This is a genomic window from Dactylosporangium sp. NPDC000555 (genome assembly GCF_040300025.1).
Lineage (GTDB): Bacteria > Actinomycetota > Actinomycetes > Mycobacteriales > Micromonosporaceae > Dactylosporangium.
The window spans coordinates 1-57,671 of record NZ_JBEPDB010000017.1 but is presented as its reverse complement, the minus strand read 5'-3'; the positions used below and the strand labels follow the sequence as shown (position 1 = coordinate 57,671).

Below are 57,671 nucleotides of genomic sequence, written 5' to 3'. Positions count from 1 at the left end.
CCGGCCGCGCCGACCGGAACCTCGGCAACCGAAAGAGCTCCGGCATCCGTCTGTTCTGTAGCATCGTCGAGCCCTGACTGGGCCGGACCGAGTTGGAGTACCTCCGTGCCGTTGCGCCGCATCGCCGTACTCGGGTTGACCATCCTGATACTGACCCTGACGCTCGGCGGCAGCCGCGGCAACAGCGGCCCGCCCGCGCCTCGTGTGGCCGCGCCGGTCGCGGCGGTACCGGTGGTCGCCGAGCATCAGGAGCCGACGGTCCAACCGGGCGTGCCGAGCCCCATGGCCTCGCCGTCCGCGTCGTCGCCGGTCATCGCGCCCGGCGACGGCCCGGCCGGAACGGTGCGCAAGACCGGGTCGGACGCGGTAGCGCTGACCTTCGACGACGGCCCGTGGGACGACACCCCCGCCGTGCTGGACCTGCTGGCCCAGCACCACGTCAAGGCTACCTTCTGCATGGTCGGCCGGCAGGTCGCTGCGCGCGCCGAGATGGTCCGGCGGATGGTCGCCGAGGGGCACACCCTGTGCAACCACTCGTGGAGCCACGACGAGATGTTGCGCACCCGTACGCCCGATCAGATCAGATCCGACATGCAACGCACCATCGACGCGATCCGGGCGGTCGCACCCGGCGCGGTGATCGGCTACTTCCGCGCCCCCGGCGGCAACTGGTCGCCCGACATCGTGAGCATCGCGGCCGGCCTGGGCATGACGTCGATCTCGTGGACCGTCGACCCGCGGGACTGGAGCGGCCCGGGGGTCCAGTCGATCGTCAACACCGTGCTGACGAAAACTCGTCCCGGCGGGATCGTGCTCCTGCACGACGGCGCGGGGCCGCAGACGGTCGCCGCGCTGCGAACGATCCTGCCCGACCTGGCGGGCCGGTTCACCCTGATCGCCCTCCCGGCGCTGACCAGCGTGGCCCAAACCTTGCGATAGGAGACCGCCGGGCCTCAGCAGGTCCTGACGGCGGCCGGGCTGCACCCCGCCCGTCAGCGGTGCGACGGGCGGTCAAAGGGTGTCGCCCTGGGGTGCGACGTTGACCAGGCTCGCCGGGGTCAGGAACACGAGCCGGTCCGTCGTCGGCCGCAGCACCGCCCGGGCGCCGGCGACGTGCCAGTTCGGGTGTTCGGACGGGCCGGGCACGCACAGGGAGAGCCCGTCGCCGTCGGCGACCACGAAGGCCGAGCCGCCAGCCGGGACGCCGAAGGGACGGCGCGGTGCGAGGCCGCGGGCGAGGGGTCCGTTGCGTTCAGCGTTGCCATGGTCGGGCAGGCTTGGACGGTGAAGCTCTCGAACCGTCGGCGTCCGGTCCTGCCACCGCGGTCGGCGTTCGCAGGGTTCCGGTGCGCACCCGATGTCATCATGGTCGCCGTCCGGCTCTACCTGCGGTACAACCTCTCCTACCGCGACGTCGAGGAACTCCTGCTCGATCGGGGTGTCGAGGTCGACCACGTCACCGTCTTCCGCTGGGTGCAGCGCTTCACGCCGCTGCTGGCCGACGCGGCCAGGTTCTGCCGGCATGCACCCGGTGACAGGTGATACGTCGACGAGACCTATGTGAAGGTCAACGGTGTCTGGCGGTATGTGTACCGCGCGGTCGACGAGGACGGCCAGGTCATCGACGTGCTCGTATCCGCCCGCCGCGACGTCGCTGCGGCGCGCCGGTTCCTCCGCCGGGCGATGGCCATCCTGAAGGTGCGGCCCACCGAAGTCGTCACCGACGCGGCGCCGACGTACCCGACCGTTCTCGACGAGCTGGTCCCCTCGGCATGGCACCACGTCGAACGGCACGCCAACAACCGGGTAGAAGCAGATCATAGTCAGCTCAAGCACCGGCTCAGACCGATGCGCGGCCTACTGACCGACCGCGCCCCGCAGGCGGCGACGGCGGCCAGGTTCCGGAAGGCGGCCCGGGCCTGCTCCTCGAACGGGCCGGTCACCCGCGTCCCGTCCGGCAGTGCCGGGATGGCCCCGGCGAGGTAGACGGTGTCACCGGCGACGACGGCGTGCGAATACGGCCCGCCGGGTGGTGCGGCCTGGTCGGTCATGACGGTCCGCTTGGACCTTTCAGTGGTGGCGTGGGAACTGTTCGGCGAGGTCGTCAGGGCCGACGAGTGGGGTGTTCAGCAGCGCGCGCAGCCCGTCGGCGCGCGCCGACAGCGCCGAGCGCTGGGCGGCTGTCAGCGGCACCCAGGGCGGCGGGTCGGCGGGCAGCCGGGCGGGCAGCAGCCGGCCCGCGACGTAGGTGGCCTCGTTGACGAGCCGGACGGGGGACGTGCGCCGCTGCTGGTGGGCGTCGACGACGGTGAACGGCTCGTCGCGGACGTCCCATATGGCGAGGTCTGCGGGCGCGCCGACGGTGAGGGTCCCGCCGGGCAGGCCGAGGGCGGCGGCGGGCCGGCTCGTCGCCGCGGCCACCACCTCGGCGAGGGGAAGGCCGGCGGCGAGGAGTTTCGCCATCGTCGTCGGCAGGTCGAACACCGGGCCGTACAGCGACCGCGCGTGCAGGTCGGTGGAGACGCTGAACGGTACGAGCCCCGCGGCGAGCTGCGCCTCGAGGACGTCGAACGCGAACCCGCCCGAGCCGTGCCCGACGTCGAGCCGCACACCACGTCGATAGGCGTCCACAAGGGACGGACGTACCACAGCATCCCCTGCGGCGATGGCACTGGCGCAGTGGGTGACGAGGTCGCCGGGGCGCAGCAGGTCGAGGACCTCGTCGACGGAGGGCGGGCCGGCGCCGATGTGCGCCATCAGCGGCACCCCGCACGCGTCGGCGACCCGCAGGCCCCGGCGGAGCGGCTCGATGCCGTTGCGGCCGACGGTCTCCCGGTCGATGCGCACCTTGATGCCGGCGACGAGGTCGCGGTTGGCGGTGACGGTCTCGACGGCAAGATCGACGTCGCATGAGTTGATGTCCTTGCTCTCGCCGGTGCGGCCGGTGAGGCCGACGGCGGCGATGTTGAGCAGCACGGGCACCCGCACGGTCATCCCGCGCACCGCCTGTCGCAGCCCGTCCAAGGTGTACGCGCCGGCCGAGCCTGCGTCGACCCATGTGGTCACCCCGGAGTACCAGGCGACGGGGTCGGGGTCGATGCCCCAGTAGGTGGCGCCGGGGTGGACGTGGGTGTGCAGGTCGATCAGGCCGGGGGTGACGAGCTGGCCGCGGACGTCGACGACCGTGCGGGCGCCGTCGCGCGGCAGGTCCGGCCCGATCGCGGCGATCCGTCCATCGTGGACGGCGACGTCGAAGGTGCCGGAGGGTTCGAGCAGAGTGCCGCCGGTCAGCAGGAGGTCACTCGCCATCGGTGGCCATCGCCTCGTTGATCGTCAGCCGGTAGAGCGTGGTGGGGCGGCCTTTCGGGGTGGCCTGGGCGCTGCCTTCGGCGGTGACGAGGTTGTGCTCGCCGAGCTTGCGGATGAGCCGCCGGCCGCTGGGGTCGGTGATGCCCAGCGAGCTGGCCAGGTCGCTGGGGGAGATCGGTCGGCCGTTGAGGGTGCGGTCGAGCGCGGCGAGCCGCGACAGTGTCGCCGGGCTCAGGCCGATGCCGCGGGCGAGGCTCTCGAGGCCGTCGCTGTGGCCGCGGTACGCGAACGTGAGCGGCGTCCCGGCGCTGCCCATCGGCCCGATGACGACGCCGCTGTCCTCGACGAGGTACGCGACCGGCGAACCGTCCTGCTCGGAGCGGGCGGCGGCCCGTTCGGCGAGGGCGACGCACGTGCGGGCGCTGGCGCCGACCCCGAACCCGGCGACGACCCGCACGCCGAGGGTCTCCTGGGCGCGGGCGAGGACCGGCAGGCTCACCCAGTTGCCGGTGAGGGTCTCGAACAGTGCCCGGTGCGCGAAGACGACGACGCCGCGCCGGTCGCGGTTCTCGATCCAGCCGTCGGCGAGCTCGGGGGTGTTGAGCAGCAGGTTCATCAGGCCGATGCGGGCCCGGTCGAGGTTGGGGGAGTGGTTGGCGATGAGGAACACTCCGGCGGCGAACCGCAGCTCGCTGGCCCGTTTCGACTGGATGCGCAGCGCCAGCTCGTGCAGCTCTGCGCGGAGTGTGGCGAGGCCGATGATGCCGCTGAGGACGGGCAGCTCGCCGTCGAGGGCGGCCATCACGCCGGTGCGGACGCTGATCGTGTACGCGCTGCCGGACCTGGCCCGGAACGTGCGGTGGAACTCGACGATCTCCTCGACGGACTGTTCGGGTTCGAACGGCAGGCACGCGATGTCGGCGCGGTTGAGGCCGAGGGCGTAGGCGACATCGTCGACGGTCTCCTGGGTGAACGTGTCGATGCTGACCGGGGTCGCCGGCAGTCCGCGGATGAGCGCCCGGCACCAGGCGAGCGCCAGATCGAGCCCGGCGGAGCGGGTGATGGCGACGGTCAGCCCGTCGGGGAGCACGTCGCGGCATCTGGCATAGGGCACCGGGCCGAGGAGCAGGCCGTCGACGGTGCGGCGCTCCAGCAGCGCGCGGACGCCGGCCCGGATCTGGCCCTCGTGCTCGTAGACCACCCATTCGAGGGCGACGCCCGTGAGCGTGCGGGCCGCGTCCTCGAACAGGCCGCGGTGGCTCGCGTGCACGACGAGCCCGATCACCATCGGCACCGGCACTGGCGGGTCCTTCCGTTATGCTCCGGCGCTATACGAGCCGGTTCGTAAGTAGCTCGTTGAAGCTTGCGGGTTCCGGGCCGAAGAATCAAGCGGGAGATCTCATGAGCGGCGAACTGCTGGACTGGCGCACCAAGGGATTCTGGCAGCCGGACCCGGTGCCGACCGGCGACTTCCTGGCGGCCCGGCCGGGGTTGTTCGACGGCGCGTTCACCTGGCCGCTGCTGGTGGCCCGGAAGTCGGCGCTGGAGCACAACGTGCGCACCATGGCCGACTTCTGCGCCGCGCACGGCCTCGCCTTCGCCCCGCACGCCAAGACCCACATGGCCCCGTCGCTGCTGCGGGCGCAGCTCGCCGCCGGGGCGTGGGCACTGACGGCGGCCACCGCCAGTCAGGTCCTCGCGCTGCGCAACCTCGGCGCGACCCGGGTCGTCGTGGCCGGTCAGCTGCTCGACCGCCGCGTTCTGGAGTGGCTGGCGCGGGAGCGCGAGGCCGGCTTCGAGGTGATCTTCCAGGTCGACTCCGCGGTTGGTGTACGAGTCGCCGCCGGACTGCCGCTGCCGGTCCTCGTGGAGCTCGGGCACCCCGGCGGCCGTACCGGCTGCCGCAGCCAGGACGAGCTCCTGGCGGTCGCGGCCGCCGTCGCGGCCGCCCCGGCGCTGCGCCTCGCCGGGGTGGCCGGCTACGAGGGCACCCAGCCTGGCGCCGAGGGTGTGTCCGGCTTCCTCGACGACCTGCGGGCGGCCGTCCACGCGCTGTCCAGGGTCGGACTACTCGGCCCGGAGGTGCTGGTCGCGACCGGTGGCAGCGCCTGGTTCGACCTGGTCGCGGCCCGCCTCGGCGCCGACGCGCGGTGGCCCGCGGGCCACCGGGTCACCACAGTGCTGCGCAGCGGCGCGTACCTGTCCCACGACGAGGGCTTCTACCGCGAACGGACCCCGTTCAACCGGGTTGCCGGCGAGCTGCGCCCGGCGCTGACGCTGTGGGCGCAGGTCCTTTCCGCACCCGAGCCGGGGCTGGCGATCCTGGGCGCCGGCAAGCGTGACGTCTCCTTCGACGAGGGGCAGCCGATCCCGCGCGACGGCCGGCTGACGGTCACGAAGGTCAACGACCACCATCTGTTCCTCGCGGACCCGGACGGTCTGCTGCGCCCCGGTGACCTGGTGGAGCTGGGCATCTCGCACCCGTGCACCGCCTTCGACAAGTGGCGGGCGATTCCTGTCGTCGACGATGACGGCACGGTAACGGATGTCCTGCGGACGCATTTCTGAGCGCCGACCTATTGACGCGGAGGTGACCGGCGTCTCAGGCTAGGGACCTGTTCAACGAACTATATACGAACCAGGTCCGTAAGCGCCACCCCTCAAGGGAGCCCACATGAGATATCGCGCAACGGCGCTCGCCGGTCTCCTCGCGGCCGGTCTGGTCGCCGGGCTGACCGGTTGCGCGCCGTCGACCACCCCCGCGCAGAACGACGGCGCCGACAAGCAGACCGGCGCCCTGCGGGTGTGGCTGTTCGACGAGCCCAACCGCGCGCCCAAGGATAAGGTCGTCAACGACGCCGTCGCCGAGTTCAAGGCCGCGCACAAGGACGTGACGGTCGAGGTCACCTACATCGCGGTCAACACCCGCAGCGAACGGTTCAAGGGCGCCTTCAACGACCCGGCCAGCGCGCCCGACGTGGTGGAGTTCGGCAACACCGACCTGCCCGAATACGTCGCCGCCGGCGGCCTCGCCGAGGTCGGCAAGGACGCCGAAGGGCTGGACCTCGGCGCCGACCTGAAGAACAGCGCCACCATCGACGGCAAGCTCTACGGCGTGCCGTGGTACGTCGGGGTGCGCGCCCTCTACTACCGCACCGACGTGTTCACCGAGCTCAGCCTCACCCCGCCGACCTCGCAGGCGGAGCTCGTCGCCGCCGCCAAGCAGATCCGGGCCAAGAAGCCGGAGCTGTTCGGCCTCGCAATCGGCGGCAAGTACACCTTCGGCGCGCTGCCGTTCGTGTGGGACGCGGGCGGCGACCTCGCCACGAAGTCCGGCACCGGCTACACCGCCGCCATCAACTCGCCCCAGTCGCGGGCCGGGGTGAAGGCCTACACCGATCTCATCAAGGCCGACAACTGCCCGCCGCAGCAGTGCGCCGACCTCACCGGCGGCAAGACGGTGGAGCTGTTCGCCAGTGGCAAGGCCGGCATGGCGATCCTCGGTAACTTCAACCGGGCCGCCGTGGAGGCCGGTGCGGCGAAGGGCAAGTACGCGGTCGTGCCGCTGCCCGGCACCAAGCCCGGGTCGGTCGCGCCCGCGTTCGCCGGCGGCAACAATCTCGGCGTCATGAAGAGCACCCAGCGGCGCACCCTCGCGGCCGAGTTCATGAAGCTGCTCGCGAGCAAGAAGTACCAGGAGCAGATGTACACCGCGATGGGCAACCTGCCGACGTTCACCTCGGCCCGCACCGAGCTGGCCGGCAAGGAACCGTTCCTCAAGCCGTTCATGGACACCATCGCGGCCGGCACGAAGTTCGTCCCGCTGCACCCAGGCTGGGGCAAGATCGACGCGCAGGCGGTCGTACCGACGATGCTGGAGAAGATCGTGACCGGCAAGGCGACGGTCGAGCAGGCGACCGACGAGGCGGCGACCGCGATGAACGCGGCCTTCAAGTGACAGTGATCCCGCTGGACGAGGCGGGCCGGTCCCAGCCGGCCCGCCGCTCGTCCGCACCCGGCGGGCCGGTGGACGGTCGTGGCGGGCGCCCGGCCACCGGCCCGTCCGGCCGCGCACGGCGCACCCCGTGGTGGATGCTGGTCCCGGCCGCCGCGGTGCTGATCCCGTTGTTCGCCTACCCGATCTACCAGCTCGGCCTGCTGTCGGTGCTGGACTTCCGGCAGGCGCAGGTGAGCGGCGGGCAGCCGACCCGCTTCGTCGGCGCCGGCAACTACGCGGAACTGTTCGGCGCCGAACGGTTCTGGTCGGTGCTGCTCGCCACCATCGGCTTCGCGGCCGCCTGCGTCGTGGCGACCCTCGCCGTCGGCGCCGCGCTCGCGGTGCTGCTGACCCGGGTCGGGCGGTGGCCGCGGACGCTGCTGTCGGTCGCGGCGCTGTCGGCGTGGGCCGCGCCCGCGGTCACCGGGTCCACCGTGTGGATGTTCCTCTTCGACGCCAACCTCGGCCTCGTCAACCAGGTCCTCGGCCTCGACGGTCACAACTGGATGTACGACCGCTACAGCGCCTTCGGCCTCATCGGCGCCGTCGTCGTGTGGCACTCGTTCCCGTTCGTCATGGTCACCCTGTACGCCGGGATCAAGGCCATCCCCGACGCCACCCTCGAGGCGGCCCAGCTCGACGGCGCCGGCGCCTGGCAGCAGTTCTGGCGGATCATCGTGCCGATCCTGCGGCCGCTGCTCACCATCGTCGTCATCCAGTCGATCATCTGGGACTTCAAGGTGTTCACCCAGATCTACGTGATGACCGGCGGTGGCGGGATCGCCGGGCAGAACCTCACCCTCAACGTCTACGCCTACCAGCAGGCGTTCGCCGCGTCCGAATACGGCCTCGGCTCGGCCATCGGCGTGGTCATGATGGTCATCCTGCTCGCGGTGACGCTCGCCTACCTGCGGGCGCTGCGCAGGAGCGGAGAACCGCTGTGAGAAAGCACCTCCTCAACGGGATCGCGGTCCTCGTCGCCCTCGTCACGATCTTCCCGATCTACTGGATGCTGCTGTCGGCGGTCAAACCGCCCGGCGAGATCCAGTCGCTGCACCAGCGGCCGTGGACGCTCGCGCCGTCGCTGGACAGCTTCCGCCGCGTCCTTGGCGTCGAGAGCTTCGGCCGGTACTTCCTCAACAGCCTCGTCGTTGCCCTCGTCGTGGTCGCCCTGTCGGCGCTCGTCGCGTTCCTCGCCGCAGTGGTGCTCACCAAGTACCACTTCAAGTTCCGCACGACGATCCTGGTCATGTTCCTCATCGCACAGATGGTGCCGATCGAGGCGCTGACCATCCCGCTGTTCTTCCTCGTCCGCGACGTCGGCACCGTCGTGCCGGGGGTCGGGCTCAACACGCTCGGCTCGCTGGTGCTGGTGCACACCGCGTTCACGCTGCCGTTCGCGATCTGGATGCTGCGCGGGTTCGTCGCCGCCGTCCCCGACGAGCTCGAGGAGGCCGCCGTCATCGACGGCGCTAGCCGCTTCACCGTCCTGTGGCGGATCCTGTTCCCGCTGGTCGCGCCGGGTCTCGCGGCGACGAGCGTGTTCTCGTTCATCACCGCGTGGAACGACTTCTTGTTCGCCCGGACCTTCATCATCAGCGCCAGCGAGAACCAGACGCTGCCGATGGCGCTGCTGGTGTTCTTCAAACCCGACGAGAACGACTGGGGCGGCATCATGGCCGCGTCCGTGCTGATGACCGTGCCGGTGCTGCTGTTCTTCCTGCTGGTCCGGCGCCGTCTCGTGGCCGGTCTCGGCGGGGCGGTGAAAGGATGATCCCTCGTCCGTCCACAGTGGAACCCGACCGCGGCGAGTTTCGCCTCACCCCCGCGACGACCCTTTCCGCCGCCCCCGGGCTCGAGCGGGCCGCGGCCTGGCTGCGCGCCACGCTCGGCCCGGCCACCGGCTGTTTCCTGCCGCCCGGCGACGACATCCGGTTGTCCGTCGACCGTTCGCTGCCCGACGAGGGCTATCGCCTGCGCATCACCGCGGACGGCGTCAACCTCACCGGCGGCACGCCTGCGGGGGTCTTCCATGGTCTGCAGAGCCTTCTGCAGGTCTTGCCGCCCGAGGTGTACCGCCGGGCGCCGGTCACCGGGGTCGACTGGCTGCTGCCCGCCGTGACCGTCGACGATGCGCCGCGGTGGCCGTGGCGCGGGTGCATGCTCGACGTCGCCCGGCACTTCATGCCGAAAGCCGACGTGCTGCGGTTCGTCGACCTGCTGTCGGTACACAAGCTGAACGTGCTGCATCTGCACCTCACCGACGACCAGGGGTGGCGCCTGCCAATTCCCGGTTACCCGCGCCTCGTCGAGATCGCGACGTGGCGGCACGGCACGATGCGCGGGTCGCGGCAGCACGGCGTCGTCGACGACCGCCCGCACGGCGGCTACTACACCGCCGACGACCTGCGCGAGATCGTCGCCTACGCCGCCGACCGGCACATCACGGTCGTGCCGGAGGTCGACCTGCCGGGCCACATGCAGGCGGCCGTGGCCGCATACCCGCAGCTCGGCAACGGCCTCGCCGACGTGGACGTGCGGACCGGCTGGGGCATCTCACGGCACGTGCTCAACGTGTCCGACGCCGCCCTCGACTTCTGCCGCGCCGTGATCGACGAGCTGTGCGCGATCTTCCCCGGGCGGTACATCGGCATCGGCGGCGACGAGTGCCCCAAGGGCGAGTGGAAGGCGAGCCCCGCAGCCCAGGACCGGATGCGGGAGCTCGGTCTGCCCGACGAAACGGCACTGCAGGCGTGGTTCGTCGGCCAAGTCGCTGGCCACATCGCCGGCCACGGCCGGACGGTGCACGGGTGGGACGAGATCCTCGAAGGTGGCGCCCCCAGCGGTGCACTGATCGCTGCGTGGCGCGGCCCGGAAGCGGCCGTCCGCGCGGTCCGCGCCGGCCACCACGTCGTCTCCTGCCCAGACATGTGGACCTACCTCGACTACCGCCAGTCCGACGCGCCCGACGAACCGATCCCCGTCGGCACGCGGCTGTCCGTCGCCGACGTATACACCTTCGACCCGGTCCCGCCGGGCCTCACCCTGGCCGAGGCGGGGCTGGTGCTCGGCGCGCAGTGCAACGTGTGGACCGAGCACCTCCCGTCCGCCCGCGCGGTTGACTACGCGACGTTCCCGCGGCTGGCCTCCTTCGCCGAGGTGATGTGGTCCGGCCCGGCCGAGGGCTTCACCTTCAGGCTGGCGTCGCACCTCGACCGGCTCGACGCGCTCGGCGTCGAGTACCGCCCGCCGGGCGGCCCGCACCCGTGGCAGCGCCGCCCCGACGCGCAGGGCTTCCCGAAGACCCGCGCCCAGCGGGAGGAGGAGATCCGCGCGATGCTGGGCGCTCCGTTCATGCAGTGATCAGGTCGGCCATGCAGAGGGCGTGCTTGTGACGGATGACCTTGGCGGCGGCGCGGACGGCGGGAAGCCGCAGCGCGGGCCGCTCGCCGAACGCGGTCCCCAGCACCCGGAGCGCGGCGGCCCGCACCTCCGGCACCCAGTCGACGGCCAGCTGCACAAGGAACCGCAGGTGCGCGGGCCGTAGCTGGTCACCCATGGCGACGACGGCCGCCTCGCGGACGTGCCCGTCCGCGTGGAGGCTCGCCAATGCTGAGGTGAGCGTCGTGTGCGATCTGTCCAACCGCCTCGCGCTGCACTTCTGCGTTGCAGATCTCCGCGACGACCGCACCGCGTCGGGAGTGCCGATGACCATCGACGCGTCGGCGCTGCGGTTCGCCGACGGTGCCACCGCCAATCTGATGCTGCAGTCCGCGCGTACCGTGCCGGGCGGGCTGATCGTGCAGTGCTCGCCGCAACTGCGGTTCATGCTCGACCTTCTTGGCGGCGCCGCAGAGCCGTCGCTCCTCATCAGCCTCGCTGAACGACAGTGACTGGGAGCCGCGAGGTACGCTCGCGTCAATCGTTTGCCGTCGACGGTGGGGTTATGGCGCAGACTTTGATCGTGTCCCGGGAACGGGTCGGGGCATATCCGACGATTCAGGACGCACTGGAGATCGCGACCGACGGCGCGGTGATCTCGGTCGAGGCGGGCACCTATGCCGAGGTGGTCCGGCTGCAGCGGCGCAAGGTGAGCATCGTCGCGGCGGGGAAGGCCGGCTCGGTCACGCTCGACGCGACAGGGCTCGGCAGCTCAGCCGTGGCGTGCGAGTCGGCCGAGGTCACGCTGCGCGGCCTGGTCCTCACCGCCGACGACTATCCGGCGGTCAGCGTCACCGGTGGCCGGCTCGCGATCGAGGCGTGCGAGGTCGGTGCCGTGTTCGCGGCAGGGCTCAGCATCACCGACGGCGCGCACGTCGAGGCGACCGATGTGAAGGTGACGCAGGGGCAGTACGGGATGGTCATCGAAGACTCCGACGGCGTCGTCGACAAGTGCGAGGTGCGCAACATCGCCGACGACGGGGTGATCGTGCGCCTCGGGGCAAGCCCCGTCATCCGCAACAGCACGATCGAGGGCTGTGGATTCCGCGGCATCTACGTGTACCACGCCGCAAAGCCGACGATCGAGCGCTGCGACATCTCGGCCACCGGCGACGCCGGCGTCTCCGTCGCGCACCAGAGCGCACCGACGATCACGGAGACGTGGATCCACGACACGCACGGTGTCGGCATCATGTTCGGCCGTGGCTGCGGCGGGCTCGTGGACAGCTGCCGCGTCGAGTCGACGGCCACGCCGGGCATCCACGTCGACGAGGGCGCCAGCCCGACGATCCGCGAGGCCGACGAACGGCACCGGCCGCGGGTCGGCGTGCAGGCGATCGAGGGCGCGACGAAGCAGGACACGGACAAGGTCGACAAGCTCCTCGCCGAACTCGACTCGATGATCGGCCTGGCCGGGGTCAAGGGCGAGGTCCGCTCGCTGATCGACGAGATTCAGGTCAACGAGTGGCGCCGCAGTGCCGGCCTCGCCGTCGGCGCGGTCAGCCACCACCTCATCTTCACCGGGGCGCCCGGCACCGGCAAGACGACCGTCGCCCGGCTCTACGGGCAGCTGCTGAAGGCCCTCGGGGTCCTGCCCATCGGCAAGTTCAAGGAAGTTTCACGTCGTGACCTCGTCGGGCAGTACATCGGCCACACCGCGGAAAAGGCCACGACCGTCTTCGAGGAGGCGCTCGGCGGGGTCCTGTTCATCGACGAGGCCTACACACTGGCCCGCTCCGGTGGCGCCAGCGCCGACTTCGGGCAGGAGGCGATCGACACGCTGGTGAAGCTGATGGAGGACCAGCGCGACCAGGTCGCCGTCATCGTCGCTGGCTACACCGCCGAGATGGCCGACTTCCTGGACGCCAACTCGGGTCTGGCGTCGCGGTTCGCCAAGACGCTCGAGTTCGAGAACTACTCGCCGCAGGAGCTCGTGCTGATCGCGGGGCGGATCGCCCGCAACGACGACTACGTCTTCGCCCCCGGGCTCGAGGACGCGTTGTACGAGTGGTTCGACCAGATGGACCGCGGGCAGAACTTCGGCAACGCGCGTGAGGCCCGCAAGCTGCTCGAAGGGATGCGCAAGGCGCAGTCCGGGCGGCTGCGCAGCCTCGGCCGGGTCCCGAGTCGCGAGGACCTCCGGATGCTCGTCCTGGAGGACCTGCTGGCCGCCGCGCGATGAGGCGACCAGCAGACGAAACCCTCCACGCAGAGCAGGCAACGGATCAGGCGCCGCCACCCAGGACGGTCGGCGCCTCCGGGCGGTAGGCCCTCGTGTCCTGCTGTTTCGCGACCACGCCTCCACCGGGCGTCTCGACGCTGAACGCGACGTCGTCGGTCACGATCCGGTCGCCGGACTCGTCGGCCTCGGACCCCGTGCCGGACCCGTCGCGGCGGGCCTTGCGCGCCGTCAGCTCCGGCGACACCGTCTGGCCGGCCTTGATCCGCGGCTGCCCGCCCGAGCGACCACTGGTCGCGGCGGCCCGCCCGCGGAGCTTGACCTCCTCGAGCTTCGACACCGCGGCACCCGTCGGCGGCAGCTCCGGAGCGTCGAGAATCGGCGCGGCCACGTCGGAGCGGGCGGCCTCCACCCCGACCCAGTCGGAGTTCGGGACCGGCTGACCGGGTTGGCCGTTGCCTGTCGTGGTTTTGCGTGTGGTGCGCGATCCGGGCTGCCCCGGCGGCAACATCGGGCTCTGCGACGGGGCTTTGAGCACCGGCGGAGCGGCCCCAGCAGGGCGCAGCGGCGACGTGGCGCCTGCCGCCTGCCGGGACTGCGGGTGCAGCTCCGACTGGCTGCCGGGCTTGTCGCTCGCACCGCGCTGCTTGTTCTTGAGGACCGGCGGGACGGTGCCGGACTGCTGCCGCGCGAACGGTTCCTCGACCCCGCCCTGCCGCGGGATGCCGTTGAGCTTCTCCTGCTGCCTGCCCGTGCCGGCCGGGTTGGCGCGCGGATTCTGCCGTTGGGCGCGGTTGGACATCGGCGGTGCCGGCGGGGTCGAACCTGGGGAGCGCAGCGCGCCGGGCGTCATGTCGCCGGTCGGGGCGGCCATGCCCTTCGCCTGGATGAGGCCCGGGTTGAGGCCCTTCGGGGCGAGCTTGGCAAACGGCGACGTGACGTTGGGGTTGAGGGTCGTCGGCTTCGCCAGGGGCTGCCCGGGCGGGCGGACACCGGGCGGCAGCACCGGCGGCACGATCGTCGGGTTGGGCAGCCCGCCCGGCGGCAGCACATTCGGCGGGTTGGTGACGTTGAGCACCGGCTGCAGCGGGTTGGTCGAGACCGGATTCGGGATGACCGGCGGGTTCTGCTGCAGGTTGAGCAGGCTCTGGTTGAGCCCCTGCGGCGGACCGCCGGGCATGCCGCCGGGCATGCCGCCGGGCGGCCCTCCGGGGCTGATCGGGTTGGGCTGTCCGATCGGCGTCATCAGTGCGTTCATCGGGTAGAACGGCGCGCCGTGGCCGTTGCCGATCGTCGAGTAGGTCTGGAAGATCTGCTGCGCGGTGCGGTGCGCGAGCCCCTGCGCCTCGCGGGCGAACTCCTTCTTCTTCTCGTTGACCTGCTCGATCGCGTCACGCTTGTTGGCGTTGTCGTAGTCGGTCTGGTCGCCGCCGGGGATCAGGTTGTAGTGCCAGAACCAGTTGCCGAACGTGCCGTCGGTCTCCGACGCCTTGTCGATGGCCGTCTTGTACCGGCTCCACATCCCCTCCATCTCCGTGCGCGCGGCACGGACGATGGTGACCTGTGCGCGCAGCGCGGCGACGTTGTCGAGCACAGAGTCCATCCATGACTGCAGATAGGCCAGCATCTTGCCCGGCCCCTCGGTCATGAACTTGTCGCGGGCGTCGCCGTCCTTCCAGTCCTTCTCGTACAGGTCGTTGCTGGTCTGCAGGACCTGCTGCTGGACGCCGAAGAGCAGCTGCCACGTCCGGTACCACTGGTCGGCCAGCGCGGAGATGTCCTCCGGGTGGTGGTTCATGATCTGCCGGCGGATGTCCTCGATCCACGGGCCGTTCTCGCCGTCGTTGGGCGGGTTGGTGAACTCGACGTCGAATCGATCGGGCACCTTATACCACATGCCGGATCCGGAGGGGCCGGGGTGCGGCATCTCCGCGCGCATATACCGCCAGTCTTCAGCCACGGGACATCACTGCGGCCTGAGCTGGTTGATCTTGTCCTGGGCGGGCTGCTCGCCGGCGCCGACCACGCCCTCGGTCTGCTCGCCGATCTCCAGGACCTTGGGGTCTCTGCCGGCCTGCGTCGTGGTGATGGTCTGGCTCTCGTCGGCGTTGGTGACCACGCTGTTGCCGGTCGTGTCGTTGCCGTCCTTGTCCTTGTTCTGCGTGTGCATGCTCGAGACCTCACCGTCGGTGTAGGTCGTCGTCTGCGTCTGCGAACCGGTCACCTGGCCGTCGTCGCCGTAATAGGTGGTCTGCTGCTGCACCGTGTTGCCCGACGTGGCGTAGGTCGTGGTAACCGCCCGGCTCGTGCGCGTGTAGCCCGCGCGCTCCTCGGCCGTCTTCCCGTTCGGGTTCGGCGGATAGGTAAACACCATCGTGGTCACCGTGTTGCCGGTGTACGGGTCGACCCTGGTGATCATCTCGCGGCGCACGCCGTCGGTGCTGACGGCGACCTTGTGCTGACCCTGCGCGTCGGTGAAGGTGTCCTGGTCAGTCCAGCGGACCACCACGCCCGACGCGGCACCGTTGCCGGAGCTCATGTTCTTGCTGTAGGCGTCCTGCCAGGTCTTGACCTGCTTGAGCCATTCCTCCGGATAGCCGGCCGGCCGCTCGGCCTTGCTGTCGCCATAGGCGAACTTGACCGCGTTCATGTCGGCGGCGGACCAGCCGTCGGTGCCGGCATAGGCGTTGGCGATGGTCTGCGCGGCTGAGCCGGTGTTCATCAGCCCCTGCGCCAGGAACGACAGATACTGCTGCAACTCGTTGTAGTTGGCCAGCATTAGATGCGCGGTGTAGGCACCCTCGGGCAGCACGCCGGCCGCCCACGCGTTGAGCGGCATGGTGCCGAGCAGGTTGAGCTCCGGGATCTTGCCGCGGAGGTTCTCCATGATGATCTTCATGTTGTTGGCGAAGTCCGCCATGCCGTCGATGTCGGCGTCGATGTTCTTGTGGCCGGCATCGAGCCACGCCGGATTCGTGTTGGCGGTGGTCTGAGACCGGTACGGGTTGTAGGGCACGTCGTCGTGCGGCTCAGCCAAGATCTCTCCCCCGTCGATCCGTGCCCCTGGTCCATCGCCCGAGGCGCTCCGGCATCCTCGTCCAGATCGAGCGTAACCGGACAGCGCCACAGTGGATAACCCTGTCCGACTGGACCGACCTTGAACTGGGGCGCTACCGTCTGGTACGCCGCATTATGGTGGGTTGTATCGATCCATCGCTCAGCGAGCTTCCCGCCGGGGGAGCCACAGCAGAAAACGGGGTGAGACGAACTTGACGGACACACCAGGTGTGGGCACGGTCCACGCGACCCAGGACCAGCTCAACACGATGGCCAACAAGTGCATGGAGACCCGCGAGAGCATCGCGACCGGCATGGCGCAGCTGCTGGACCGGATCAACGGCCTCAGCGGGGCAGGCATGTCCGGTGCCGCGAACAACGCGCTGCAGGGCTCCTCGGCCCAGCTCAACCAGGGCCTGACGAAGATGCTGAACGCTCTCGACGACCTCGCCGGGAAGATCAGCAACGCCTCCTCGACGTTCGGTGTCAACGACGATGACGCGGCGAACGACATCCGGGCCGCGGCTGCCGCCACCGGCGACTCCACGGTCATCGCCGCTCTGCGTGGCTGACCCCTTCCGCGACGAGACCTTCGAGAGGCAGGAACATCCATGGGAGCGGGATACGGCGCTGACGGCGCCATTACCTACAACTTCGGCCAGATCGCAGACGTGGCGTCCGCCATCGGCACCTACACGGGTGCGGTCGAGGGGTCCCTCGAGGACCTCTACACGCAGTTCACCCAGCTCTTCGCCGCCGACTGGCACGGCGCCGCCGGCCAGGCGGTCGACTCCGCCCGCACCGAGTGGAACTCGGGCATCAGCGACATCAAGGCCGCCCTGTCGCAGGTCGGTGTGAAGCTGGGCGCGTCGGCCGAGCGGATGCAGGCGGTCGACAAGCAGATCGCCGCGGGCATCTGACCGATCCGTTGGACCGGTCATGGAGGATGTGACGAAGACCGCCGGGGTTCCGGGGCGGGGCTGCGCCGGAGCCTCGGCGAGTGCACACTTGGACACCCGAGGCACAGTGATCGCGGCTTGACGGGGAGGTGCCGTGGATCGTCCCAACTGGGGCGCGATCGAAGGGATGCTCGCCGATCTCAAGCGGGTCACCAAGGAGCTGCCCGAGATCCAGCGCAAGGCCCTCGAGGTCACGGGCACCGCGTGGTCGGACGACCGCACGGTCAAGGCCGTGGTCGGCCCGCGCGGGCACCTCATCGAGCTCGAGATCGACCCTCGGGTCTACCGCAAGCCGAACTCCAAGGAGCTGGCCGCGACGATCGTGGCCACCGTCCGCAAGGCCATCGAGGAGTCGGAGCGGCAGGCACAGGAGATCTACGACGAGGCACTGCCGTCGGACATGCGCGCGGCCCGGGCCGGCGGCATGGACATCAACAAGCTGATCCAGAGCCACGATGCCGACATCCGGCGACAGGGGGACGACGATGGGTGACTACGTCATTCTCGGCAGCACCGCCGCCGACCTGCTCAACTCGGCACAGAAGATCAAGGACCTGGGCGGCCGGCTCACCAGCACCATGTCGAATGCGATCGCCCGGATCGACCCGCTGGACCAGACGGCGACCTTCGGCGGCGACGACTTCGCCGACAGCTTCCTGCACGGCGAGGGCGGCGAAGGCGGTTACCACCAGATGGTCCCGTCCGGCGTCGGTGACGAGAAGACGACGGCCAACCAGGCCGTGAAGACCAACGCCCGCAAGCTCGGCGAGGGCATGACCAACCTCGGCCAGCACGCGCTGGACGCCATGTGGGCCTACACGGCGACCGACGACGACAGCGCCACCGACATCGACAACGCCGCCCGCACCTGAGTGACCTGGGCACCGGCTTGACGACACACGTGCGCCCGGCGCGCCTGCCGGCGACCCGGCGGGGGTGACGGTGGACAACGTCATCGACACCATCATCGGATGGTTCGTCGAGCTCGAGGAGCACATCCCGGGTTCCGGCAACATGGCCCGGGACCTCATCATCGGCAGGGTCCCCGAAGCCGACAAGGAGAGCATCTACACGCTGGCGAGGCATTACGCCGACGCCGCCAACGAGCTCGCCGACCTCTACGAAGAGGTCTCCCACGTCGCCGACGCGCTGATGCAGAACTGGGCCAGCCAGGGCGCGGTCGAGTGGACCGAACAGTGGCTGAACTACCTGCGGGCGGTCGGCGCCACCCTGGAGGGGCTCAGCTCCCTGTCGCAGAGTCTGGACGGCTTCGGCTTCCAGATCGAGCTGCAGGAGTTCATGGTCGCACTGAACCTCATCATGCTCGGCGCCCTGCTCCTGCAGCTCATCATCGCCGCGTTCTTCTCCGGCGGTGCCTCGCTCAGCGGTGTGGTCCCGGCGTTCCTCACCACCGGCAGGCTCATCGGCATCGCCACCACGAAGACCATCACGGCGATCGGCCAGATGACGCTCCGGGTGGCGCTGAGGAGCCTGACCCCGTTCCTGGCGCGTGTCGCGCCGACGCTGGTGCGCACGACCACCCCCGCGCTGACCCGCGCCGCCCTGCCGGCGCTGGGCCGCGGCGCCCTGCCGGTCCTCGCCCGCTCGACGCTGCCGGCGCTGCGCACCGCGGGGACGACGTTCGCGCGCACCACACTGCCCAACTTCGCCCGCAACCTCGGCGCCGGCATCGTGCGGGGGCTGCTGCCCAAGAACGTCATCGCCCGGCACGTCGCGGACCGCATGGCCAACCAGTGGCTGCGCTCGACGCTCACCAACGGGCTCATCCGCAACACCATCGGCCGCAGCGTCGCCGCCGGGGTCGGCCGGTCGGTCGGCTCCCGCGCCGCGACGATGGCCGCCGGCCGGGCCACCCGCGCCGCCTACGCCAGGGCCCTGGAGCAGCAGCTGGCCCGGCAGTTCGGCGCGCGGGTCGGCGGCCGCGCCATGGAAGGGGCACTCGGCCGCCTCGGCGTCGACGCGGCAGGTCAGCAGGCAGCCCGCAGCGTCCTCATGCAGCAGGCGGCGGCGCAGACGGCCAAGGTGTCGTTCCGTATGGAGATGGCGAAGTATCTCGGCACCCGCATCGCCATGGGCGGGCTGTTCATGGGCGGCGGCAACCTCATCGGTCAGTTGCACATCATCGACAAGCGCAACCTCGACCCGGGTCTGCTCGACCTGGATCAGGTCAAGGTGTACGCGGCGCAGGGTGCCCTGTTCGGCGCGGGCATGTGGGGCAGCCCGCTCGGCCACGCCATCGGCGGTGGTGTGGCAGGCGGCCTCTTCAACGCCGCGACCGGTGAGAGCATCAAGGATGGCGTCCTGCACGGCGCGTTCGTCGGTGGTGTCTTCGGCGCCGCCAGCCACTTCACCGCGAATCCGGCCCACATGCCGATCAAGATCGGCCAGTCGGTGCACATCGTGCCGGCGGAGCGCGGGCCCGGCTTCATCACCAGGTTCGACACCCCGCAGGGCGGCAACGTCCCCGCGAGGGTCGCCAACCTCAACGGCGTCGAGCAGTGGCACGCGCCGGGCCGCGGTGCCGCGTTCTTCCGCACCGAGGGCGGCACCATCCCCGAGGGTGGGCAGCTGCGCGAGTACGGCGTGATCGACCCCAACGGCAAGGTCCAGGTCCACCGGTACTTCCTCGACCCGATCGTCGTGCGGGACCAGCCGCAGATCGCGCCCGGCTCGTCGGTCGGTGCCGGGTCACCGCCACCCCCGGGCGGCCCGGGCGGTGGTGGCCCACCCGGCGGCCCGCGCCAGCCCGCCGGGCCAGCCATCCGCGGGCCGCAGGTCGACGGCGGCCCGGTGGTGCGCGGCCCGCAGACCGTGGTCGACGGCGGCGGGGTCGTCCGCGGCCCGGACGCCCTTGTCGACGGCGGCCCGCCGCGCGGCCCCGAGGTCCCGGCCGACCGCGGCGGGGTGGTGCGCGGCCCGGCGGCGTCGCGGACCGCCGACGGCGGCACACTCGTCCGCGGCCCGGAAACCCCGGTGGACGGCGGCACGGCCCGCCCCGGCGAGACCCTGCGCCCCGGCGAGACCATCAGACCAGGCGAGTCCATCAGACCCGGCGAAGGCGTCAGGCCCGGCGAAACGATCCACCCCGGCGAGAGCATCAGACCGGGTGAATCCATCAGGCCGGGCGAAAACGGCATTCCCGCCGAGACGATCAAACCCGGTGAGTCCGCACGGCCAAGCGAAACCACAAAGCCCGGCGAGACCACCAGACCCGGCGAGACAACAAGGCCGGGGGAGAACGGAAGGCCCGGGGAGAACGGAAGGGCCGGGGAGAACGGAAGGGCCGGGGAGAACGGAAGGGCCGGCGAAGTCACCAGGCTCGAGGACGGCACCGCGGCGGGCAGGAACGGCCACCCCGCCGACGGCGGTGACCTGCCGCCGCTGCTCGACCGCCCCGGCGACGCAGGACCGGTCGACCGTGGCCCCGCCGGCACGGACCGCACCACCGGACCCAGGACCGACCCGGCACAGAACACGGCCGTCAATCCCGCACGGGATCCGGCGGCCGACCCGGTCACCACCGAACCGCCCGCCGCCGGTCGCGGCCCCGCCGAGATCCCGGTGGAGTTCCAGCGGCTGCGCGACGGCTATCCCGAACCGGCCGCGACAGGGCAGTTCACCCGGGCCGAGCCGCGCAACCTGACGCTCGGCCGGTCGTTCGGCGCCGACGTGGCAGGTGACGCCGCCGGGCTGCGCGGTGCCATCGACCGGGCCGTCGACCGGGTGCCCGCACCGGCCGCTGGCCGCGGGCCGACCCTCGCCACGCCGTGGCAGGCCGTCCGGGTGGCGGCGCTCGGCGAAGGGCTGCACGGTGTGTGGTTCCGCGACGGTGGCCTCGCCGAGGTACGCGTCGAGATCGGCCGCAACCCCGGCGGCGCACGGATCCGGGTGGAGTTCCCCGAGCTGCGGTTCGACGACGGGGGACCGGGCCGCCCCGCCGGTCCGGTTCGGGTCGTCATCGACGAACGGGTCGGGGCCGGCAATCCGGCGACCCGCCCGGCGGAGGTCGCGATCGGCCTGCGGCAGGCGCTCAACGTCGTCGACTCGTGGCTGAAGAGCCCGCCGGACGGCACGGCCGTGCCCGTGGAGACCGTGCGCGGCCCGCAGCCCCGCACCGGTGGTGCACTGCCGGAGCAGCTGCGCGACGCCACGGACACCTCCGTGCCGCCGGGCCGGGGTGCACCCGCTCTGCCAGACGGCCTGCCCGATCAGGGGCCGGACCCGATCACGGGCCGCCCGCCGGCGCCGGGCACGCGGGTCCCGCCGCGGATCATGCCGGTCGAGGTCGAAGGGGTGCCGCCGCGCGACGGGCTCTCGACGCCCGAGGGGACGCGCGACGCGTTCAACCGGCACATCGACGACATCCTCGGCAACGCACAGCCGGACTCGCCGGTGCGCATCACGCTCGAGAAGCACGGGCTGGTGGCGCACTTCCCGGACGGGCACTCGGTGTGGTTCACCCCGCAGGTCAACTCGATCCTGGCGGGCGGGCACCCGGCGATCGTGCGGCCCGAGATGGTCTGGGCGGGCGAACGCTGGGTGCAGACCGGACCGGCGGTGGTCGCGGTGCCCGCGTCCGGGCTGCACCAGCTGCCGGCGGCGTGGCGGGCGCTGCACGACTCGGTGCACGACCTGATACCGCCGTCGAAGGCCACGCCGGACGGCCCTGTCAGGGTGCCGGACCCGGTGGAGACGCCGGCGCGGACCGCCGACCCGGTGCCGGTGAAGCCGTCCGAGCCGGTGCCCGTCGTCGGTGCCGAGCAGGTGCGGGTCCGGGACACCACCCCGGCCGGGTCGCCGCCGCCGCGGGAGATCACCCCGGAGTGGGTGGGTGCCCGGCTCGCCGACAGGTCGACCCCGCCGGAGCTGGCCCGGCAGATCCAGGACCACCTGACCGACGGCGGCACCCCGAAGTCGAAGGCGGAGATCGACGCCGCCCTGCAGCGGTTGCGGGAGGAGGCGGAGGCCGCCGTCGAGCTGGAGCGCGCCGACCGGCCGCCGCGGGTCAGCGAGCACTACGGAACGCGGTACCGCACCGGCGAGCAGCTCACCGACAACGTCCGGGAGCTCGTCGACCAGGCCAAGGCGCGGCTGGAGCGGACGTTCGAGCCGTCGCCGCGGCTCACCGAGTGGCTCGAGGCGCTGGACGCGGTCCGGGCACAGGCGGACCGGCTCGACGCGCTGCTGCGGGAGGCGCGGGCGACCGGCGACCTGGCCCCGGTCCGTGACGGGGTGCGGGAGCTGAGCCGGCAGGTCCGCGAGTACGGCGACCGGCACACGATCGTCGAGCACGACCAGCACCAGCGCCGTCCCGAGGTCGACGAGGCGTGGCGCGACCTGCACGGCGTCGACCCGCTCGACGCGGTGGAGATGGTCAACCGGCAGACGGCGATCGACCCGGTCACCCACCGGTTCCACCCGATGGACCGGGCGATTATCGGCGCGGCCGTCGAGCGGGTCATGCCCCGCGACGTCGCCGACGCCGTCATCGGGCAGCTCGACCGAGCGGTGCCGCTGCACGAGGCGCACGCGAGGGAGCTGCTGTCCGCGCGGGAGTACCGCAACATCGAGCACCACATCCAGGGCAACGTCAAGGGCCTCTACGACGGCAGGCTCGAGCGGCTGCTCATCCGGCCGGACAGGTCGCTGATGGAGGTCGCGTCGACGGCGGTGCACGAGACGACGCATGCGCGGCAGCCCAGCTGGTCCCGGGAGGTGGCGGCCTTCCGCCAGGAGATCGCGGACCCGTACGCGCAGGACGTCGCGATCGCCCAGCGGCTGTTCGAGCGCGAATACGCGGCGTTCCAGCAGCAGCGCCAGTTCCTGGAGGGGATGGCCGGCAGCCGGACGGCGGCGCAGCTGGCCCGCGACGGGCACGACGCCGCGGTGCCGCGCGACTACCAGTGGCCGCTGGAGTCCGACAGCCGGGTCCGGCAGCACGTCATCAACGAGTACGTCCGCGCCCTGCCCAACGGCAAGCAGCTGGCCCGCGACGCGTTCGGTGACGGCGCGGAACTCGAACGCGGGCCGGCGGACGGCGGGTCCCGGCCGTTGCACGCCTGGCCGGACGTTGCATCGGGATATCGGGATGTATCACTCAGCGCCGCCGAACAGGCCCGCGCCAGGGTGACGGCAGGGCCGGACCCTGTGGTGCCGGGCCGGTCGGCGCTGTTCGACGGTGACGGGCGCCGCCTCGACACCCGTGCGCTCGCCCCGGACGGCGTCGCGTTGTGGGGCATGGGCACCGACGGCACGTTCCTGGTGGTCGGGCCGGACCGTTCCCCCGGCAGCCTGGGGATGCCGCTCGCCGGCTACGGCAGGATCGCCGTCGTCGACGGTGTGGTCCAGTTCCTGTCCGGCGAACGGATCGCCCCCGAGTACCTGCACCAGGTCACCGACGTGCTGGGCCGGGCCGGGATCGACCTGTCGTTCAAGGTGGCGCAGCCGCGGGTGGAGCCGGTGCGGCTCGACGGCGCGGCTCGGCAGGCCGTCGAGGACGTGGTGGACCTCTACGCCGCCCGCGTCGACGCGGCGGTCCCCGGCTCGCGGATCGAGGCCCTGCCGGACGGTCAGGTGCGGGTCACGGTCCCCGGCCGGGCACCGGTCGTCGCCGACCTGTCAGGGGTCGCCCAGTCGCTCGCCGGCCGGCTGCACCCGGAGCAGCTGCGCACGGCGCTCACCGAGTGGCTCGACACGTCCGTGGCGGACGGACTCGACCGTGCCGCGCCAGCCGACCGGCTCGCCGGCGGCGCCCGCGGCCCGGAGCAGGTCCCGGCGATCGCCGACTCGGTGCAGCGGGGCCTGCCCGCGGACGCCCGGTGGAGCGTGTCGGCCGGTGCCGACCACGTCGTGGTCCAGCCGGAGAAGGGCCGGCCGATCGTCTTCCGGACCACCGCCGAACCCGTGCCGCGCGCCGGTGAGCTGCCGGCGGCCGAGCCGTCGACGCCGGTGCGCACGGCCGCGACCGTGGCGGGGAAGCCGGCCGTCGAGGTCGTCGTGCCGGAGTCGGTGCTGCACGACGCGGCCCGGCTCGACAGGTTCACCGCACGCGCCCTCGAGGCGCACGCCGTCGACGTCGCCGGCACCCGCAGCAAGGTCAGCGGGTTCGTCAACCGGCTCCTGGGCCAGGATAGCGAGCAGGCCGGCGCGCTGCGGCCGGATGGCCGGGCGTTCAAGCTCAACGGTGACGACAGGCAGCTGCTCGCCCAGCTGAAGGTGCTGTCCGAGGCCCTCGAGCAGGCCCCGCCGGGGCAGCGCGGCGTCATCGCCCGGGAGATCCTCGAGCTGGACCGGCAGATGTTCAAGCGGCCGGGGCAGTCCGGCGCACATGTGCAGTACAACCTCGCCGAGGACGCCCTGCCCGGCATCATCGAGACCATCGAAGGGGTCCGGCGCACCCACGGCACCCAGCACCTGGAGCCGCCCGCGTTCGTGCCCGGCACGCGGCCCGGCCCGGAGCTGGCAGGCCTGCCCGACCTTCCGCGCTCCCCGGAGCTGACCGGGGCTCTCCTCGAGGCGGCCGACGGCGGCCGGACCTGGGTCAGCACGCCGCCGCCGGAGGTCGTGGCGCGCGCCGGCCGGTTCGACTCGCACGCTGTCGACGCGCTCACCGGCCACGTCCGGGGGCTGCTGCGGGCCGCCGCCGAACCCGCCTACTGGACCGGCGGCCGGCCGCCGCGGATCGAGCTGCGCGCGCCCGACGGCATCGAGCTGCAACTGGCCCGGCGGCTCGAACACGTCCGCGAGCCTGTCGACACCGCGTTGTTCACCGACGCGGCCGGCAACCCGGTGCCGGTGCCGCGGGTCGAGGTCACCGGTCCGCGCACGCACGACTCGCTGCCGACGATGCGGCTGGAGGAGGAGATCCGCCTCCAGGACGCCCGCGACCGCGTGTCGTACTTCGACGCACAGACCCGCGCGTCGATGGAGATCCACCTGCGTGACGGGCTGTGGTACGACGCCGAAGGGGTCCCGCTGGACGGGCTGTACCACTTCGTCGTCGAGCCCGGCACGCTGCGGACCTACGCGCTGCACGAGTCGCAGATGGGCCGGTTCAACGCGAAGCACGCGTCGTTCCTTGCCGGTGGCGACACCCTGTCGGCCGGTGAGTTCGTCGCCGTCAACGGCCGCCAGGTGTCGGTGAGCGGCCGCAGCGGGCACTACGTCCCGACCGTCGACCACGCCTGGATGCTGGCGGAGAAGGCCCGCGAGGGCGGTGCCGACGTCAGCATGTTCGACGTCGAGTCCGGTGCCAGCGACAGCAGCCGCTACAGCCGGCTGCGCGGTGAGCAGGCGTTCACGGCGGCCGTCGGCGAGATCGCCAGGCCCGGTGAGATCCCCGGCGTCGCGCGGGTCGACCGCGTCACCACGAGCCCCGTCGCCCGGCAGGACGAGCTCGGCGTTCCCGGTGCGGTGCTGCGGGTGACGACGACCCGCGGCGTCACGTTCGACGTCGACGTGTCCAGCGTGCACAACCTGCTGTCGTCGAAACGCCCGGCCGGTGAGGACGCGCTGTCGTTCGCCTCCGACCGGCAGGTGTTCACCGGCGACGACCAGCTCGCCTGGCTCGGCGCGGACCTGCTGCGCGCCCGGATCGAGCTCGGGATGGCCGAGACGGCCGGGCCGCCGCTGCCCACCCGCGACACCGGCGGATCGGCGGCGCCGGCCCGGGTCGAGCCGCTCCTGCCGGACCTTCGGCAGCTGGTCGGTGAGCTGCTCGACGGCCGGATGCCGCCGGAGCGGGCCACGGCTGCCGTCACCGCCGTGCGGGCCGTCGGCGAGGGCCAGATCGACCGCGCCGCAGCCGCCCTCGGCGCCGACGGCACCCCGCTGAAGGCGATGCGGGCCGAGGTCCTCGCGCGGTACCCGGCCGTCGTCGACCCGCGGGTCGTGGCGCGGCTGCAGGCGGAGGGCCCGGCGCTGCTGGCTGCTGCCCGGTCGCCGGAGCAGCTCTACGACATGCTGCGCGAGGAGAGCACCCGGATCGGCAGGTCGTCACCGTCGGGGGTGTCCGGGCTGACCGTGCCCGAGGCCGCCCGCGTCGTCGACGGCCTCGACGCCACGGCGGGCACACCCGGCCGCGGGCACTACAGCTCGCAGGTCGACGCATGGCTGGAGACACCGCTGGGGCGCGCTCACCACGAGGCCCGCACCGCGCTGGACGTGACGACGCGGGTGCCGTGGCGCGAACCGGCCGACAGCGCCAGGTTCGGCCCGCTGGAGCAGGTACGGCGACCCGCCGCCGGCCTGCCCGAGCCGATCCGGGCGGCGCTGGAGCGGTACCCCACCGCGGCCGGGCATAACGTCGACACCTACATCGATCACGACGGCCGCATCGGCGGCCGCGACGAGCGGGCCGACGCACTGCGCATCCAGGCGGCGATGCGCCCGGCCGGCGCGGACCTGCTGCTGCACGCGGCCGTGTCGCCGGCCGCCCTCGGCCTGCCCGACGTCACCGGGCTCGCCGGGATGGTCGGTGCGACCGTCACGCACAAGGGGTTCCTACCCGCGTCGGCGCACACACCGCTGCAGTTCGAGCGGATCCGGCTGGCGATCGAGGCACCGGCGCAGACCCGGCTGACCGGGATCGGTGAGCTGACCGACGGGCCGGCCGACGCCGGCGTCCTGCTGGCCGCCGGGACCCGGCTGCGGCTCCTCGGCATCGAGCAGACCGGCGTCGACGTGTTCACCGTCCGCGCCCGGGTCGTCGGGCAGCACGACCCGGCGGCGCTGGCCACACCGCTGCTCGGCCACGACCGGATCGACTGGGCCGACACCCCCGGCGACCGCCCGCCGCAGCGGCCGGTGACCGCGACCGTCGTGCACGGCACGCGCTCGGAGGCCGACCGCCTTGCCGAGCCGGACCCCGCCCGGGTCGGCGGGTCGTTCTGGGAACGCGTCCAGCCGACCGAGCTGCACCGGCTGAGTGACTCCGTCATCCGGGAGGTCCGCCCGGTCCAGGTGCACACCGGCCCGGACGGCACCGTCGTCGCCGCCGACGTCGAGGTGCGCCGCTGGACGGGCGAGCCGCTGCGGATGCGGGTCACCGCCGGTGACGTCGGCGACCTGCGGGCCCGCACGGAGGTCGCCGAGGGCGCCCCGGCGCGTGAGCCGGACGCGACCGTCGTACTGTCGGACCGGCACGCCGACAGCCCCGACCTGCTCGGCACGTTCACCCACGAGACGTGGGAGGTCGACGCCCGGCTGAACCGCCGCGGATGGTGGGGACCGGCCGGCCCGGACCCGCGACCCGACGTGCTGACCGACCGCACGGGCACACCCGCCGGCGACCGGCTCTCCGACCACGACCGCGGCGGCGTCGGCGACGTGCAGGAGCGCGTCGGGCGGATCGTCGCGGAGCAGAGCCCGGCGGAGCGGGCGGCGCTGATCGCCGACCTGCGGGCGCACCTGCGGCACCTCGGGCTCGACGGGCCGAACGCCCCGGCGCTGTGGCGGATGATCGACGCCGAGGTGCCCGCCGGGAGGCTCTCCCCGGCGCAGCAGCAGCTGTACCTGAACCTGCGCGAACCCGGCTGGGAGCACGTCGCCGCCCTGCAACCCCCACCGTCCACTGTGGAACGCGGAGCGTCGCCGCCGCCCGAACCGGGGCCGACGCTGAAGGACCGGCTCCTCGGCCGGACCCCGCTGACCGGTCCGGAACGGGCCGTCCTTTCCGAGCTCACCACGGAGCTGCACGGCCGCGCCGCCGACGCCGCTGCCGACACACGGATCGGGCAGTTGCTGGACCGCCTCGGCCCCGAGTCCGCCGCCCGTGTCGTCGACCGGCTCCCCGCGGACCTGGCCGCGGCGGCCCGCGAGGTGGCCGACCCGGGTGCGCCGTGGCGCGCCGACGCGGCGCAGCAGCGGCACGCGGAGGTGCAGGCCGCCGTCAACGGGGCGCTGCCCGAGCTGACGGCGGCGGGTCTTGTCGACCACGCCCGTCCGCACCCCGGCGGCGACGCCGTGATCGAGGTCCGCACCGCCGGTGGCGAGACGGTGACGCTGCCGGTGCGCGAGCCCTTCGCGGCACTCACCGACCGGGCCGCCGGGCCGGCCGGTGAGCCGCTGCGCGTGCGTGCCGCGGCGGACCTTGCCGCGCACGTCGTCACCGCCCTCGGCGACCGGCTCGGCGTGCTCTGGGCCGGTGACGCCGACCTCGCCGCCGCCCGGGTCCTCACCCGCGGCCACGACGCGGCCCCGGCCGAGCTGCGGGAGGTGTGGCGCACTGCCCTGCTCGACCGCATGTCCACATTGGACGCCACGCGGCTCGACGCGCTGCGCGGCGAGCCGCTGCCCGGCGGCGTCGCCGGGCCGCTGCACGGCCTGCTCGCCGAGGCGATCCTCGCCGAGACGTGGCCGCTGCTCGTCGGCCCCGACCCGGCCGCGCTCGCCTCCGGCGTCGCGCCGGGCCCGGCCGCCGGGTCGCTGCACCTGACAGGTCACGACGGTCAGGTCCGGCAGCTGCCGGCCGAGGACGTCGCGGCACTGCGCGACTGGCTGCGCTCCAGGCTCACCGACGGCGCCGACGCCGCGCTGCTGCGGGCCGAGGCCGCGGCGATCCTGGGCGCGGAGACCGACGTCTACGGCCGGGGCGGGCGCACCCGCGCCGAAGGCGCTCTGACCGCCCTGAGCCGCCTGCCGGACACCGTCGCCGAGCAGGCCCGTGCCGTCGCGGAGCGGGTCGTCGCGGACAACCCCGCCGACGCGTGGCGCCGCGACGTGCTGCCGCCCGCCGCTCAGGAGCTGGCCGGTCACGCCCGCGACGCGGCACGGGCGGCCCGTGCCGCCGACCGGACCGGTGACGGAGCCGACCCGTACGCGCCGCTGCGCACAGGGCAGGTCGCCGAGCAGGTGCGGGTCACCGCAGGTACACCCACCGCAACAACCGTCACGGAACTCACCGGCACACTGGACCGGGCCGCGAAGGCCCTCGACGAGCGGGTCACCGCCCGGATCGAGGCCGCGCTGAAGGCTGAGGAGACCGCCACGGCGAAGGCGGCCGACCGCGACGCGGAGCAGGACCGGACCGACCGCAGCTCCGACGCCCGCGCCGAACGGGCCGGCGTCGCGGCCCAGCAGGCAGCCGACGAGGCCGCCCGGCACTACTCCGCGGCCGAACGGTTCTGGGCGGCCCGCGACGCCGCGACCGCCGCCCGCGACGCGTTCGAGCTCGTCCGGCTGGAACTCGCCGAGCTCGATCCGGCGCGGCTGCGCGAGTACGTCGACGCCGCCACGGCCGCGTTCGAGACCTACCGGCAGGCGGTGGCGGCGACCCAGCCGCTGCACGAGGTCCTGACGGCGGGCGTGCCCGGCGGCCGGATGCCGCACCTGGACGCGGTGACCGACACCGTCAACGCGCTGCTCGACGCCGCCGACGTCGACGTCGCCCTGCGACCCGACGAGGCCGACCGGATCCTGCAGTCGGTGTGGCGGCAGGCCGGCGGCGAGGACGGGGCCGTGTTCCCGGTCGGCATGGGCGCCGCCGAGGTCCGCGTCCGGTTCCACCCGGGCGACGCGGTCGAGGTGCCCCGCCCGCCGACCCGCTCGTCGGAGGTGATCACCGGGCACATGCCGCAGGCGACCGCCGGGCGGACCCTCGGCGCGGCCCTCAACCGCAACGCCGGCCCTGCGGTGGCGTTCCCGGTCGCCGCGGCCCTCGACTCGGCCATCGCCGACGGCACCCCCGGCACGCTCGGCGTGGTCAAGGAGATCGCCCGGCACGCCACCCTGAACCTCGGCGGCGAGCTGCGCCGGCAGTTCTCCGTGCAGGGGTCCGGCAACGACTTCAGCCTCACCGGCGCCGTCGCGGACAACCGTGGCGAGTCGGCGCTGTTCGATGTCGACGGCCACTGGACCGTCCAGGTCCGGCCCGGCCGCCCCGGCGCGGTCTGGACCGACCCGGTCCCCGTTGGTGACCGCGCCGCCGGGCCGGCCGCCGAGCTGCGGCTGTGGGTGCCGCACCCGTACACCGAACCGGCGCTGCCACAGACGGCGACGGACACGCTGCCGGCCGGGCGGCCGCGGGCGGAACGGTTCCCGGAGCACGTCGTCACCGGGCTCACCGGCCTGGAACGGCTCAACGACACCGTCGTCGGCATGCTGCCGGAGCAGTACCGCCACGTCGGCGGGCCGATCCGCCAGCAGGTCCGCACCTTCGTCGTCGAGGAGCTGCCGGGACTGCTCGCCGATGCGATCAACGACCCGGCCGGGGTGCAGCGGCCGGTCACCGACGGCGGCCGGGTCGTCGCCACCGTCACCGTGCACACCCGGGTCGTGCCCGGCTCGGCCGAGCTCGTCGGCACCGCGAGCGACAGGTACCACCAGGAGCGGCTGCGCATCGCGTTCTCCGGCGCCTCGGGGTCGGTGACCATCGGCGGCTCCCGGCAGGCGGACATCACCGCCGGGCCGCGCACCGACGCCGGCGAGCTGCCGTTCGGCACCGCCGGGCTGCAGGGCACCGTATCGCCCGGGTCGAGCGCGCGCGACGGGATCAGCGCCGGCGGCACCGCCATCCACCCGAGCGTGCAGCGCTACTCCGGGCACACCCAGGGCTACCGGCTGAGCGTCGTGCACGACGTCACGGTCGAGCCGTCCGGGTGGAAACCGTCGCGGCCCGACATGCTGACCCGCTCGGTGGAGAGCACCGGGCTGTTCCGGATGCCGGAGCCGGAGGCGTACCGCTACGGCCTGCCCGTCGACAAGGCTGCTGTCGAGCACCGGCCCGACGGCAGCATCGTCCTGCGCGACGACCCGGTGACCGGCGCGCCGCCGAACAGGGCGGAGCGTCTCCCGGACTGGATCGGCGCACGCGGCATCGACGGCGCCGGGCCCGCCCTCGTGCAGCGCCTGACCGGGGCCGACGCGCTGCGCCTCGATGTCGCCGCGAAGCTCGCACAGGACAACCTGCTGCCGAGACCTGACGCCGAGGGCAACCCGCGGCTGTCCGGCGAGCCGCTGCGCCGGGCCGCGGAGCAGGCGAACCTGCGGGCCTTGACCGAGATCTCCGCCGCCCGGCTGGAGGCCGCCTACGACCAGGCAGCGCAGGACGGCATCCTGGTCAACCTGGTCCGGCAGCGCCCCGGTCTCGCACCGGACCACGTCACGCTGCGGCTGCGGATCAAACAGGACTGGGACCGCGCCGAGCTGGTCGGGCACACCACCGCGGAGACCGTCGTCAACCTCGACATCGGCTCGTCGACGTTCGCGCGCACCGGCGGGCGGACCTCCACGCTGGCGGTCCGCGGCGAAGGCGTCGCCGGCCTGACCCCCGGCGACGGTGCGGTCGTCCCCGGCGGGGCAGGTCTCGGCGGGGCCCGCACCGTGACCGGCAGCGCCGGCTGGCGCACCGGCGGCACCGTCAACCAGGTGACCCTCGTCGAGGGCGGCCGGACCGCGATCTTCACCGTGCCGCACGTCCTCGAAGTCGTGCGGGTCGACGCCCACGGCGGGGAGAGCTTCGTCGCGTCGCGGGACGGCTCGGCGCGGGTGCTGTTCCCCGCCGACCTGCTGCCCCGCGCCGGTGCGCCGGTCCTGCCGCCCGCGCCACGGACCGGACCCCCGACATCGCCGGCGGCGCTGAGCTGGGCGACCGTGCTGCACCTCGACGCCGCCGGAGTGTGGGACGCCGTCACCCGGGTGCTGCCCGACGGCGCCCGGCCGGAGTCGGCCGCACACGCCCACCTGACGTCGTTCGCCAACGTGCGCAGCCTGGTGGCCAACCCGGAGTGGCTGCTCACCGGCCACCGCACCGACCTCGCCGTCGACCCGCGCGGCGTCACCCCGCTGCGGGCCGGCCTGACCATCCGGGGCCGGGCCGGCGCGTCGCAGTTCGTCGGCGAGACCGACCTCGTCGTCGGCGACATCAACTTCACGATGGGCGCCGACGCGGTCACGTTCGGCCGGCAGGTCGGCGGCGACGCGGGCGGCTCGCTGCGCGGCGGGCTCGACCTCGGCGCCGACACCGACGTGGCCGGCGAACCCGTCGGCGACGCCGCCGGCGGCCTGCGCGGCTCGCGCAGCTGGTTCGACGCCGAGTCGCACACCTCGACCCGCATCTACGGTCGTGAGCGGCTGCGGATCCACACCAGCGGCAACGAGAAGCAGTACATCTACCGCATGCCCGTCGACCTGGAGATCACCGGCGTCGAGCACCACCCGAAGGTCCTCGGCGGCACCCGGACCGCGCACGAGAGCCTCCCGGCCCGCGACGTCGTCTACGCCATCCCGGAACGCGTCGCGCTGGAGCTCCACGTGGCCGGTGAGCACCCCGTCCCGGCCGACATGATCGCCGACGCACTGCACCGCTACAGCACCGGGCACCTGACGCTGGACCGCAAGGTCGTCGCCGGGCTCCTCGACCGGTACGGCACGCCGCCGGACCTGGCGACCGGCATCGCCTGGAAGCTTGGCGAGCAGTTCCCGGACGCGTCGGTGCCGAGGACGGTCACGGACCCGGCGGCCCGTATCGGCGCGATCATCCGCCAGGAGCGGGGACTGCCGGCGGTGCCGCCGGCGGAGGGTGCGCTGCGCCTCGCCGACCACCTCGGTCAGGCCCTCGGCCACAGCGTCCTGGAGCCCGCGATCCGCCTGTCGGCCCGCGACGGCCGCCCGGTCGAGCTGTTCCAGGAAGTCCTGGCCCGGGTCGAGCAGGTCGTGCCGGGCGCTGCCGAGCGGCTGCCCGGCCTGTGGCAGGGGCTGTCCGGCAGCCTCGCCGGCAAGCGCTGGACGGGGCAGCTCGACAGCATGCTGTCCCCGGAGGGGTTCACGGCCTCGTTCCCGGTGCCGTCCGGCCGGCTGTGGGTCGAGCACGTCACCGTCCGGATCACCGTCACGCTCGGCGACGGCACGCCCATCGGCACCAGGCCAGACGTGCTGCCGATTCTGCAGGACTACGCGTACGCCCAGCATGAGCAGACACGGGTGAGCGGGTACGGGTACGGCACCGGCGGCAGCGGGCACGGCACCGCCCTGGACACACCGGAGGCCAGTGGCGGCACCAACCGCGGCTACACCAGGTCCGGCACCGTCGGCGGGCAGCGCACCGTCGTGCAGGGCCTCATGATCGCCGACGGGGTCGTGCGGATGCACCGGCCGATCGAGATCCACATCGAGGTGTCCCGGTCGGTGCCGCACCCGCTGAAGCAGCTGCCGCGGCGGATGGCCGACCTGGTCACCCGGCACGGCGCGCCGAACAGCTCCTACGGCGTCGTCAGCGGCTCGCTGGTGCAGCTGGCCACCAAGGACCAGCTGGTGCCCCGCTCGTCGGCGGTCGTGGACGGCCCGGCCGACCCGCGGCAGCTGCCGATGCCGGACCGCTCCGTCGTCGAGACCGCCGACATCGGCCGCCTGCACGAGGTGATCAGCGACCGGCTCGCCGGCAAGGACCTGCTGGGCCGCGCCGGGCTCGCCGCCCGCGACGCCGACCTGCGCAGGCAGCTGTCCGCGCTGGCGCGCACCCCGGCCCTGGAACGCGTCGCCAGCCCCGGCGGGCACCCGTCGATCACGCTCAGCGACCCGGCCCGGGAGAACCGGATGGTCCAGGTGTGGGTCCGGGCCGAGCAGTCCCAGCTGCGGGTCACCTCCGAGATCGAGGTCGCTGAGATCCGCCGGGTCAACCGGTCGCAGCGCACCGTCGGCATCGGCGACGAACGGGCCCGGCTCGCCCTGACCGGCCGGACCCTCGCCGAGGACCAGACGAGCCTCGGCGGGCTGAGCGAACGCTTCACCGGCGGCGCCGCGGCCGCCGAGCAGACGTCCGCGCCGTCCGGTGCCCGCCTGGAGACCAGCGACTTCCAGGAGAGCTCCGCCCGAACCGTCACCACCCGCGTCGACTACCACCTGACGTTCGTCGCCAAGACCGTCGAGCCCGGCGGGCGGGAGACGATCGAGGTGTCCGTGCAGATGCCGGACGCCGCCTCCGGCCGTGCGGTGCTCACCCTCTTCCAGCACGAGCTGGACGCCATCCGCGCCGGGCAGGAAGCCGGCGCCGGGACGAGCCCGCAGTGGCGGTTCGACCCGCGCGGCAGCACCGAGACGGCCCTCATCAAGCTCTCCACGACCGCGTCGCGGCACCCCGACGCCGCCGACCCGATCACCGCGGCGCTGCAGCTGGCCCAGGTCCGCCGCGCGGACGTGCTGCTGGACGTCACCGAGGCCGACGGGACCGTCCGCCGCTACCGGGCCGCCCCCGACGGCACGCTGCAGACCGACTTCCCCGACACCGGCTTCGCGACCGCCCGGGCGAGCGTCGACCCGGCGCTCGTCGAGCAGGCCCACCGGCACGGCCTGGACCTGCGGGAGGAGTTCCAGCAGTGGTCCCGCCACCCGGACGGGCACCGCACGTTCAGCGACGCGATCCGGGCCGCGCTCACCGACCCCGCCGCCGCCGAGCTGCGCGGGATCGACTCGGAACTCGGCGGCTGGGCGCCGCGCCCCGCCGATCCGTCGCGGCCGACCGCCGCGCAGATCCCCGGCGACGTACGCACCTCGGTCGACGCCGTCGCGGCCGGCCTGCCGCGCAGCGACCCGCGCCTGGATGACCTGCAGGTCATCCGCGCCGCCGCCGACAATGTCGAGGAGCTGGCCGCCGCCGCCCGGCACAGCGGCGACCTCACGCCGCTCAAGGAAGCGCTGCGGGACCTCAGCGACCGGATCCGCGCCTTCGGCGACGAGCTCGCCGACCCGCTCGACCCGGCCGGGCTTGCCCGGCGGGTGTTCGGCGTCGACCCGGCCACGCACCGGTTCCACGTGCTCGACCAGGCGGTCGCGGTCGTGCTCGCGGAGAAGGTCCTCGGCCCGCGCTTCGCCGCCCGCTACGCGGAGGAGCTGTCCCGGGCGGTGCCGATGGACGGCGAGCACGCCGCCGCGGTGCTTGGCGAACGGGGCAGGCGGGCCGCGGCCGCGATGCTGGAGCAGGTCGCGCCGGGCGTGCACCGCTACGCCGGCTACAGCGAACGGGCCGGTACGGTGTTCCTGCGGCCGGGCACGCCGTTCGTGGAGGCGGCGGCGAGCGTCGTGCATGAGACCGAGCACGCGATGCAGCCGAGCCGCGAGGCCCAGCGCCGGGCGGCCGTCGAGGGCCTTGCCGATGGCACCACCGCCGCCGACCGTCGCGCCGCCCTCGCCAAGGTCACCATCGACCGCGAGCGTCCCGCCCACGAGCGGCAGCGCGACTTCCTGCTCGGCCTGGAGCGGCTCACCTCCGCCGACAACGCCGAGCTGGCGCCGCGGGCCCGCTGGCTGACCGACGGCTCCGACCTCGACGCCGGGCTTGCCGCGCGGTACCTGCACCCCGAGCCCAACGGCCCGGAGCTGATCAGTGCCGTGTTCGGCCCGGACCGCATCACCCCGGCCGACCTGTTCTGGCACGAGCTCAGCGACCGGGTCGCCGAGGTCGCCGAACAGCGCGGCACGACGACTGAACAGGAGATGCGCCAGTTCGTCCTGCAACGGGTGATGGCCCGGGTGTTCACCGCCCACCCGGAGCACTGGATGATCAAGGGCGGGCAGACGCTGCTGGCCCGCTGGCCGGATGCCCGGGTCACCAGCGACATCGACCTCGTCGGTCACACCGGCGCGTCCCGCACCGAGATGGTGCGCCAGTACACCGAGGCCCTGCAGCGCAGCCTCGGCGACCACCTGACCTTCACGCAGACCTACGAGGCGCCGCTGCAGCACGGCATGGGTGCCCGGCTCAAGCACGACGCCTACCTCAACGGCCGGTTCGTCGCCGAGGTCAGCGTCGACCTGGCCCCGCCGCGCAGCCGGCCGATGTGGGCACAGCCGGAGCTCGTCGACTTCCCCGAGCACATCATGCGCACCGGCGTGCCGGGGGAGAGCCCGCAGCTGCGGCTCATCTCGCTCACCGACACCCTCGCCCACAAGGTGTCCGGCATGTTCACCCAGGGCGTCAAGACCGCGCAGACCAAGTGCGGCGACTGCCTGCCCCGCACGCAGGGGACGTGGTCGTGCCAGACGGGGGACCTGCCGTACCGGGTGCAGGATCTCGTCGACACGATGATGCTGATCGTGAACCGCCCGTGGGACGCGGCCGCCGTGCAGCGGATGCTGCTCGAGGAGTTCACGTGGCGGATCGAGCAGGGCGAGCCGCTGCGGGTGCCGGCCAAGTTCTACATCCCGAACCCGGACTGGCACGCCGGCTACGCGGAGTACGCGTCCGGCACGCCGGGTCTGCCGCTGCGGACCGTCGCCGAGGCCCTGCCGGTCGCGAGGGCGTTCCTCGACCCGCTGCTCAACCGCACCCGCGAGGCGACCGGCGTGTGGGATCCGGCGCGGCAGGTGTGGGCCGGTGCCGACCCGTTGCCCGCCGGTGAGGTGGCCGCCGCGGGCCGGCTGCGGGTCCTCGTCGTCGCGCACGCCAGCGGCCGCAGTGCCGGGCTCGGCGGCCTGCCGGTCGCCAGCGGCGAGATCACCAGGGCGCTTGCCGCGCACCCCGGCGCCGAGGTCACCCTGCTCACTGTCGGCGAGACCGAACCGCACGGTGCCGCGGTGATCCGCTCCGTCCCGCCGAAGGAGGGCATGACCCCGCGTGAGCAGCTGTACGAGCTGAGCCGCCGCGAACAGCCCGACGCCGTCGAGGGCCTGCCACCGGCGAACAGCGACGCCTACGACGTGGTCGTCGGGCACTCCCGCTTCTCGAGCACCGCCGCCATGCAGATCCGCAACCGGTGGTACCCGTCGGCCGCGCTCGTCGACGTGCTGCACATGCCGATCGAGCGGTACGCACAGATCCAGGGCCGGGCCGAGCTCGGCGCCGAGTACGCCCGCCGCGAGGCTGTCGTCGTGCGCAACAGCGACCTCGTCGTCGGTGTCGGCCCGCTGCTGACCGCCGAGGCCCGCAACCTCGCCGAGGGCGCGATCCGGCCGCCGAGCTTCCACGAGCTCATCCCCGGTATCGAGCTGCTCGGCGACGTGAGCGGGCCGCCGCCGGGCGAGCGGATGCACCTGCTCTTCACCGGCCGGGCAGCGGACCCGGTCAAGGGCTACACCGACATGATCGCCACCGTCGCCGAGCTCGACCGCCGGGGGATCGCCGTGCAGGTGCGGGTCCGCGGTGTCCTGCCCGACGAGCTGGCGGTCCTGCAGGCCGAGGCGGACGCCGCCGTCGACCGCCCGGGCGTCGTGGAGCTGCTGCCCTACACCACCGATCGCGGTGAGCTGCTGCAGGACATGCAGTGGGCACACGCGGCCGTCATGCCGTCGAAGGTGGAGGGGTACGGGCTGTCCCCCGCCGAAGCGGCAGCGCACGGCCTGCCGGTGCTCGTCACCGCCGAGAGCGGGTTCGGGCAGTTCCTGGCCGACTCCGGCCGGATCCCGGGTACCGCCGGCACGACGGCGGTCGTGCCGGACACCGGGCTCGCGGGCAACCAGCCGGCGCGGGCCGCGGTGTGGGCCGACGCGGTCGCCGACCTGCGCCGCGACTACGTCCAGCGGCACGTCGAGGCGGGCCGGCTGCAGACCGTCCTGGCCGAGTACACCTGGCAGGACGCGGCCACCGGGCTGGCACAGGCGATCGTGGAGGCGACACCGGGCGCGTCCCGCGACACGGTGCAGGGCCCGGGCGGCGCGGTCCGGCCGCACACATCCGGCACTGTTCCCGGTGTGGTGACCGGGCCGGCAGCGGGAGGCGTGGCCGGGGCGGCGTCGGCCGGTCCGCAGCCGGACGCCACCACCGGGCCGGAGACGGGGGCCGGTGGCCCCGGGCGTGGTGCTGGTGACGACAGTGCAGCCGGTGGGGTCGGCGGCCCCGGTCGCTCCGCGGATCCGGGCCGCGGCACGGATGGCGGGCGGCGTGGCGACGAGCGCGGGCCGGGACCCGCGGCATGATGGACGTGGACGGAGATGGGCGGGGCATGACGGTCGAGTGGGCGTTCGAGGCGGTCACCGCGGTGGCGGGCCGGCAGGGCGGGCTGGTGACGGCCGCGCAGCTGGAACGTGCCGGCGTCGACCCCGCCATGCGCGCCGAGCTGTATCGCCGGGTGCTGCTGACCAGGGTCGACTGGGACGTGTTCGAGGTCCGCGGCAGCCCGACTGAGCCGATCGACGCGTATCCCTACGCGGCCTGGCTGGCGCTGCGCCCGGCCGTTTTCGCTTGGGAACGCCCCGGCGCCGGCGGCGATGTGACCGCCGACGCGGTGCTGTCGCACGAGGCCGCGGCCCGGGCGTGGCGGCTCGGTGCGCCGAGCCTCGGCCGGGTCAGCTTCATCGCACCGGAGCCGCTGCCCGCGCCGCGCGCGACCCGGGTGCTGGTCGAGACGCTGCGCCCGGACGAGGTGACCGTCCGTGGCAGGCTCCCGGTCACCGTCGCGCACCGCACGGTCCTGGACCTCGTCCGCGGTCACATGGACCTCCTGGAGCTGCGCCGGGTCATCACCGACGCGGTCCGGCTCGACCTGGTCGACCTCGCCGAGCTGCACCGGGATCTCGTGCCGCTCGCCGCCGCGCACTTCTTCTTCCCCACCGAGGGCCCGGAGTTCGCCCACTGGTTCCTGCCCGAGCTCGACGGCGCCGCCCTGTCGCCGCGCAACGCCCGCGCACTCGCGGCGCTGCTGCGGCCCGACGGCCCCGGCAGCCTTGACGGCCCCGGCAGGGTGATCTGACGTGCAGGAGCGCTACGAACGGGTGTACTCCGCGGCGGCGCGGATGCTGAGCGAGCACTCCCCGGCAGCCGCCCGTGCGCACTGGCCGCAGGAGCGCCGTGGGCGCTGGTCGGAGCTGGAGATGCTGCTGACCGCACTGCCGCGCACGACGCTGCCGGGCACCGCCGACCCGGCATGGCAGCTGGCGTCCGCAGTGGACGAGGACGGCCGCCCAGTCGGGATCGCGGACGCGGTCCGGGCGTGGGAGCAGCGGATCACCGCGGCGCCGCCGCCCGCCCCGGGCACGGTCGTGGCGATGCCGGGGCTGTGGCACACGCTCGCCGGGGGGCTGCTGCGGGAGCTCACCGGCCGCCTCGCCCCGGGCCGGCCGGCCGTGACGGTCGGTGCTGCCGGAGGTGAGCTGAGCGCGGTCGCGGCACAGTTCGCCGCCGCGTTGCGCACCGCGGTCACCGGCGCCCCGCACCCGCCCCGGCCGCGCCCGTCGCTGCGCGGACCGCAGCCGCTCGCGACCGGCCTGCCGATGCCGGCCGCCGCCGACCGCCTCGAAGCGGCCGCGCGGCTCGCCGCGGCGGCTACACCGAGCCCGCGGGAGCTGGCCGGCGGCACCGACTTCAGCGTCCGGTTCGATGCGGCGGACGCGGCCGCGCAGCTGCTCGGCGGCCTCTACCGCAGCGCCGGCCCGGACTGGCGGGAACGCGCCGAAGGGCTGCGCCCGGCCGAGCACCTGGTGTCGTTCATCCGCTTCGACGGTGACGTCCCGCGCCCCGTCGGCCTCGCCGAGCACGCCGCCGGCGTCCGGGACCACCTGCGGGACCTGCGCGGGCCGTGGCGGCCGGGCCCGGACGACCCGGTGCCGCGGTGGTCGCCGCAGCGGGCCTGGGTGGTGCTGCCGGACGTGGTGGCAACCGTCACCGCGGACCTGCTCGACGAGCTGGCGGTGCGGCTGCGGCCGGGCCGGCAGGTCGGCACCGTGCGGTTCGACACCGAACCGCTGGGGCAGTTCGTGCAGCGGCGCCTACTGGACGCCGCGATCCGTGACTGGATGGAGGACGACTGGTGACGATCGGTGCTGACCGGCTCGTCGAGTTCGCCAGGCGGTACGTGCTGCGCGACGACGAGACGATTGAGTGGATGAAGGCCGTCGGCGACGGCACCGACACGCCGGTCGTGGACCTGTCGACGGCGGAGCGCGGGCTTTCGGTGGCGGTCGTGCGCGGGCTGCTGCAGGCCGAGCGGGCGTCATTCGTCGCGGCGGTCGTCGCCGTCACCCGCGAGGACGAGGACTTCGACGGCCCGGCGCCGCGGGAGTATCTGCTCATGCGGCACGACGGCACCGCGGTCCGCCTCGCCGACGCCGGCGCGGTCGCCGCGCTGGGGGAGCGGGTGCTCTCCGGTGACCTGCCGGCGGCGGCGTACGCGGAGCTGCTCGTGCACGGCCAGTGGCGGGGCAGCTGGCCGAAGGAGGTCGTCGTCGACCCGGTCGCGTGGCGCCGCAGACATCCGGCCGGTGCACCGCTGCCGGACGTCGAACCGCTGTCGGTGCGACTGGCCGGCGGCACGATGACGCTGACGTTCGCCGCGACCCAGCGGATCGCGGACCTGTCCGGGCGGTTCACGCTGGACGTGTCGGTGTGGTCGGTGTCGATACCGCCCGACGCCCCGGCCACCTGGCAGGCGCGGACCGTCGCCGAGTCCGTGCCGGTCTAGAGGCCGGTGTAGAGGGAGGTTGCGTTGCTGGTCGCGCGGTCGGTGACCGAGTGCCATCTGTATATGGCCCTGCACCCGTGTGAGCGGTGCGGCGAATGGGACTTCCCGTGGTCGCGGCACGACCGCGGGCCGGGTCCACGGTCGGCCTACGCAGGGCCCTGCCCGTCGTGCGGCGCGTCCCGCCGGTTCGAGTTCGTGCTCGCACCGGATGCGGTGCCGCCGCCGGCCTACGGGGGACCGGAACCGTCCCGGATCATCGACCCGGGCGAGTTCCTTGCGATGAGCGAACGGGCGGCCCGGCACGCGACCGTCCCCGCGGACGCGTCCGGGCCCCGCCGCGACGACGCGCGCACCGCCGCCTCCGACGCGCTCGCCGCCGCGGAGGAGGTGCTGAAGTTCGTACCGCCGGACGCGTCCGCGGTGCCGGCTTCGGCGTTCACGTCGGAGACGGGACGGGCCAGGTACGCCGCGGAGCCGGCCGCCTTCACCCGCGAACGCCTGCAGGAGCGCATCGAGGCGTGCCGGCAGGCGCTGCTGGCCCTGACGGCCTGACAGCCGATTGCGCGGTCAGCGGGGGGCGAAGCCGTCGGAGAGCTCCCGGTATGTCCGCTGGACCGCTTCGAGCCGGATCTTGCGGAACCTGCCCGGCTCGGCGTCGTACACCGACCGACCGCGCTCGGTCCACAGTGCATGGACAGGGACGGCGTCGGCGCCCGGCGGGACGAACTTGATCGCCTCGCCGACGGCGGCGGCCGCGATCCGCAGGTCGATCAACGCCTGCCGGCGCTGCTCGGCGGTCATCCCCTCGTCCGGCTCGGCGGGCGCGTTGCGGATGATGAGGTCGGCCACCCACAGCCACTCACCCGCGTCGATGATCTCCGACGCGCCGCCGTCGACGCCGAAGGCCGGCTCCTCCTCGTCGGGGACCGTCACCTGCTCCGGCAGGCGGAACGTGAACTCCCGCTCGGTGCCGCAGTGCGGGCACGGCCCCGCATATCGGCTGGCGAGGTCGCCACCGACGACCACGACGGAGCTCGGCGGGATGAAGCGGGTCTCGCCGCACGTCTCACACGGGTGCAACTCGATGAACAGGTGTGCCTCGACGTTCGTGCGTGCCAGTCGCAGGACCATGCCGACGACCTTACTCACGCTACGCTTGCCCACGGCAGTCGACGGGCGGACGCGAGGCAGACGATGGTCAGTGGTGCGGTGTTGCTGGATCTCCTGCGACGGTTCGTGTTCTTCGACGACGAGACCGTCGTGTGGAGCAAGGACTACGCGCCGCATCCCGCACTCGCCGTCGAGACCAGCGACCGGCTGTTCAACGTCCGGGTCGTGCCCGATCTGCTGCGCGTCGGCGCGGCACCGTGGGTCGAAGCGCTCGTCGTGGCGATCCGCGAGGACCAGGAGGTCGAGGGCCCGGCGCCGCAGGACGTCTTCCTGCTGCGCACCGACGGCGAGGCCCTGCACCTGCGTGACCCGGGCACCGTCGCGGCGCTCGGTGCGCTCGTCCTCACCGGCGACCTCGACCCGGTGGCGTATGCGGAGGTGCTCGCCTCGTGCCAGTGGCCGGGCGGCTGGTTCAAACAGGTCGTGACCGATCCGGCCGCGTGGCGCGGCGAGTATCCGCCGGAGGCGGACCTACGGCAGGTGGATGCGCCGCAGGTACGGGACACGGATGACGCGACGCAGCTGACGTTCTTCGCGTCCCGGCAGACCAGCGAGGTCGTCGGCGGCAGGCCGGTGCTCGACGTGAGCCGGTGGACCGTGCGGATCCCGAAGGCTCCCCACGGCGCGCCCGCGGCGTGGGACTGCGAGGCGGTGGCCGACGGCGTGCCGCTGGCGCCGCCGTGGTGACGAACGGAGACGCCGTGGGGGAGTTCGTCCTCGCCGGGGAGGCCGGCGGTGAGCGCCTGGACAATCCGGGCCGCCGCCAGCGGTATCTGCGGTATCTGCGCGCCGGTGCGCCCGTCGGCGGCGGCTACCGCACCGACGGCCATTGGATCTGGGCGCCGGCCCTGGCCGAGCGGCTGGAGCGCGAACATCTGCTGCCCGAGCCGCCGTTCGCCGGGCACATCCTGCGTTACGGGTTCATGTGCCCGCCGGTCACCACGGCGACGGCCGATCAGGCCAGGGCCGCCCTGGCGCAGCTGCTGCGAGGCTGACGGGTCAGCGGGATGCTGACGGCGCGGGCGAGCCGGGCTTCGGTGTCGTAACGGTGCCGGTGAGCTTCGCCTCGCACCGCGGGCTCAGCGAGTGCTGCTGGGCGACGATCGAGCCGTCGACCGACAAGATGCACTGCAGCTGCGGGATCTGCGCGCCGATCACGGTGTCGCCGTCCGGGGCGGCGTTGCCGCCGAGGACCACGATCGTGACGTCCGGATACACCACGTCGACCTGCTTCGCCCAGGTCGACTGCGGGGTCTCGAACGACACCGACGCGCCCCGCTCGTCGGTGTGGGCGCCGACGATCTTCAATCCGGGACCGCCGGAGTGGAACAGCTCGTAGGTCACCGTGTGGGTCACCTTCGCCGCCGGCGGCGGCGGGCTCTCCGCCGGTGTGTTGCAGCCGCTCAGTGCAACCGCCGCCACCAGCAGCGCGGCGACCGGCGGTGCGACCCGTAGCATGCGTGAACTCCCCCGTGGTAGCCGACGACCGACGGCGGTAGCTTAGCCTCGATGCCTCCTGACGGGGAAGGAGCGGTCGATGATCGCCGGTGGCCGGCATGCGTTCCAGGTGCTGCACCCTGGCTCACCCATGCTGCGGGTGCGCTACCGGGCGGGGATCGTCGTGGATGCGCACGGTTTTCCCGACTGGGTGCCGTATGCGCGGGCCGTCGTGCAGCTGCCACCGGTCCGTGACGACCTCGGCGCCCATGCCAACCGTGTCGTGGATGTGCTCGCCGCCAACCGCGTGGTCGCCGGCACCGACCCGCTCCATGAGGACGCCCCGGCCGGCGGCGGACCGGCCGGCTGGACGTGGGCGCACCTGCCGGTCGTCACACCCGGCGCGCCGCGGCGGGCCGCGCTGGTGCCGATCGAGCTGCACGGCGCGCACCGGCACCTCGGCGGCGTGAGCACCGCCCGCACCGACCGGACCCGCCGCTATCTCGGCGAGCCGGGCCGGTGGCCGGTGCCGAGCCGGGTCGAGGCCACCGTCGCCGACGGCGCCCTCACGAAGGTGGAGGAGCACCTCGGCCGTGCGTTGCCGGCGGACTACCGTCAGTATCTGCGCGACAGCAACGGTGGCGGCCCGCACCTCGCGGTCGTGCACGTCGGTCTCGGGTTCGTCGCCGACCAGCCGATGTTCGGCGTGGCCCGCCCTGACGCGCTGCAGGACCTGCTCTACGCCAACGCCTGGTTCGGTGACCGGTTCACCGCCGACTACGTCGCGGCCGGCTACGTCCAGGGCGGGCTGATCGCAGTGAAGGTGCGTGGCGAGGCGACCGGCTCCGTGTGGTGGTTCGACGACGACGACCCGCGGGCCAAGGACGACGACACCGCCGAAGACGTGTGCGAGCGGCTGCTGCACCACTGCGCCGACGACTTCAAGGCTTTCTGGCAGATGCTGTGCGAGCCGCCGGAGCCGCTGCGGGCGGCGGCCGCGGCTGCCGACGTGACACAGTTGCACCCGGACCGGATGGGCGCGGCGCTGCCGGCCGCGAAACGCCCCACCGGCCCGCAACCGGCGAGCGGAGAAGCGACCCGATGACCGACCCCGCCCTTGACCAGCAGCCTCCGCAGTGGGAGCCGGCGAACGAGACCGAGCGCGCCCTCGCCAAGGCCCTCGCCGACGGTGACCAGCAGGCGTTCTTCGGCATCGTCGCCTCCGCCGAGCTCTACCTGCCGCAGGCCGGCCAGGAGGAGACCGAGGAGCAGACGTTCATCACCGCGGAGCTGTTCGGTCAGACCGTCCTGGTGGTGTACACGTCGCTGGAGGGACTGACGGCCTCGGTCGCCGGGGTCGCCGACGCCTACACGGTCACCACCTACCAGGAGCTGCTCGAGCGGTGGCCGCAGCCGGAGTGGCGGTTGGCGGTCAACCCGGGCTATCCGATCGACGCGTATCTGCCCGTGGAGGCGGTCGGGGCGGCGGCGGAGGGCGACGTCAAGCTGCCGACCGCCGCCCAGGTCATCGTCGCCGGGTTCGCCGAGGACGAGCGGGCCACGCAGGTCTTCGACACCGACACGGTCCTGCGTGACGCCGTCGAGCGCAACGATCCCGGCACGTACATCGACACCCTGCTCGACTCGACCGTCGTCGTGCCGACCGCGCACGCCGTCGAGGACCCCGAGCAGCTGCTCGACCAGCAGGACTGGTGGCGGCCCGCCGGGACGGAGCAGGAGCCGGTCCTGGAGGTCTTCACGTCGGAGGAGGCGTTCTTCGCGGCGTTCCCGATAGCCCGCATCGATCCCGCGACCGGCCGGGTGCACAGCGTGACGATGCCGTTCGTGCTGCTGCTCGGCGTGTGGCCGGAGGACACCGCCCTCGCCGTCAACCCGCGCACCGACTTCGGCATCGAGCTGCCGGCGCAGGACGTGCAGGCACTGCTGCTGTGGGAGCCTGAGAACCCCGCCGCGGGCACGACCACCACCACGCGCGAGAGCGATGAGGTGTGGGCGCACGGTGGTCGATAGGATTGGTCGCGCTGGTCAGACCGGGGAGGCAAGCACGTGACGTCCGTCATCATCAAGCGTCCGCCGCGGCGTGCCGCGCCGCAGCTGCCGACCGGGGACGTGCTGCTCGACCCGCCGCCGGAGGTGCCGAACGCGGCCGGCAAGACGTGGACCCGGATGCTGATGATCCTGCCGATGGCGGCCGGCGCCGTGGCGATGGGTCTCATGATGGGCGCCAGCGGCCGCTCGGGCCCGCTCGTCTACGTCGCCGGCGGTATGTACGGCGTCTCGATCCTCGGCATGATCGCCATGATGGCCACGCAGACCAACGGGCCGGGCAAGAAGGAGATGATCGAGGCCCGCCGGCAGTACATGCGGCGCCTCAGCCAGCTGCGCGCCCAGCTGCGCGACACGATCAAGAAGCAGCGCGAGGCCATCTACTACCGCCACCCCGACCCGTCGGTGCTGTGGTCGCTGGTCACCGGCGCCCGGCTGTGGGAACGCCGCCGCGGCGACGCCGACTTCAGCGTCGTCCGGATCGGCCTCGGCGCGCAGGAGGTCGCCACCCCGCTCATCCCGCCGCAGACCCGCCCCGTCGACGAGCTCGAGCCGCTGTGCGCGATGGCGCTGCGCAAGTTCGTCGCGACCTACACCGTCGTGCCCGACCTGCCGGTCGCGATCGCGCTGCGGGACTTCTCCCACGTCTACATCCGCGGCACCGACGAGCAGACCGTCCGTGACCTCGTCCGCGCGCTGCTGGCCCAGATGGTGACGTTCCACTCGCCCGACGACCTGCTGATCGGTGTCGCCGTCGCCGACGCGCAGGCACCGCAGTGGTCGTGGGTGAAGTGGCTGCCGCACGCCGCCCACCCCACCAAGGTCGACGCGGTCGGTGCGGTGCGGCTCTTCACGCCCGGCGTCACCGGCCTGGAGGCCATGCTCGACGACGTCCTGGCCAACCGGCCCCGCTTCGACCCCGCCGTCGCGCAGAACTTCGCCGGCCCGCACACCGTCGTCGTCATCGACGGCGGCTCCACCGCCGGGTCCGACCACCTCATGACCGAGGGCGGTGTCGCCGGCGTCACCATCATCGACCTGTCCAACCCGCCGCCGCGGCTACTCGACGACACGACCGTCGTGCTGGACATCGCGGCGGACGGCGCCGTTTCCGGCATCACCATGGACGGCACCATCCAGATCGGCAAGGCCGACCGGCTGCACCCCGCGGAGACCGAGGTGCTCGCGCGGGAGCTCGCACCGCTGCGGCTGTCGGCGGCCTCCTTCGCCGAGTCGACCTCCGTCACCGTCGACCTCGGCCTCGCCGAGCTGCTCGAGCTCGGCGACCCGGCCGAGTTCGACCTCGCGCAGGCGTGGGCCAGCCGGCCCAACCGCGACCGGCTGCGCGTGCCGATCGGCATGGGCGCCGACAAACGCCCGATCGAGCTGGACATCAAGGAGTCCGCGCAGGACGGCATGGGCCCGCACGGCCTGCTCGTCGGCGCCACCGGCTCCGGCAAGAGCGAGCTGCTGCGCACCCTCGTGCTCGCCCTGGCCGTCAAGCACAACCCGGAGATCCTCAACTTCGTCCTCGTCGACTTCAAGGGCGGCGCGACGTTCACCGCGCTGGACCGCCTGCCGCACACCAGCGCCGTCATCACCAACCTCGCCGACGAGCTGTCACTCGTCGACCGCATGCTCGGCGCGATCCAGGGCGAGCTCGTACGCCGCCAGGAGCTGCTGCGCAAGGCCGGCAACTACGCGTCGCAGCGCGACTACGAGCGGGCACGCGCCGCCGGGATCCCGCTCGGGCCGCTGCCGAGCCTGCTCATCATCGTCGACGAGTTCAGCGAGCTGCTGACCGCCAGGCCCGACTTCATCGACATGTTCGTGCAGATCGGGCGGGTCGGCCGGTCCCTCGGCGTGCACCTGCTCCTCGCCTCGCAGCGCCTCGAGGAGGGCCGCCTGCGCGGCCTGGAGACGCACCTGTCCTACCGGCTCGGCCTGCGGACGTTCTCCTCGATGGAGAGCCGCACCGTCCTCGGTGTCCCCGACGCCTACGAGCTGCCGCGCTCACCCGGCCACGGCTACCTGAAGGCCGGCACGGAGGGGCTGATCCGGTTCAAGGCGGCGTACGTGTCGGGGGCCTACCGGCGCGACGGAGCCCTGCCGACGGTCGGCGGGAGGGCCGTCGACGCCGTCCGCGACTTCACCACCGCCTACGTCACCCCGCCGCGTGAGACCGCGCAGGCCGACGAGGCACCAGAGCCGGAGGAGACCCACGTCGGGGAGACCCTGCTCGACGTCCTCGTGCGGCGGATGGAGGGCCAGGGCACGGCCGCGCACCAGGTGTGGCTGCCGCCGCTGGACGAGCCGCCGACCCTCGACCAGCTGCTGCCGCAGTTCGTCCAGTCGCCCGAGCGCGGCCTGACCGTCGCCGACGCGTCGCTGCACGGCCGCCTGCACGGCGTCGTCGGCATCATCGACAAGCCCTACGAGCAGCTGCGCGACCCGATGTGGCTCGACCTGTCCGGCGCCGGCGGCAACGTCATGGTCGTCGGCGCCCCGGTCACCGGCAAGACCACGTTCCTGCGGACCCTCGTGAGCAGCCTCGCCCTGCTGCACACCCCGCGCGAGGTCCAGTTCTACGGCCTCGACTTCGGCGGCGGCGGCCTCAGCGCCCTCTCCGGCCTGCCGCACGTCGGCGGGATCGCCAACCGGCGCGACGTCAACACCGTGCGCCGGACCGTCGCGGAGGTCTACGGGCTGCTGCAGGCCCGCGACGGGCTGTTCGCCAAGCTCGGCATGGACGGCATCGCCGCCTACCGCCGCAGCCAGCGCACCGGCGGCCCCGCGGCGGAGGACCCGTTCGGCGACGTGTTCCTCGTCGTCGACGGCTGGGCGACCCTCCGCGGCGAGTTCGAGGACCTCGAGCCGATGGTGTCGGAGATCGCCAACCGCGGCCTCGGCTACGGCATCCACATCCTCGCCTCGACCAACCGCTGGATGGACATCCGTACCGCGACCCGCGACATGTTCACCACGAAGGTCGAGTTGCGCCTCGGCGACCCCAGCGACTCGGCGATCAACCGCCGCGCCGCCGTCAACGTCCCCGAGCAGGCACCCGGCCACGGCCTCACCGCCGACGGCTTCCACTTCCTCACCGGCCTGCCCCGTATCGACGGCCAGCAGCAGGTCGACGACCTGTCCGACGCGGTCACCGAGTTCGTCAAGCACATGCAGGCCTACTGGACCGCGGCACCCGCCCCGAAGGTGCGGCTGCTGCCCGACCAGCTGCCGTTCGAGTCGCTGCCGGCACCGGTGCGCGGCCGCATCCCGATCGGCATCGCGGAGAACGACCTGCTGCCCGTCTCCCTCGACTTCGACGCCGACCCGCACCTGCTGCTCTTCGGTGACCTCGAGTGCGGCAAGAGCGCCTTCCTGCGCGGCCTCGCCCGCAGCATCACCCAGGCATACCAGCCGTCCGAGGCGCGCATCATGCTCGTCGACCTGCGCCGAAGCCTTCTCGGTGCGGTCAGCCCCGAGCACCTCCTCGGCTACGGCACCTCCCAGCAGGTCACCCTCGACCTCGTCAAGCAGGTCGTCACCGTCATGCGCGAACGGCTCCCCGGGCGGGAGGTCACCCCCGACCAGCTCCGCAACCGCAGCTGGTGGAAGGGGCCCGAGCTGTACATGCTGGTCGACGACTACGACCTCGTCGCCGGCGCCGCGGCCAACCCCCTGGCGCCGCTGCTCGAGTTCCTGCCCCAGGCCCGTGACATCGGCTTGCACCTCATCCTGACCCGCCGGATCGGTGGCGCCGGGCGGGCGATGTTCGACCCGATCATCACCCGTATCCGTGAGCTCGCCTCACCGGGCATCATGATGTCCGGCTCCCGGGAGGAGGGTCCGCTCTTCGGCAACATGCGGCCGCAGTTCCTGCCGCCCGGGCGGGGCTATCTGTTCACGCGGCGCGAGAGCGGTCGGCTTATCCAGATGCCGTGGACACCGCCCCCGCAATGACGACGATGTGGAGCGCATCCCTCATGTGGCTGCACCGGATCCTCGCCGTCGCACTGGTCGGCGTTGTGGCGGTGGTCGGACCGTTCGCGGCCCCTGCGGCGGCGGCCGAGTGCACCGATCCCGGGCAGGACATCACCACCGTGCCGTGGGCGCAGCAGAACCTCGGCGCGAGCGGTGTCTGGGCCCTCACCCGCGGCGGCGGCGTCACCGTCGCTGTCCTCGAATCCGGGGTCGACGCCGCCCACCCGCAGCTCAGCGGCCGGGTCGACGCGGGGGTCGACGCGGTGGCCGGCACCGGACCCGCCAACACCGACTGCGTCGGCACCGGCACACAGGTCGCCGGAGTCATCGTCGGCAAGGTGACCAACGGCATCGGCTTCACCGGTGTCGCCCCGCTCGCCCGCATCCTGCCGGTCCGCGTCGTCGCCGATCGGCAGACCGGCGGCGCTCTGGCGGCCGAGCTCGCCAAGGGCATCAACGCAGCCGTCGACGCCGGCGCCGACGTCATCGACGTGGCCGTGCCCACCTACACCGACGACCCGGCCGTCCGCGCCGCCGTGCAGAAGGCCCTCGACAAGCAGATCGTGGTCGTCGCGGCCGTCGGTGACCTCGGCGGCGCCAACCAGCAGAACCCGACCCCCTACCCGGCCGCCTACGACGGTGTCATCGGCGTCGGCGCCGTCGACGAGCGCGGCATCCGGATGGACAGCTCGCAGTTCGGCGAGTATGTCGACCTCGTCGCACCCGGCGGCAACATCCTCACGTTGCAGCGGGCCTCCGGTCTCACGATCGTCAACGGTACGGGTGTGGCATCGGGATTCGTCAGCGCCGTCGTCGCTCTCGTGCGCGCCTTCATCCCGCGGGCGACCGTCGCGGAGGTGACCCGCAGGCTCACCGGCACCGCCGTCCCCGCCGCAGGTGGCCCCGACAGCCAGTTCTACGGCCACGGGATCGTCAATCCGGCAGGTGCCCTCACCGATCAGGTCGTCGAGCAGCCGCCGGCGGTCATCGGCCCGGTCGACGGCCCGGCGCCTGCCCGCGCCTCCATCTGGGCCGGGAGTCGCCGCTGGGCCCTGATCGGCACGGCCGGCGCGCTCGGGCTCGCGGTCGTGATCGCGGCCCTCGCCGTCGCGTTGCCGCGGGGCCACCGCCGGCGCTGGCGGGCGGAGCATCCGGCTCCGGCTCGGGTCCGCGACGAGCCGGAGGAGCCCGGGCCGCCGGCGATGCTCTTCGACTGACGGTCTCCTGACCGATGACGATCAGCAGGTCGGGGCGCCGACAGAACGACAGCTGCTCGAGCCGCGTTGTTAGCATTTCCGGGCCGGCATCGAAGTCGCCGCGCTGGTTGGTGACGGCAAGGTCGAGCGACTGACACCACCACCCGTCGAACACTCGTCGAACGGATGACCGGGCGCGTCGACCTTGTCAGTGCCGGTGGCACTGTCGTCCAGCGCCCACCCGGCTCCCGGGACGTTGATCAAGCGGCGAACGAGCAGGGGTCAGCTGGCGGATGGCTTCGGGGACGAGGAGCCGGACGGGGACGTGGACGGGGCCGGTGAGGACTGTGCGGCCGGAGCACCGGCCACCTGCGGCTGGAACACTGCCGCCGGGTCGAGGACCGGACCGGCCGGAATGCGGGTCACCAGCGAGCTCGGCACGTCGGTCGCCTTGTCCGGTGCGTAGCCGAGCATCCGCAGGACCTCCCCCGACGGCACGGAGAAGCGGACGCCCATGTCGGTGATGATCGCGTAGGCACCCGAGGTGGCAGTCGCGGACGGCAGGACGCGGACGATGGCGACCCGCCCCGCCGGGACGGAGACGCGGTCGGCGAGGGCGGTGCCGGCGGTCGAGCGGCCGATCGTGGGGACCCCGGCGTCGATGGAGGGGATGGTGCCGCCGACGGTGATCTGCGGGGCGTTGCGCGGGTCGGTCGTGGTGGCGCAGACGAGGTCGCCGGGGGAGCCGGGCTGCAGGTCCAGCTTCGGCGGCGCGGCCGGGGCCGCGGCGTCGTTGCCCTCGGGGGTGGTCAGGCGGGAGCTGCGCTTGGCCTTGTTGATGTCGCCGACGGAGACCTGTTCCGGGTCTATGCCGGGGAACTGGGCGTCGATGATGTTCTTCTGCAGTTGGGTGATCGGGGCGATGCCGTCGTCGAAGACGAGGTAGTGCTGCGGGCCGGAGCCCGTCTGCACGACCAGCAGGTCGCCGATCTTGCGGCCGGTGACGCTCTTGCTGTCGGTGCCGCGGTTGTTGATGGTGATGGGGCTGATCGGCACACCCGCGGGAAGGGCGTTGATCCAGGCGGTGCCGACCGGGGCCGGGGTGACGACGGCACCGAACAGGGCCGGGATGACCGTCCGCGACTCCCGCAGCTGGTGCCGGTGACCGTTGACGACGAGGTAGGTCAGGCCGGCCGTGACGTCCTTGATGAGCACGCCCTGGCCGTTTCCACTGGCACGTGCACCGGCCGTCGCCTCACCCGCAATGAGGCTGACCGTTGCCGTCTGCCCGCCGGAGCTCGACGTGCCCGCCGTGGAGCAGACGGTCCACGGCAGCCCGACGGCCTTGCCGGCCGGGGGGAGCGAGTCGGGTGCGCCGGTGATGCCGATGGTGATGCCGCGCGGCACGGATCCCAAGGACTTCTGCGACACGCGGAACAGCTGCGATGCGCCCCGCCCGGAGGCAAGCAGTGCGGAGGTGAAGTTGAGCGTCGGGTGGAGGCGGCCGTCCATGAAGACGAATGTCGCGCCGGTCTCGCGCTCGATGACGATCGATCCGTCGGCCTTCCAGCCGGTGCCGCCGACCTTCGTGAGGATGCCGTAGACGCCGAAGCCGGCACCGACGAGGACGGCGACCATGATGCCGGCGAAGACGGCGCCGATGCCGCGCCGCAGCGGCGACTGGGCCGGGTCGGTCTCGCGCATGACGAACGCGGACAGGACCCGCTGGGTCAAGAACTGGTAGGACTGCAGCTGGTCCCGGCGGGTCGCCATGTCAGCTGCCGAACGAGGCGAACAGCGCCTGGATCGAGCCGTAGACGCCGATCACGCCGCAGGCGAGGGGGATCAGCGCGATGATCGCGACGACGTCGGTGATGTCGGCGATGCGGCCGATGTACGGCGTCGGTGTCCGTCTGCTGTAGATCAGCCCGGCGGCGACGATCGCACCCCCGACGAGCAGCAGCGCCGGGAGGATCACCAGGCGCCCGCCACCGGGGTCGATGCGCAGGACGAGGCCGAGCAGCAGCACCGCGACGCCGAACGCGCCACCGGCGAGCAGCGGGACCCGCTGCCGGGCAGCAGGGAAGAGCCTGGCCCGCAGCAGCAGTGCCGCGGACGCGCTGGCGGCGAGCAGGATGCTTGTGGTGTGGCCGTCGACGCCGAGCATGACGATGGTCACGGCACCGACGACGGCGGCGGCCAGCAGCATGCCGGTGAGCAGCTCGGTGGCGCGGGCGACAGCGGCGAACACCCCGGCCCGGCTCGGCACCGGCTGGTCGACGAGGATGTCCTCCGGCTTGTCCGGCAGGGTCGGCACGGGCAGCTTGCCGAGCCAGCTCGCGATCAGCGGATAGCCGGGCAGCAGGCCGATGACGAGGGTCAGGGCGAACGCGGCGGACCCGGCCGCCGACATTCCGGCCAGCACGAGCAGCCCAGTGATGATCCCGGCGATGCCGACCTCGAGCCCGGCCATGAACAGCCACCGCACGGCGGCCGTGCCGACGTACCCGAGGACGCTGACCGCCAGCAGCGCCGCCGACCCGAGCAGCACGCTGGTCGCGCCGAGCCCGGTGACGCCGATGCCGTCGGGCACGACGGCGAGGGCGCCGGCGGCGAATGCGTAGGGCAGGGCGGCACCGGCGACGGCGCCTCCGGCGGGCGCGTCGCCGAGGGCGCGGGCGACGACAAGCCCGGCGAGGGCCAGCACGAGCGCGATCCCGCCGGCGACGGCCGCCGGGATCGTCCACGGCGGGCCGGACAGGGCGATCGCGAGGACGCCGAGTGTGAACGTGACGACACCGAAAGCGATTCCGCCGCGGCGGGTGGCGGGGCCGCTCCATGACCTACCGGTGCGCCGCGCGCCGTTGGCGATGACCTCGACGACGTCGTCGTAGGCGAGCTCCGGCCAGTCGGTACGCCCCGGCATGAGGTGCAGGATCTCGCCGTCGCGGACCCCCTGGACGGTCAGGTTGCGGGCCGGCTCGACGAGCGCGCCGGTGGCCCGGCGCAGCACCCAGCCGGAGTTGTGGTCGGTGTCGCCCATGTCCTCACCCGCGTGGCGCAGCAGGTGCGGCAGGAGCTCCGCGACGATGGCGTTGTCGGGCAGTGCGACGTCGATGCGCCGTTTCGGGGTGGCGACGGTCACTCGGGCCAGCCCGATGCCGATCCGGGGCGTCACGGCGATCTCCTCACTGCGTCATGGCTGCACAGACGGCGACGACGGCGAACAACGTAACAGAACGCCCGGAAGCGCAACGTACTCATCGACATGCGTTGCCCATGGTCTGACGCTCCGTCGACGTGGGGTGCAGCCACAGGTACCGGTTGGCGCCGCCACCGATGAGCGCGAGCATCTCGTTCTCCAGCATCTGCAGCCGCTGCACGGTCTGCGGGTCCAACTGCAACGCCGTCCCGGCGACCGCGGCCTCGGTGGTGTGCAACCGTTGCAGGACCACGAGATCGCACGACCGCACCGCGGGCGCGCCGGGCTCCTCGAGCCGCCGCAGGACGGTCAGCTGCGTCTGCCACGGCCCGGCCGCCGGTGGGTTCGACGGGCCGGTGGTGCCGAGGTCGTGCACGACGAGGACGGGCCGGCGGGCGGTCGCGGTGATGGTGGCCGGCTGCTCACCGTGCAGGACCGCGACCCGGTCGGCGCGGCTGACGGCCCGTTCGCCGAAGCCATGCCACGCGGCCGGGTCGACCGTCATCACGACGATCTGCGAGCCGAGCGCCAGGGCCCGGAACGCGAGCATCTGCGCCGCCCACACCCCGCCGACGAGCGTGACGCGGGTGGGTTCGGGCCGGAACAGCCGGATCGGGACCGGCTGCTGGCTGTGGTCCGCGCCGAGGACGAGCCCGGTGCCGGCCGACCTGACGCCCATCATGTTGAGCGCGGTCAGCGACGCGGTGTGCCAGCCGATGCGCAGCCCAGGCTGTCTGCCGCCAGGAGCGGCGTCGCGTTCGTCGTCACGGTTGCCGTAGACGGTGCCGCCCGGCGGGCCGGACGGTGGCATCGGGGCGGCGGCGACGAGCCCCGCGACCCGCAGGGTCTGCGCCGACGCCTCGGCCTCCGCCTCGGCGGCTGCATGGGCTTCGGCGGCGCTCCCGGCGTCGGGCTGGGCCTGTGTGCCGGGTGCCGCCTGCGGCCCGGCGACCCGCACGTGGGGCGCCTGCCCGCCCGCCTGCCCTGCCGGCTGCCCCTGGGCAGGTCCGGGAGCCGGTGTGGGTGCGCCGAGGACGCCGCGCTGCTGAACCGGTTCGATGGGGCGGGTCATCGGGGCCCTCCGCCCGTCGGCGCGGTCGCATATGTGGCAGGACCCTGCTCGCCGTCGAGCGGGAGAAGGTGCGCGCCGTGGGTGCCGCCTTCGAGGACCTGGCAGACGGCGGCGATCGTCTCGGCGGGTGCCGCGATGCGTACCAGACACCTGACGTCGACCTGGGCGTCGGCGGCGGCACCGGGGACGATGACGAACGCCACGCTGGTGAACGAGCCGGGCACGGCGGCAAGCTGGTCACCGAGGGCGCCGACGGCCCCGTCCTGGTTGATCGCGGGCCAGTCCTGCACCCAGTAGGACCGGTGGGCAAGGCCCGCGGAGTGCCACGCGTCCCACGTCTCCCGCGGCTGGGGCGGCGGCGCCGTGTCGTCGGTGCGCTGCAGGTCGCAGGAGCGCTCCAGGGCCGTCAGGACCCCGCCACGGTCGAGGATCCGCACGTTGACCCCGGCCCCGCGCAGGGTCCGCGCGACCTTGCGGAGCATCGCCGCGACGACGTCGACGGCGTTCTCGGCGCTCTCCGCGCCGGCTTCGGCGAGGGCCCGCGCGTCGAGGCGGACGGCGACCCAGGTGACTCGGTCGGCCGGGATCGGGGCGGTACCGAAGCGCTGGACCAGCTCCCGGTAGGAGTACGCGGCCGGCAGCGCCTGCTGCAGGTCGTGGCTGGGGGAGCCGAGGGTGTGCGTGACCACCTGCAGGGCGGAGCCGGGCTGGCCGGTGCCGGTGAGCGTGGTGACGAGCGACTCCAGCGGCAGGTGCCCGGACGGCCCGTCGGCCATCGCCGCCGCCGGGGTGACCTCCGCCACCGCGAACCAGCCGGCGTCGTCGCGGGCCACCCCGATCACAGAGTCGTCGGACACCGGCACGTCCTGGACGGTCAGCCGCGGCGCGAGCGTGCGCAGCGGGGCGAGCCGCGGGTCCGTGACCGGCCCGGCGGGGCGCCGCTTCGCGCGGCGGTTGAAGTGCCACGCGAGGACCCGGCGCTCCAGCCACCAGCGGCTCTTCTGCCGGCCGAGGGCGACGACGGCGATGAGCAGCCCGGCGAGCGCGACCGGCACGATGACCAGGACACCCTGGTCGAGTGCGGCGAGCAGGCCGAGTATCGCCGCCTCGACGGCAACGACCTGCAGCACGTGGATCGGCCCGAGGTGGCTGGGGCGCCGCCGCGGGGCAAGGGTCGCCGGGGACGGGTCGGACGCGGGTTCGACACCGACACGGGCCGAAGCCCGAACCGGCCCTTGGGAGTCGGTCGTCACCTGCCGCTACCTCCTGCCGCTGTCAACCGCTGCGCCGCCGCGGGAACTCCGGTCGATCCAATCATATGGACGTCGCCCTCGCGGACCGGTGCTCGCTAGGCTGGCGCCGCCCCGGCCCGGCGGACGGTGGCGCACCCGCGGGGAAGGAAACCGATCGTGCTCACTCGGCGTCAGCTGCTGCTCACCGGTCTTGCCGCGGGCGTCGTCTCGGTGGCGGGCTGTTCGTCGGAGGACGCGACGGCGGGCAACGGGCGCCCGCCGCGGGAGTTCGCGGCCGGACCGTAACGCCGCGCTTGTCACCGCGCGGGCCTGCGGTGGGCGCGTGCAGATCGCCGACATGACCACTGAGACCGACCAGGCGTTCGCGACGGCGGCCGGTACCGTCGGCTCGAGCACCGGTTCCGGCCGGTCCGTGTCAACCGCGGCGAGACATGGGCGTCAATCGATGCAATGCTTATCCCGCAGGGCGACGGCCGGTTCGCTGCGAAGGCAGCCTCCGCGCAGGTGTCGTTCTCCGGCGGCGGCAGCGGCCCGATGGTAACGCTCACCCAGGACGGCGGCTCGTGGAGCGCGGACTCGCCGATCGGTCCGCTGCCCGGTCCCGGTACTCAATGGCCACACCGCCCGCTACGGCGATGTGCTGCCGGGCGTCGACCTGGAGCTGCGCGCCGACGTCGACGGCTTCGCCGAGGTGCTGCTCGTGAAGACCGCCAAGGCGGCCGCCGACCCGAAGCTGCGTCAGCTCGTCTTCCCGACGTCGGGTAAGGGGCTGACGGCCGCCACCGACGCGGCCGGGAACCTCGCGGTGACCGACGGCGGCGGGAGGATCGCCTTTGTCGGCAGTACACCTTCGATGTGGGATGCCGCATCCCGCACGGCCGCGTCCGGCATCCGGCGCGGCCGGGTCATGGCGGCGAAGGTCGCCGGGTCCACGCTGACCGTGACGCCGGACGCCTCCATGCTGAGCGACCCGAATGTTACGTTCCCAATCTCAATCGACCCGGGCCTGACCGTGAACCGGGCCGGGTACGCGGTGGTCAACTCGGCGGCACCAGACACCGCATTCTGGAACACCCCTGACGACGCCTACGTGGGATCGTGGGACGGCATCAGCAAGTTCCGCTCGTTCTTCTCCTACGATCTGACGAGCAGCGGCCTGGCCGGGAAGTACGTCATCTCCGCGACGCTCGACCTGACCGAGACCTACGCCGCGACGTGCACGCCGACCCCGTTCGAGGTGTGGTCGACGGCCGTGCCGAACGTGGCCACGACGTGGAACAACCAGCCGAGCTGGTACACCCAGCAGGCCACCGCCACCGTGGCCAAGGGCGGTGGCGACGTACCCGCCGCTGGAGTGCCCGACCGTGGCGACCCGACGAAGGCCGAGGTCGTCGAGCAGCGCCGCCACCCAGCCCGCCTGCACGGGCACGTCGTATGACAGCCCGGGCGGGGACTGGCCGCAGCCCGGGAGGTCAACCCGGATGACGTGATGGTAGCCGGCCAGTGCCGGGACCACCGGGCTCCAGGAGCCGCCCGAGAACCCCGATCCGTGGATGAGCAACAGCGGCGGCGCCTGCCGCGGGCCGTCGTGGACCACATGCATCGCCTGCGACTGCTCAACGTCGTACTCACGCATGCAGGGATGATGCATGGGCTGCCGACTATCAGTCTTGGACGAATGTCGTCGTGGAATGGGCCGGGGCCGACCCTGAGCTGCACGCGGCCTGGCGCGAGGCGTTACGGCCCATCTGGCCACCCACCCAAGCCACCGCCGTCCTCATCTGCCGCCGATGGTGCGCGACGGGCAGCCCGAGCGCGTCAGCGGCCGTGACCAGCTTCCGAAAGGCCGAGGCTTCCTGTCCTGGCACCCCTCTGTGTCAAGAGGCCGCCAGAGACGGTGTTCTAGAGTGGGTTGTGGCGGGTCCGGGAAGTGGCTTGTCCGAAGTGCTGGCTGTCGGGATTGAGCTGGCCGCGCTGGATTGCAGAGTCGCTCCCGTCTGCCC

General features: G+C 73.0%; 37 protein-coding genes and 3 pseudogenes. 26 read left to right on the top strand and 14 right to left on the bottom strand.

Annotation, left to right across the window (positions count from 1 at the left end):
- Positions 1-105 precede the first annotated feature (105 nt).
- Positions 106-939: a polysaccharide deacetylase family protein gene (locus tag ABT297_RS13785; RefSeq protein WP_350548733.1), complete on the top strand. Its 834-nt coding sequence runs from the start codon at positions 106-108 to the stop codon at positions 937-939.
- Between the two features lie 72 nt (positions 940-1,011).
- Here the strand turns inward: ABT297_RS13785 and ABT297_RS13780 are convergent, their stop codons facing one another.
- Positions 1,012-1,179, bottom strand: coding sequence for a hypothetical protein (locus ABT297_RS13780; protein WP_350548583.1), 168 nt, complete (start codon positions 1,177-1,179; stop codon positions 1,012-1,014).
- 186 nt (positions 1,180-1,365) lie between these two features.
- On the opposite strand from ABT297_RS13780, the pseudogene ABT297_RS13775 reads away from it, so the two are divergent.
- Positions 1,366-1,893 (top strand): annotated as a pseudogene (locus tag ABT297_RS13775) (IS6 family transposase); the annotation flags it as partial.
- On the opposite strand, the gene ABT297_RS13770 reads toward ABT297_RS13775, so the two are convergent.
- From ABT297_RS13770 to ABT297_RS13760, 3 genes are read right to left on the bottom strand one after another with little or no spacing between them, the layout of a single operon-like run.
- Complete coding sequence (locus ABT297_RS13770; RefSeq protein WP_350548581.1) at positions 1,824-2,051, bottom strand: RidA family protein; 228 nt, start codon at positions 2,049-2,051, stop codon at positions 1,824-1,826. The pseudogene ABT297_RS13775 and the gene ABT297_RS13770 overlap by 70 nt on opposite strands.
- A gap of 19 nt (positions 2,052-2,070) precedes the next feature.
- Positions 2,071-3,309: an amidohydrolase/deacetylase family metallohydrolase gene (locus ABT297_RS13765; protein ID WP_350548579.1), complete on the bottom strand. Its 1,239-nt coding sequence runs from the start codon at positions 3,307-3,309 to the stop codon at positions 2,071-2,073.
- Complete coding sequence (locus ABT297_RS13760; RefSeq protein WP_350548577.1) at positions 3,299-4,609, bottom strand: winged helix DNA-binding protein; 1,311 nt, start codon at positions 4,607-4,609, stop codon at positions 3,299-3,301. Before ABT297_RS13760 ends, ABT297_RS13765 begins: the two co-directional genes overlap by 11 nt.
- A gap of 101 nt (positions 4,610-4,710) precedes the next feature.
- Between ABT297_RS13760 and ABT297_RS13755 the strand changes: the two genes are divergently transcribed.
- The 5 genes from ABT297_RS13755 (at position 4,711) to ABT297_RS13735 (ending at position 10,669) form a co-directional block, all read left to right on the top strand.
- Positions 4,711-5,877 (top strand): alanine racemase, encoded by a 1,167-nt coding sequence (locus ABT297_RS13755; protein WP_350548574.1) that lies wholly within the window; start codon positions 4,711-4,713, stop codon positions 5,875-5,877.
- A gap of 106 nt (positions 5,878-5,983) precedes the next feature.
- On the top strand, positions 5,984-7,267 hold the full coding sequence (locus tag ABT297_RS13750; RefSeq protein ID WP_350548572.1) for an extracellular solute-binding protein: 1,284 nt from the start codon (positions 5,984-5,986) through the stop codon (positions 7,265-7,267).
- Positions 7,264-8,250, top strand: a complete 987-nt coding sequence (locus ABT297_RS13745; protein WP_350548570.1) for a carbohydrate ABC transporter permease — start codon at positions 7,264-7,266, stop codon at positions 8,248-8,250. The genes ABT297_RS13750 and ABT297_RS13745 overlap by 4 nt, the downstream gene beginning before the upstream one ends.
- Positions 8,247-9,080, top strand: coding sequence for a carbohydrate ABC transporter permease (locus ABT297_RS13740; protein WP_350548568.1), 834 nt, complete (start codon positions 8,247-8,249; stop codon positions 9,078-9,080). Before ABT297_RS13745 ends, ABT297_RS13740 begins: the two co-directional genes overlap by 4 nt.
- On the top strand, positions 9,077-10,669 hold the full coding sequence (locus tag ABT297_RS13735; protein WP_350548566.1) for a beta-N-acetylhexosaminidase: 1,593 nt from the start codon (positions 9,077-9,079) through the stop codon (positions 10,667-10,669). The genes ABT297_RS13740 and ABT297_RS13735 overlap by 4 nt, the downstream gene beginning before the upstream one ends.
- Here the strand turns inward: ABT297_RS13735 and ABT297_RS13730 are convergent.
- Positions 10,659-10,949, bottom strand: coding sequence for a hypothetical protein (locus tag ABT297_RS13730; RefSeq protein WP_350548564.1), 291 nt, complete (start codon positions 10,947-10,949; stop codon positions 10,659-10,661). The genes ABT297_RS13735 and ABT297_RS13730 overlap by 11 nt on opposite strands.
- A gap of 64 nt (positions 10,950-11,013) precedes the next feature.
- On the opposite strand from ABT297_RS13730, the gene ABT297_RS13725 reads away from it, so the two are divergent.
- Together ABT297_RS13725 and ABT297_RS13720 are read left to right on the top strand one after the other, a co-directional pair.
- Complete coding sequence (locus tag ABT297_RS13725) at positions 11,014-11,199, top strand: hypothetical protein (protein ID WP_350548562.1); 186 nt, start codon at positions 11,014-11,016, stop codon at positions 11,197-11,199.
- A gap of 53 nt (positions 11,200-11,252) precedes the next feature.
- Positions 11,253-12,929, top strand: a complete 1,677-nt coding sequence (locus ABT297_RS13720; protein ID WP_350548560.1) for a right-handed parallel beta-helix repeat-containing protein — start codon at positions 11,253-11,255, stop codon at positions 12,927-12,929.
- A 43-nt stretch (positions 12,930-12,972) separates the two neighbouring features.
- Here the strand turns inward: ABT297_RS13720 and ABT297_RS13715 are convergent, their stop codons facing one another.
- Positions 12,973-14,811, bottom strand: coding sequence for a hypothetical protein (locus ABT297_RS13715; RefSeq protein WP_350548558.1), 1,839 nt, complete (start codon positions 14,809-14,811; stop codon positions 12,973-12,975).
- Positions 14,812-14,892: 81 nt separating this feature from the next.
- Positions 14,893-15,963, bottom strand: coding sequence for a hypothetical protein (locus ABT297_RS13710; protein WP_350548556.1), 1,071 nt, complete (start codon positions 15,961-15,963; stop codon positions 14,893-14,895).
- Between the two features lie 232 nt (positions 15,964-16,195).
- Between ABT297_RS13710 and ABT297_RS13705 the strand changes: the two genes are divergently transcribed.
- The 9 genes from ABT297_RS13705 to ABT297_RS13665 all read left to right on the top strand — a co-directional run bounded on the left by ABT297_RS13705 (position 16,196) and on the right by ABT297_RS13665 (position 40,839).
- Positions 16,196-16,555, top strand: a complete 360-nt coding sequence (locus tag ABT297_RS13705) for a WXG100 family type VII secretion target (protein WP_350548554.1) — start codon at positions 16,196-16,198, stop codon at positions 16,553-16,555.
- A gap of 39 nt (positions 16,556-16,594) precedes the next feature.
- Positions 16,595-16,903, top strand: a complete 309-nt coding sequence (locus tag ABT297_RS13700) for a WXG100 family type VII secretion target (protein WP_350548552.1) — start codon at positions 16,595-16,597, stop codon at positions 16,901-16,903.
- A gap of 133 nt (positions 16,904-17,036) precedes the next feature.
- Positions 17,037-17,435 (top strand): YbaB/EbfC family nucleoid-associated protein, encoded by a 399-nt coding sequence (locus ABT297_RS13695; RefSeq protein WP_350548550.1) that lies wholly within the window; start codon positions 17,037-17,039, stop codon positions 17,433-17,435.
- Positions 17,428-17,814 carry a hypothetical protein gene (locus ABT297_RS13690; RefSeq protein WP_350548548.1) on the top strand — a complete coding sequence of 129 codons (387 nt, stop codon included), beginning with the start codon at positions 17,428-17,430 and terminating at the stop codon, positions 17,812-17,814. Before ABT297_RS13695 ends, ABT297_RS13690 begins: the two co-directional genes overlap by 8 nt.
- Positions 17,815-17,884: 70 nt before the next feature.
- A complete protein-coding gene (locus ABT297_RS13685; RefSeq protein WP_350548546.1) occupies positions 17,885-37,807 on the top strand; it encodes a glycosyltransferase in 19,923 nt (6,640 codons plus the stop codon).
- A 26-nt stretch (positions 37,808-37,833) separates the two neighbouring features.
- Entirely contained in the window at positions 37,834-38,580 is a 747-nt protein-coding gene (locus ABT297_RS13680) for a hypothetical protein (RefSeq protein WP_350548544.1), read from the top strand.
- Between the two features lies 1 nt (position 38,581).
- Positions 38,582-39,640 (top strand): hypothetical protein, encoded by a 1,059-nt coding sequence (locus tag ABT297_RS13675; RefSeq protein ID WP_350548542.1) that lies wholly within the window; start codon positions 38,582-38,584, stop codon positions 39,638-39,640.
- Positions 39,637-40,287 carry a hypothetical protein gene (locus ABT297_RS13670; protein ID WP_350548540.1) on the top strand — a complete coding sequence of 217 codons (651 nt, stop codon included), beginning with the start codon at positions 39,637-39,639 and terminating at the stop codon, positions 40,285-40,287. The genes ABT297_RS13675 and ABT297_RS13670 overlap by 4 nt, the downstream gene beginning before the upstream one ends.
- Before the next feature lie 195 nt (positions 40,288-40,482).
- On the top strand, positions 40,483-40,839 hold the full coding sequence (locus tag ABT297_RS13665) for a hypothetical protein (protein ID WP_350548538.1): 357 nt from the start codon (positions 40,483-40,485) through the stop codon (positions 40,837-40,839).
- 15 nt (positions 40,840-40,854) lie between these two features.
- Here the strand turns inward: ABT297_RS13665 and ABT297_RS13660 are convergent, their stop codons facing one another.
- Positions 40,855-41,418, bottom strand: coding sequence for a hypothetical protein (locus ABT297_RS13660; RefSeq protein WP_350548536.1), 564 nt, complete (start codon positions 41,416-41,418; stop codon positions 40,855-40,857).
- Positions 41,419-41,496: 78 nt separating this feature from the next.
- Here ABT297_RS13660 and ABT297_RS13655 point away from each other — a divergent pair, with 78 nt between their 5' ends.
- Positions 41,497-42,144 (top strand): hypothetical protein, encoded by a 648-nt coding sequence (locus ABT297_RS13655; RefSeq protein ID WP_350548534.1) that lies wholly within the window; start codon positions 41,497-41,499, stop codon positions 42,142-42,144.
- 14 nt (positions 42,145-42,158) lie between these two features.
- Positions 42,159-42,452, top strand: a complete 294-nt coding sequence (locus ABT297_RS13650; protein WP_350548532.1) for a hypothetical protein — start codon at positions 42,159-42,161, stop codon at positions 42,450-42,452.
- Between the two features lie 4 nt (positions 42,453-42,456).
- On the opposite strand, the gene ABT297_RS13645 is transcribed toward ABT297_RS13650, so the two are convergent.
- Positions 42,457-42,915: a hypothetical protein gene (locus ABT297_RS13645; RefSeq protein WP_350548530.1), complete on the bottom strand. Its 459-nt coding sequence runs from the start codon at positions 42,913-42,915 to the stop codon at positions 42,457-42,459.
- Between the two features lie 79 nt (positions 42,916-42,994).
- Between ABT297_RS13645 and ABT297_RS13640 the strand changes: the two genes are divergently transcribed.
- Genes ABT297_RS13640 through ABT297_RS13625 form a run of 4 tightly spaced genes read left to right on the top strand, consistent with a single transcriptional unit; the run spans position 42,995 to position 50,162 of the window.
- Positions 42,995-43,999, top strand: a complete 1,005-nt coding sequence (locus tag ABT297_RS13640) for an HNH endonuclease (protein ID WP_350548528.1) — start codon at positions 42,995-42,997, stop codon at positions 43,997-43,999.
- Positions 43,996-44,925, top strand: coding sequence for an SseB family protein (locus ABT297_RS13635; RefSeq protein ID WP_350548526.1), 930 nt, complete (start codon positions 43,996-43,998; stop codon positions 44,923-44,925). The genes ABT297_RS13640 and ABT297_RS13635 overlap by 4 nt, the downstream gene beginning before the upstream one ends.
- Before the next feature lie 36 nt (positions 44,926-44,961).
- Positions 44,962-48,924: a type VII secretion protein EccCa gene (gene eccCa, locus ABT297_RS13630; protein WP_350548524.1), complete on the top strand. Its 3,963-nt coding sequence runs from the start codon at positions 44,962-44,964 to the stop codon at positions 48,922-48,924.
- 5 nt (positions 48,925-48,929) lie between these two features.
- Positions 48,930-50,162, top strand: coding sequence for a S8 family serine peptidase (locus tag ABT297_RS13625; protein ID WP_350548522.1), 1,233 nt, complete (start codon positions 48,930-48,932; stop codon positions 50,160-50,162).
- A 261-nt stretch (positions 50,163-50,423) separates the two neighbouring features.
- On the opposite strand, the gene eccB is transcribed toward ABT297_RS13625, so the two are convergent.
- From eccB to ABT297_RS13605, 4 genes are all read right to left on the bottom strand, one after another.
- On the bottom strand, positions 50,424-51,914 hold the full coding sequence (eccB, locus tag ABT297_RS13620; protein ID WP_350548520.1) for a type VII secretion protein EccB: 1,491 nt from the start codon (positions 51,912-51,914) through the stop codon (positions 50,424-50,426).
- Position 51,915: 1 nt separating this feature from the next.
- The gene (gene eccD, locus ABT297_RS13615; RefSeq protein ID WP_350548518.1) at positions 51,916-53,319 is read right to left on the bottom strand and encodes a type VII secretion integral membrane protein EccD; all 1,404 of its coding nucleotides are present in this window, start codon (positions 53,317-53,319) and stop codon (positions 51,916-51,918) included.
- Between the two features lie 82 nt (positions 53,320-53,401).
- Positions 53,402-54,415 carry a hypothetical protein gene (locus ABT297_RS13610; protein WP_350548516.1) on the bottom strand — a complete coding sequence of 338 codons (1,014 nt, stop codon included), beginning with the start codon at positions 54,413-54,415 and terminating at the stop codon, positions 53,402-53,404.
- On the bottom strand, positions 54,412-55,668 hold the full coding sequence (locus tag ABT297_RS13605) for a type VII secretion protein EccE (protein ID WP_350548514.1): 1,257 nt from the start codon (positions 55,666-55,668) through the stop codon (positions 54,412-54,414). The genes ABT297_RS13610 and ABT297_RS13605 overlap by 4 nt, the downstream gene beginning before the upstream one ends.
- Before the next feature lie 156 nt (positions 55,669-55,824).
- Between ABT297_RS13605 and ABT297_RS13600 the strand changes: the two genes are divergently transcribed.
- A complete protein-coding gene (locus ABT297_RS13600) occupies positions 55,825-55,953 on the top strand; it encodes a hypothetical protein (protein ID WP_350548512.1) in 129 nt (42 codons plus the stop codon).
- A 568-nt stretch (positions 55,954-56,521) separates the two neighbouring features.
- Positions 56,522-56,980: pseudogene (locus ABT297_RS13595) on the top strand (hypothetical protein); the annotation flags it as partial.
- Here ABT297_RS13595 and ABT297_RS13590 read toward each other — a convergent pair.
- A pseudogene (locus ABT297_RS13590) lies at positions 56,876-57,271 on the bottom strand (alpha/beta fold hydrolase); the annotation flags it as partial. The pseudogenes ABT297_RS13595 and ABT297_RS13590 sit on opposite strands and share 105 nt — an antisense overlap.
- Positions 57,272-57,671: the final 400 nt, after the last annotated feature.

Bases quoted from the DNA above. Each gene is read 5' to 3' on its own strand.
- ABT297_RS13770 (WP_350548581.1), bottom strand. From the start codon at position 2,051: ATGACCGACCAGGCCGCACCACCCGGCGGGCCGTATTCGCACGCCGTC.
- ABT297_RS13765 (WP_350548579.1), bottom strand. From the start codon at position 3,309: ATGGCGAGTGACCTCCTGCTGACCGGCGGCACTCTGCTCGAACCCTCC.
- ABT297_RS13755 (WP_350548574.1), top strand. From the start codon at position 4,711: ATGAGCGGCGAACTGCTGGACTGGCGCACCAAGGGATTCTGGCAGCCG.
- ABT297_RS13750 (WP_350548572.1), top strand. From the start codon at position 5,984: ATGAGATATCGCGCAACGGCGCTCGCCGGTCTCCTCGCGGCCGGTCTG.
- ABT297_RS13735 (WP_350548566.1), top strand. From the start codon at position 9,077: ATGATCCCTCGTCCGTCCACAGTGGAACCCGACCGCGGCGAGTTTCGC.
- ABT297_RS13725 (WP_350548562.1), top strand. From the start codon at position 11,014: ATGACCATCGACGCGTCGGCGCTGCGGTTCGCCGACGGTGCCACCGCC.
- ABT297_RS13720 (WP_350548560.1), top strand. From the start codon at position 11,253: ATGGCGCAGACTTTGATCGTGTCCCGGGAACGGGTCGGGGCATATCCG.
- ABT297_RS13700 (WP_350548552.1), top strand. From the start codon at position 16,595: ATGGGAGCGGGATACGGCGCTGACGGCGCCATTACCTACAACTTCGGC.
- ABT297_RS13690 (WP_350548548.1), top strand. From the start codon at position 17,428: ATGGGTGACTACGTCATTCTCGGCAGCACCGCCGCCGACCTGCTCAAC.
- ABT297_RS13680 (WP_350548544.1), top strand. From the start codon at position 37,834: ATGACGGTCGAGTGGGCGTTCGAGGCGGTCACCGCGGTGGCGGGCCGG.
- ABT297_RS13660 (WP_350548536.1), bottom strand. From the start codon at position 41,418: ATGGTCCTGCGACTGGCACGCACGAACGTCGAGGCACACCTGTTCATC.
- ABT297_RS13645 (WP_350548530.1), bottom strand. From the start codon at position 42,915: ATGCTACGGGTCGCACCGCCGGTCGCCGCGCTGCTGGTGGCGGCGGTT.
- ABT297_RS13640 (WP_350548528.1), top strand. From the start codon at position 42,995: ATGATCGCCGGTGGCCGGCATGCGTTCCAGGTGCTGCACCCTGGCTCA.
- ABT297_RS13635 (WP_350548526.1), top strand. From the start codon at position 43,996: ATGACCGACCCCGCCCTTGACCAGCAGCCTCCGCAGTGGGAGCCGGCG.
- ABT297_RS13625 (WP_350548522.1), top strand. From the start codon at position 48,930: ATGTGGAGCGCATCCCTCATGTGGCTGCACCGGATCCTCGCCGTCGCA.
- eccB (WP_350548520.1), bottom strand. From the start codon at position 51,914: ATGGCGACCCGCCGGGACCAGCTGCAGTCCTACCAGTTCTTGACCCAG.
- ABT297_RS13610 (WP_350548516.1), bottom strand. From the start codon at position 54,415: ATGACCCGCCCCATCGAACCGGTTCAGCAGCGCGGCGTCCTCGGCGCA.